Origin of the sequence: Moraxella sp. E33BD (genome assembly GCF_041807865.1) — a bacterium.
Lineage (GTDB): Bacteria > Pseudomonadota > Gammaproteobacteria > Pseudomonadales > Moraxellaceae > Moraxella > Moraxella haemolytica.
Window position 1 is genome coordinate 57,672 of sequence record NZ_JBGTZD010000002.1, and the last position, 57,671, is coordinate 115,342.

52 protein-coding genes and 5 tRNA genes (2 of these 57 cut by a window edge) are annotated in these 57,671 nt (G+C 42.3%); 27 read left to right on the forward strand and 30 right to left on the reverse strand.

Annotated elements, in window-relative coordinates:
• The 3 genes from ACERC6_RS01455 to ACERC6_RS01465 form a co-directional block, all read left to right on the forward strand.
• Positions 1–50, forward strand: the 3' end of a protein-coding gene (locus ACERC6_RS01455) for an NADPH-dependent FMN reductase (protein ID WP_373627469.1). 496 nt of this gene lie to the left of the window's left edge; 50 of the gene's 546 nt are visible here — the last part of the coding sequence; its start codon lies beyond the left edge, outside the window; it ends in the stop codon at positions 48–50.
• A 97-nt stretch (positions 51–147) separates the two neighbouring features.
• Positions 148–981, forward strand: coding sequence for an ion transporter (locus ACERC6_RS01460; protein ID WP_373627470.1), 834 nt, complete (start codon positions 148–150; stop codon positions 979–981).
• Between the two features lie 60 nt (positions 982–1,041).
• Positions 1,042–1,764, forward strand: coding sequence for a rhomboid family intramembrane serine protease (locus tag ACERC6_RS01465; RefSeq protein WP_373627472.1), 723 nt, complete (start codon positions 1,042–1,044; stop codon positions 1,762–1,764).
• Here ACERC6_RS01465 and ACERC6_RS01470 read toward each other — a convergent pair.
• Both ACERC6_RS01470 and ACERC6_RS01475 read right to left on the reverse strand, forming a co-directional pair.
• Positions 1,748–2,542, reverse strand: coding sequence for a UDP-2,3-diacylglucosamine diphosphatase (locus ACERC6_RS01470; RefSeq protein WP_373627473.1), 795 nt, complete (start codon positions 2,540–2,542; stop codon positions 1,748–1,750). The genes ACERC6_RS01465 and ACERC6_RS01470 overlap by 17 nt on opposite strands.
• Before the next feature lie 102 nt (positions 2,543–2,644).
• Positions 2,645–3,154 carry a peptidylprolyl isomerase gene (locus ACERC6_RS01475; RefSeq protein ID WP_373627474.1) on the reverse strand — a complete coding sequence of 170 codons (510 nt, stop codon included), beginning with the start codon at positions 3,152–3,154 and terminating at the stop codon, positions 2,645–2,647.
• Between the two features lie 231 nt (positions 3,155–3,385).
• Between ACERC6_RS01475 and ACERC6_RS01480 the strand changes: the two genes are divergently transcribed.
• From ACERC6_RS01480 to recJ, 3 genes are all read left to right on the forward strand, one after another.
• On the forward strand, positions 3,386–5,143 hold the full coding sequence (locus tag ACERC6_RS01480; RefSeq protein ID WP_373627475.1) for a glutamine--tRNA ligase/YqeY domain fusion protein: 1,758 nt from the start codon (positions 3,386–3,388) through the stop codon (positions 5,141–5,143).
• Positions 5,144–5,377: 234 nt separating this feature from the next.
• Entirely contained in the window at positions 5,378–6,313 is a 936-nt protein-coding gene (gene ispH / locus ACERC6_RS01485; protein ID WP_284674206.1) for a 4-hydroxy-3-methylbut-2-enyl diphosphate reductase, read from the forward strand.
• 55 nt (positions 6,314–6,368) lie between these two features.
• Positions 6,369–8,138 carry a single-stranded-DNA-specific exonuclease RecJ gene (gene recJ / locus ACERC6_RS01490; protein WP_373627478.1) on the forward strand — a complete coding sequence of 590 codons (1,770 nt, stop codon included), beginning with the start codon at positions 6,369–6,371 and terminating at the stop codon, positions 8,136–8,138.
• Positions 8,139–8,391: 253 nt separating this feature from the next.
• Here recJ and ACERC6_RS01495 read toward each other — a convergent pair.
• From ACERC6_RS01495 to leuS, 8 genes are all read right to left on the reverse strand, one after another.
• Positions 8,392–8,467, reverse strand: a tRNA-Asn gene (locus tag ACERC6_RS01495).
• Between the two features lie 36 nt (positions 8,468–8,503).
• A tRNA-Lys gene (locus tag ACERC6_RS01500) sits at positions 8,504–8,579 on the reverse strand.
• Positions 8,580–8,650: 71 nt separating this feature from the next.
• A tRNA-Lys gene (locus ACERC6_RS01505) sits at positions 8,651–8,726 on the reverse strand.
• A 126-nt stretch (positions 8,727–8,852) separates the two neighbouring features.
• The gene (locus tag ACERC6_RS01510) at positions 8,853–10,859 is read right to left on the reverse strand and encodes a MacB family efflux pump subunit (protein WP_373627479.1); all 2,007 of its coding nucleotides are present in this window, start codon (positions 10,857–10,859) and stop codon (positions 8,853–8,855) included.
• A gap of 59 nt (positions 10,860–10,918) precedes the next feature.
• Positions 10,919–12,220 (reverse strand): efflux RND transporter periplasmic adaptor subunit, encoded by a 1,302-nt coding sequence (locus ACERC6_RS01515; protein WP_373627480.1) that lies wholly within the window; start codon positions 12,218–12,220, stop codon positions 10,919–10,921.
• A 322-nt stretch (positions 12,221–12,542) separates the two neighbouring features.
• Positions 12,543–13,571 (reverse strand): DNA polymerase III subunit delta, encoded by a 1,029-nt coding sequence (gene holA, locus ACERC6_RS01520; RefSeq protein ID WP_373627481.1) that lies wholly within the window; start codon positions 13,569–13,571, stop codon positions 12,543–12,545.
• A 9-nt stretch (positions 13,572–13,580) separates the two neighbouring features.
• The gene (locus tag ACERC6_RS01525) at positions 13,581–14,063 is read right to left on the reverse strand and encodes a hypothetical protein (protein ID WP_284674210.1); all 483 of its coding nucleotides are present in this window, start codon (positions 14,061–14,063) and stop codon (positions 13,581–13,583) included.
• 41 nt (positions 14,064–14,104) lie between these two features.
• Positions 14,105–16,702, reverse strand: coding sequence for a leucine--tRNA ligase (gene leuS, locus ACERC6_RS01530; RefSeq protein ID WP_373627482.1), 2,598 nt, complete (start codon positions 16,700–16,702; stop codon positions 14,105–14,107).
• Between the two features lie 104 nt (positions 16,703–16,806).
• Between leuS and ACERC6_RS01535 the strand changes: the two genes are divergently transcribed.
• A complete protein-coding gene (locus tag ACERC6_RS01535) occupies positions 16,807–17,163 on the forward strand; it encodes a Spx/MgsR family RNA polymerase-binding regulatory protein (protein ID WP_373627483.1) in 357 nt (118 codons plus the stop codon).
• 213 nt (positions 17,164–17,376) lie between these two features.
• On the opposite strand, the gene argB is transcribed toward ACERC6_RS01535, so the two are convergent.
• Positions 17,377–18,282 (reverse strand): acetylglutamate kinase, encoded by a 906-nt coding sequence (argB, locus tag ACERC6_RS01540; RefSeq protein WP_373627485.1) that lies wholly within the window; start codon positions 18,280–18,282, stop codon positions 17,377–17,379.
• 107 nt (positions 18,283–18,389) lie between these two features.
• A complete protein-coding gene (gene dut / locus ACERC6_RS01545; RefSeq protein WP_284674214.1) occupies positions 18,390–18,854 on the reverse strand; it encodes a dUTP diphosphatase in 465 nt (154 codons plus the stop codon).
• A 334-nt stretch (positions 18,855–19,188) separates the two neighbouring features.
• On the opposite strand from dut, the gene ACERC6_RS01550 reads away from it, so the two are divergent.
• Both ACERC6_RS01550 and ACERC6_RS01555 read left to right on the forward strand, forming a co-directional pair.
• Positions 19,189–19,557, forward strand: a complete 369-nt coding sequence (locus ACERC6_RS01550; RefSeq protein ID WP_284674564.1) for a CidA/LrgA family protein — start codon at positions 19,189–19,191, stop codon at positions 19,555–19,557.
• On the forward strand, positions 19,550–20,275 hold the full coding sequence (locus tag ACERC6_RS01555; RefSeq protein WP_373627487.1) for an LrgB family protein: 726 nt from the start codon (positions 19,550–19,552) through the stop codon (positions 20,273–20,275). The genes ACERC6_RS01550 and ACERC6_RS01555 overlap by 8 nt, the downstream gene beginning before the upstream one ends.
• A gap of 243 nt (positions 20,276–20,518) precedes the next feature.
• Here the strand turns inward: ACERC6_RS01555 and htpX are convergent, their stop codons facing one another.
• The 5 genes from htpX to lptD all read right to left on the reverse strand — a co-directional run bounded on the left by htpX (position 20,519) and on the right by lptD (position 26,753).
• Complete coding sequence (gene htpX, locus ACERC6_RS01560; RefSeq protein WP_284674216.1) at positions 20,519–21,424, reverse strand: protease HtpX; 906 nt, start codon at positions 21,422–21,424, stop codon at positions 20,519–20,521.
• A gap of 245 nt (positions 21,425–21,669) precedes the next feature.
• Positions 21,670–22,416 (reverse strand): lytic transglycosylase domain-containing protein, encoded by a 747-nt coding sequence (locus ACERC6_RS01565; RefSeq protein ID WP_373627488.1) that lies wholly within the window; start codon positions 22,414–22,416, stop codon positions 21,670–21,672.
• 215 nt (positions 22,417–22,631) lie between these two features.
• Positions 22,632–23,945 (reverse strand): peptidylprolyl isomerase, encoded by a 1,314-nt coding sequence (locus tag ACERC6_RS01570; RefSeq protein WP_373627489.1) that lies wholly within the window; start codon positions 23,943–23,945, stop codon positions 22,632–22,634.
• Between the two features lie 40 nt (positions 23,946–23,985).
• The gene (locus tag ACERC6_RS01575; RefSeq protein WP_373627490.1) at positions 23,986–24,120 is read right to left on the reverse strand and encodes a hypothetical protein; all 135 of its coding nucleotides are present in this window, start codon (positions 24,118–24,120) and stop codon (positions 23,986–23,988) included.
• Positions 24,102–26,753 carry an LPS assembly protein LptD gene (lptD, locus tag ACERC6_RS01580; protein WP_373627491.1) on the reverse strand — a complete coding sequence of 884 codons (2,652 nt, stop codon included), beginning with the start codon at positions 26,751–26,753 and terminating at the stop codon, positions 24,102–24,104. The genes ACERC6_RS01575 and lptD overlap by 19 nt, the downstream gene beginning before the upstream one ends.
• A gap of 217 nt (positions 26,754–26,970) precedes the next feature.
• Between lptD and ACERC6_RS01585 the strand changes: the two genes are divergently transcribed.
• The 4 genes from ACERC6_RS01585 to ACERC6_RS01600 all read left to right on the forward strand — a co-directional run bounded on the left by ACERC6_RS01585 (position 26,971) and on the right by ACERC6_RS01600 (position 29,153).
• Positions 26,971–27,987 (forward strand): aminoglycoside phosphotransferase family protein, encoded by a 1,017-nt coding sequence (locus tag ACERC6_RS01585; protein ID WP_284674220.1) that lies wholly within the window; start codon positions 26,971–26,973, stop codon positions 27,985–27,987.
• 138 nt (positions 27,988–28,125) lie between these two features.
• Positions 28,126–28,833, forward strand: coding sequence for a nucleotidyltransferase family protein (locus ACERC6_RS01590; RefSeq protein WP_373627492.1), 708 nt, complete (start codon positions 28,126–28,128; stop codon positions 28,831–28,833).
• A 162-nt stretch (positions 28,834–28,995) separates the two neighbouring features.
• Positions 28,996–29,071 (forward strand) — tRNA-Val (locus ACERC6_RS01595).
• A 5-nt stretch (positions 29,072–29,076) separates the two neighbouring features.
• Positions 29,077–29,153: transfer RNA gene (locus tag ACERC6_RS01600), tRNA-Asp, on the forward strand.
• Positions 29,154–29,512: 359 nt separating this feature from the next.
• Here ACERC6_RS01600 and metG read toward each other — a convergent pair.
• The 9 genes from metG to rsmD form a co-directional block, all read right to left on the reverse strand.
• On the reverse strand, positions 29,513–31,552 hold the full coding sequence (gene metG, locus ACERC6_RS01605) for a methionine--tRNA ligase (protein WP_373627493.1): 2,040 nt from the start codon (positions 31,550–31,552) through the stop codon (positions 29,513–29,515).
• Between the two features lie 125 nt (positions 31,553–31,677).
• The gene (locus ACERC6_RS01610) at positions 31,678–32,067 is read right to left on the reverse strand and encodes a stringent starvation protein B (protein ID WP_373627494.1); all 390 of its coding nucleotides are present in this window, start codon (positions 32,065–32,067) and stop codon (positions 31,678–31,680) included.
• Positions 32,068–32,069: 2 nt separating this feature from the next.
• Entirely contained in the window at positions 32,070–32,717 is a 648-nt protein-coding gene (locus ACERC6_RS01615) for a glutathione S-transferase N-terminal domain-containing protein (protein WP_373627495.1), read from the reverse strand.
• A gap of 192 nt (positions 32,718–32,909) precedes the next feature.
• Entirely contained in the window at positions 32,910–33,632 is a 723-nt protein-coding gene (locus ACERC6_RS01620) for a cytochrome c1 (protein ID WP_284674225.1), read from the reverse strand.
• Complete coding sequence (locus ACERC6_RS01625) at positions 33,632–34,849, reverse strand: cytochrome bc complex cytochrome b subunit (protein ID WP_284674565.1); 1,218 nt, start codon at positions 34,847–34,849, stop codon at positions 33,632–33,634. Before ACERC6_RS01625 ends, ACERC6_RS01620 begins: the two co-directional genes overlap by 1 nt.
• A gap of 23 nt (positions 34,850–34,872) precedes the next feature.
• Positions 34,873–35,457, reverse strand: coding sequence for a ubiquinol-cytochrome c reductase iron-sulfur subunit (gene petA, locus ACERC6_RS01630; protein WP_284674226.1), 585 nt, complete (start codon positions 35,455–35,457; stop codon positions 34,873–34,875).
• Between the two features lie 553 nt (positions 35,458–36,010).
• On the reverse strand, positions 36,011–36,397 hold the full coding sequence (rpsI, locus tag ACERC6_RS01635; RefSeq protein ID WP_284674227.1) for a 30S ribosomal protein S9: 387 nt from the start codon (positions 36,395–36,397) through the stop codon (positions 36,011–36,013).
• Between the two features lie 10 nt (positions 36,398–36,407).
• A complete protein-coding gene (gene rplM, locus ACERC6_RS01640; protein ID WP_373627496.1) occupies positions 36,408–36,839 on the reverse strand; it encodes a 50S ribosomal protein L13 in 432 nt (143 codons plus the stop codon).
• Between the two features lie 273 nt (positions 36,840–37,112).
• The gene (gene rsmD, locus ACERC6_RS01645; protein WP_284674229.1) at positions 37,113–37,697 is read right to left on the reverse strand and encodes a 16S rRNA (guanine(966)-N(2))-methyltransferase RsmD; all 585 of its coding nucleotides are present in this window, start codon (positions 37,695–37,697) and stop codon (positions 37,113–37,115) included.
• Positions 37,698–37,948: 251 nt separating this feature from the next.
• Here rsmD and ACERC6_RS01650 point away from each other — a divergent pair, with 251 nt between their 5' ends.
• The 6 genes from ACERC6_RS01650 to adk all read left to right on the forward strand — a co-directional run bounded on the left by ACERC6_RS01650 (position 37,949) and on the right by adk (position 44,673).
• Positions 37,949–39,259, forward strand: a complete 1,311-nt coding sequence (locus ACERC6_RS01650) for a hypothetical protein (protein ID WP_373627497.1) — start codon at positions 37,949–37,951, stop codon at positions 39,257–39,259.
• A gap of 190 nt (positions 39,260–39,449) precedes the next feature.
• Positions 39,450–41,462 carry a heme lyase CcmF/NrfE family subunit gene (locus ACERC6_RS01655; protein WP_373627499.1) on the forward strand — a complete coding sequence of 671 codons (2,013 nt, stop codon included), beginning with the start codon at positions 39,450–39,452 and terminating at the stop codon, positions 41,460–41,462.
• Positions 41,463–41,467: 5 nt separating this feature from the next.
• A complete protein-coding gene (locus tag ACERC6_RS01660; protein ID WP_284674232.1) occupies positions 41,468–42,046 on the forward strand; it encodes a DsbE family thiol:disulfide interchange protein in 579 nt (192 codons plus the stop codon).
• Between the two features lie 9 nt (positions 42,047–42,055).
• Positions 42,056–42,559: a cytochrome c-type biogenesis protein gene (locus tag ACERC6_RS01665; RefSeq protein WP_284674233.1), complete on the forward strand. Its 504-nt coding sequence runs from the start codon at positions 42,056–42,058 to the stop codon at positions 42,557–42,559.
• Entirely contained in the window at positions 42,556–43,815 is a 1,260-nt protein-coding gene (ccmI, locus tag ACERC6_RS01670) for a c-type cytochrome biogenesis protein CcmI (protein WP_373627501.1), read from the forward strand. Before ACERC6_RS01665 ends, ccmI begins: the two co-directional genes overlap by 4 nt.
• 201 nt (positions 43,816–44,016) lie before the next feature.
• Positions 44,017–44,673 carry an adenylate kinase gene (gene adk, locus ACERC6_RS01675; RefSeq protein WP_373627503.1) on the forward strand — a complete coding sequence of 219 codons (657 nt, stop codon included), beginning with the start codon at positions 44,017–44,019 and terminating at the stop codon, positions 44,671–44,673.
• An 83-nt stretch (positions 44,674–44,756) separates the two neighbouring features.
• Here the strand turns inward: adk and ACERC6_RS01680 are convergent, their stop codons facing one another.
• On the reverse strand, positions 44,757–45,416 hold the full coding sequence (locus ACERC6_RS01680; protein ID WP_373630493.1) for a hypothetical protein: 660 nt from the start codon (positions 45,414–45,416) through the stop codon (positions 44,757–44,759).
• Positions 45,417–45,575: 159 nt separating this feature from the next.
• On the opposite strand from ACERC6_RS01680, the gene ACERC6_RS01685 reads away from it, so the two are divergent.
• Entirely contained in the window at positions 45,576–45,998 is a 423-nt protein-coding gene (locus ACERC6_RS01685; protein WP_373627505.1) for an HIT family protein, read from the forward strand.
• A 147-nt stretch (positions 45,999–46,145) separates the two neighbouring features.
• Here the strand turns inward: ACERC6_RS01685 and ACERC6_RS01690 are convergent, their stop codons facing one another.
• The gene (locus tag ACERC6_RS01690; protein ID WP_373627506.1) at positions 46,146–46,919 is read right to left on the reverse strand and encodes a ferredoxin--NADP reductase; all 774 of its coding nucleotides are present in this window, start codon (positions 46,917–46,919) and stop codon (positions 46,146–46,148) included.
• A 172-nt stretch (positions 46,920–47,091) separates the two neighbouring features.
• On the opposite strand from ACERC6_RS01690, the gene tsaA reads away from it, so the two are divergent.
• The 3 genes from tsaA to ACERC6_RS01705 all read left to right on the forward strand — a co-directional run bounded on the left by tsaA (position 47,092) and on the right by ACERC6_RS01705 (position 50,671).
• Positions 47,092–47,814 carry a tRNA (N6-threonylcarbamoyladenosine(37)-N6)-methyltransferase TrmO gene (gene tsaA, locus ACERC6_RS01695; RefSeq protein WP_284674567.1) on the forward strand — a complete coding sequence of 241 codons (723 nt, stop codon included), beginning with the start codon at positions 47,092–47,094 and terminating at the stop codon, positions 47,812–47,814.
• Between the two features lie 95 nt (positions 47,815–47,909).
• Positions 47,910–49,005 (forward strand): peptide chain release factor 2 gene (gene prfB / locus ACERC6_RS01700; RefSeq protein WP_373627508.1). Its coding sequence is split into 2 segments (ribosomal slippage): positions 47,910–47,981 and positions 47,983–49,005, totalling 1,095 coding nucleotides; the frame shifts between segments, so codons are not numbered across the junction.
• Between the two features lie 151 nt (positions 49,006–49,156).
• Positions 49,157–50,671: an acetyl-CoA hydrolase/transferase family protein gene (locus tag ACERC6_RS01705; RefSeq protein WP_373627509.1), complete on the forward strand. Its 1,515-nt coding sequence runs from the start codon at positions 49,157–49,159 to the stop codon at positions 50,669–50,671.
• A 221-nt stretch (positions 50,672–50,892) separates the two neighbouring features.
• On the opposite strand, the gene ACERC6_RS01710 is transcribed toward ACERC6_RS01705, so the two are convergent.
• Complete coding sequence (locus ACERC6_RS01710; RefSeq protein ID WP_284674240.1) at positions 50,893–52,176, reverse strand: acetyl-CoA C-acetyltransferase; 1,284 nt, start codon at positions 52,174–52,176, stop codon at positions 50,893–50,895.
• A 275-nt stretch (positions 52,177–52,451) separates the two neighbouring features.
• On the opposite strand from ACERC6_RS01710, the gene ACERC6_RS01715 reads away from it, so the two are divergent.
• The 4 genes from ACERC6_RS01715 to hpt all read left to right on the forward strand — a co-directional run bounded on the left by ACERC6_RS01715 (position 52,452) and on the right by hpt (position 56,843).
• Positions 52,452–53,813 carry a 3-oxoacyl-ACP reductase gene (locus tag ACERC6_RS01715; RefSeq protein WP_373627510.1) on the forward strand — a complete coding sequence of 454 codons (1,362 nt, stop codon included), beginning with the start codon at positions 52,452–52,454 and terminating at the stop codon, positions 53,811–53,813.
• A gap of 133 nt (positions 53,814–53,946) precedes the next feature.
• Entirely contained in the window at positions 53,947–54,825 is an 879-nt protein-coding gene (locus ACERC6_RS01720; RefSeq protein WP_284674242.1) for a MaoC/PaaZ C-terminal domain-containing protein, read from the forward strand.
• 158 nt (positions 54,826–54,983) lie between these two features.
• Entirely contained in the window at positions 54,984–56,243 is a 1,260-nt protein-coding gene (locus ACERC6_RS01725; protein ID WP_373627511.1) for a serine hydrolase domain-containing protein, read from the forward strand.
• A gap of 63 nt (positions 56,244–56,306) precedes the next feature.
• Entirely contained in the window at positions 56,307–56,843 is a 537-nt protein-coding gene (gene hpt / locus ACERC6_RS01730; protein WP_284674244.1) for a hypoxanthine phosphoribosyltransferase, read from the forward strand.
• 278 nt (positions 56,844–57,121) lie between these two features.
• On the opposite strand, the gene ilvD is transcribed toward hpt, so the two are convergent.
• Positions 57,122–57,671: the end of a dihydroxy-acid dehydratase gene (gene ilvD, locus ACERC6_RS01735; protein ID WP_373627513.1), read on the reverse strand. It continues 1,349 nt past the right edge of the window; 550 of the gene's 1,899 nt are visible here — the last part of the coding sequence; its start codon lies beyond the right edge, outside the window; its stop codon occupies positions 57,122–57,124.

The window sequence follows — 57,671 nt, forward strand, 5'->3', positions numbered from 1 at the left end:
CTTTGCAGGGTTTTATGACTGCCTATGCAGACTTTATAGAGAGCTTCTGATTTTATTTTTTAAAAACCACCAGTCAAACTCATTGGCTGGTGGTTTTTTATGAGAATTTGGGCTAAAATACATCAATTTGAAAAATCAAGAGTATTAATGCGTCCCATTCATTCCTATCGTAAGACACTACCCCTAAAAGAGCGCGTTCATGTCGTCATTGAAGGCACGGACACTCGTGCAGGTAAATTCTTTGATGTCATTTTGCTACTTGGCATTGTGCTAAGTGTGGCGGTGGTTATGCTTGATAGTGTACTGATTTTTAGGTTGCAGTATGGACGGCTATTTCTCTATGCAGAATGGTTTTTTACGGTATTATTTACCATAGAATATATTTTACGGCTATATTCCGCCCCTGACCGCCGCCGTTATGCCTTTAGTTTTTTTGGTGTGGTGGATTTATTGGCACTATTGCCAACTTATTTAAGTCTATTTTTTGTGGGAACGCAGTATCTTTTGGTGGTGCGAATTTTACGCATCTTGCGTATTTTTCGTATATTCAAATTGCGTTCTTATATGCAACAGGCGGGGTTTTTGGCGGCGGCATTTAAGACTTCTCAGCACAAAATCATTGTTTTTTTCATTTCTTTATTGCTTTTGGTTACCATTTTTGGTTCGGTGTTGTATGTGGTTGAGGGTCCAGAAAATGGCTTTACCAGTATTCCTTTGTCTATTTATTGGGCGGTCGTTACCTTGACAACGGTCGGCTATGGCGACATTTCACCAAAAACACCCATTGGTCAAGCGATTGCAAGCATGGTGATGATAACCGGTTATGCCATCATTGCTGTGCCGACAGGTATTTTTACTGCCGAGCTAACCCGTACGATGCGACCACAGTTACATCCTATCAGTTGCCCAAAATGTGGTAAATTTGGTCATGCTTCTAACGCTAAATTTTGCGACCGCTGTGGGCATGATTTGCACATCTAATCCATCTTTATCTTTAGCCATGTATTTTGATTTGATGGCTTATCTTAGGGCCTATGCTTGATGAATATCCAAACTTTATCCAAAAAAGCACCCATCACATTAGTCCTAATCGTCTCTTTTGTGGTGGTGGCGTGCTATCAGCTTCTACAAGGCGTAAGTCTTGATAACCCAAGTTCAAAAGATTTAATCGCTTTTGGCGCCAATTTTTTGCCCTTGAGTTTAACTTATGAGCCGTGGCGATTGGTTTTTAGTGCCTTTTTGCACATCGGATTGATTCATCTGTTGTTTAATGGTTTTGCCATGTATTATTTTGGCATGGTGGTTGAGCAGATAGTTGGCAGGCTACAGTTTTTGGCGTTGTTCTTATTATCGGCAGTGGGTGGTAATCTATTAAACCTTTACATCACTTGGCAGGAAGTCTTAGCAGATGGACGCTTTGGTGTATCGGCAGGAGCATCGGGCGGCATCATGGGTTTTGGTATGTTTTTGTTGGTATTGGCAATCACAAAGACACCCACCATGTTTGTACTAAACACCAAAAGTCTGGCAATCATCATGGGGTTAAACTTTGTGATGGGCTTGACTATTGATGGGATTGATCAGGCAGCTCATTTGGGTGGTGCGTGTATTGGGGCATTGTTCGCCCTATTGATTTGGGCGGTGAGTCGATGGCGACTGTCTGGCGTGTGTTTTTGGTTGTTGTCTATGGTGCTGTTACTTGTCTATGGTTTGATATGGTGGTATCTTCATAATGAGATCATGGCGGTTATGCACGCCATTTAAATGTCCATAAATCCACTTGATTGCCCACCATCACCCCAATCACCGCTTGCACGCCACCGTCTTGATGTCGCCAATCACCCAAAACTACTCTTTTTTTGTTGGTCATCTCATGAATGGCAGGGTGGTGTGTATGCCCATGTATGAGTACATCGCAGGTCGTCAAGGCTTGTTGTACAGCTTGAGAATTGACATCCATGATGTGCTTGGATTTGCCGGATTTGTCATGAGTGGACTTGGCTTTGATTTTGTTGGCAATTTGTCTTCTTTTAGCAAGTGGTTGTTTTAAAATCAGCCAAGCAATAAGGGGGGTTTGGACAATCTTACGGTAGCGTTGATATGCTTTATCATCAGTGCAAAGGCGATCGCCATGCTCTAATCTGTAAAGCTGACCAGACTGTAAACAATAGGGCTCCTTAATCAACCTGCCTTCAAATTCATCGCAGAGTGTCTGACGAATGGCAAAATCACGATTGCCATGCATGACATGAATCTTGGCTGTTGTTGATAAGTGTTGCAGGGCTGATAAAATGGGTGTTAAAAAATGCTGTTTTTTTGCATTATCGTTTAGACTTAGGTAGTCATCATCGCCAATCCAACCATCAAGCCAATCACCCAAAATATACAAATGCGTTAAATTTGGCAAAAAAGACAAATCTTTTAGGAGTGCCAAAAACGCCTGATTTAAAGCAGGTGTGTCTGCTGATAGGTGTAGGTCGCTGACAAAAACCGTGCTGATATCATGCGGACGAGTGGTGATGAGATGATTAAAGTTTTGCATATCTGATGGGGTGGAAAAAAGAAGGGCGAATTATTTTCGCCCTAGTCTTTAAGATGGATTTGGTGGACTGTATCAATAAAATCACCTTAAAGTATGCTAAAATTATTTTGAAATTACTTTAGCAGAGTTAATCACGATTGGCTCGCGTGGCACATCACTGTGATAGCCATAGCGACCGGTTGGTACACCTTTGATTTGATTGACCACATCCATACCATCGGTTACTTTGCCGAATACGGCATAACCCCAACCTTGTGGTGTTGGGCTGCTATAATTTAAAAAGTCGTTATTTTTAACATTAATAAAAAATTGGGCGGTTGCTGAATGTGGGTCGTTGGTGCGAGCCATGGCGATTGTGCCAATGTCATTTTTTAGACCGTTGTCCGCTTCATTCTTAATTGGTGTGCCAGTACGCTTCTCGTTCATGTCGCTATCCATACCACCGCCTTGAATCATGAAGCCATCAATCACACGATGGAAAATCGTGCCATCATAATGACCGCTTTCAACATAGTCAAGGAAGTTGGCAACGGTAACAGGGGCTTTTTCGGCATTAAGTTCAATCACAATCGCACCATGGGTGGTGTCAAGCTGTACAATCGGCATATCCATAGGTATTCCTATTTAAAATTAACAGTGAAATTGACGATATTATAGCAAAGTTTTGGCACAATGGGAAATGCTCAATAAAAATCAGAGTAATTGCATGGAAAAAAATTGTTGACTGCTTGATAATTCTTTATTTAATAAAAATATGCTAGAATAGTGAGATTGACACGACTTGTTTAATTATTTGATGCTTTTTGTTTGATGCTTTAAAAAAATCACCAATTGGAAACTGTTATGACTGAGATGCTATCTGAAAAAAACGACTTTATTCGCCAAATCATCCGTGATGACCTAGCTGTTGGGAAACATGATGGCATCATCACTCGTTTTCCACCAGAACCAAATGGCTATTTACACATTGGTCATGTTAAGTCCATCTGCCTAAATTTTGGTGTGGCAGGTGAGTTTGGTGGTGTGTGTAATTTGCGTTTTGATGATACTAACCCTACCGCTGAAAAGCAAGACTATGTAGATAGTATCAAAGAAGATGTCAAATGGCTTGGTTTTGAATGGGCGGGCGATGTTCGCTATGCGTCCCATTATTTTGATCGGTTGTATGAATGGGCGGTACAGCTCATCAAGCAAGGTGATGCTTATGTTGATTTTCAGACACCTGATGAGATTCGTGAACATCGTGGCGGTTTTGGCAAGCCATCTGTTGAGTCGCCACAGCGTAACGCTACGATTGAAGAGAATCTTGCTCGTTTTGACGACATGAAAAACGGCAAATACAAAGAAGGTCAGGCGGTACTTCGTGCCAAGATTGACATGAATCATGCCAACATGAACATGAGAGACCCTGTCATCTATCGTGTCATGCATGCCCATCATCACCAAACAGGTGACAAATGGTGTATTTATCCAATGTACGACTACGCTCACCCATTATCGGACGCCATTGAGAATATTACACATTCGCTATGTACATTAGAGTTTGAAGATCATAGACCTTTTTATGATTGGGTAGTAGAAAAGGTGGGCTTTGTTAAACCGCCACACCAGTATGAATTTAGTCGTCTTAATATTGATCATACGCTAACTTCTAAGCGTAAGCTAAAACGCTTGGTGGATATGGGTGTGGTATCAGGGTGGGATGACCCAAGAATGCCAACAGTGGCAGGCATGAGACGCCGTGGCTATCCAGCTGAAGGGTTAAGAGACTTTTGTGAGCGAATAGGTATTTCTAAGACCGATGGCGTGGTGGATTTTCGCCAGCTTGAATTTAGTATTCGTAATGCTCTAGAGAATAAAACCGCTCGGGGCATGGCGGTACTTCGCCCATTAAAAGTTACGATTCAGAACTTTGATGAGGCGGTGGCAGATTTTGAGCATCTTAAAAAAGATACGGTTAAAGCTTGCTTGGATAATGGCGTATTATGGCTAACTCAGCCAAAGCACCCAAATGTGGATATGGGCGAGCGTAAAATCCCGTTCACCAAAGAAATCTATATTGACAGAACCGACTTTGAGGTCAGTCCGCCAGCAGGCTATAAGCGACTGTCGCCAGAAAACCCTGAGATTCGTCTGCGTAATAGCTACATTCTAAAAGTGGAAGAATACATCACTGATGAAAAAGGTGAGGTGGTTGAGCTGATTGCAACCATCGATGCTAAGACTTTGGGCAATAATCCAGAAGGTCGTAAGGTTAAAGGGGTGATTCATTGGGTATCTGCCACGCATGGTGTTGATGCGATTGTCCGTATGTATAATCATCTGCTATTAGAAGATGATGAAATTCATCCAGAGGTTACTTTGCATGAAAAAGACATGCTAGATGCTGATACCGATGCCGATACACTATGGATTAAACAACACCTAAATCCTAACTCGCTCACTACTTATCAAGCGGTTGTTGAGCCGTCTTTAGCGAATGTTGTGGGCGGTGAGCGGTTCCAGTTTGAGCGTGAAAGCTACTTTGTAGCAGACACTGTGGAATCTACCAAAGATTTGCCTGTGTATAATCAAATTGTTAGTCTAAAAGATGGTTTTTAATCAATATTTGAATGAATAATTACTAATCAAAAAACCGTCAGTGATTGAACCACACCCCAAAAGTTAGACACTCAGATTCTAACCTTTGGGGTGTTTTTATTTGACCGTTTGCTTAACTAACCAAATAAAACAGCCATAGGATAAATGAAATAAAAATTCTAGCCAGTTAATGCGTAAATGGCGTAAATGTGGTAAAGTAGTCAGCTAAAATGAAGATAAAATAGAGAAGATGATATGAAGATTCTATTGGCTAATCCACGAGGATTTTGTGCGGGTGTGGATAGGGCGATTGCCATTGTGAATGAGGCATTGCGTCGTTTTAATCCGCCGATTTATGTGCGTCATGAAGTGGTGCATAATAAATTTGTGGTGGAAGACCTTGCCAATCGTGGAGCGATATTTGTTGAAGAGCTTGATGAAGTCCCTGATGGGGCGATTGTGATTTTTTCGGCACATGGCGTCTCAAGGGCGGTAGAAGATGAAGCGACTCGCCGAGACTTGACAGTCTTTGATGCCACCTGCCCACTGGTAACAAAAGTACATATTGAGGTGGGTAAATTTGCCCAAGAAGGCATGGATGCTATTTTAATTGGTCATGCAGGACACCCTGAAGTAGAGGGAACGATGGGGCGTTTTGATACCAGTTTTGGCGGTCGCATTCATCTGGTGGAAGATGCTGATGATGTCGCCGGCTTGAATTTTGATGAGGATAAAGAACTTGCCTTTGTAACACAAACAACTTTATCAATGGACGATACGGCAGTGGTCATTGATGCATTAAAACATAAATTTCCTAAAATCAACGCACCCAGAAAAGATGATATTTGCTACGCCACCCAAAATCGTCAAGATGCGGTCAAATCTTTGGCAGAACAGTGTGATGTTGTGTTGGTTGTTGGCAGTCCAAATTCATCAAACTCTAATCGCTTAAGAGAGCTTGCTGAGCGTTTGGGGGCATGTGCTTATTTGATTGACAATGCCGGTCAGATGGATAAGGCGTGGTTTGATGGCGTGGCGTGTGTGGGTGTTACTGCAGGTGCATCAGCTCCAGAGATATTGATTCAAGAAGTATTGGCGACTTTGCAGTCATGGGGGGCAGAAGATCCCCAAGAGATATGTGGCATTGAAGAGAATGTTACTTTTAGTCTGCCTAAGTCTTTGCGTACTTGATGAATATAGCATAAGTAAAGCACAATCAAAGAAACTCAATAAAAAGAAGAACAAAATGACAAAACTTAATTTATCGCCACGCCACATGGGTGAAGTGCCTGAGGAGCTGGTGCAACAGTTTGGTTCATTAACGCTGGCTCGTGTCTTTTTGGCACGAGGTGTTGATGATGTGTTACTGCTTGATACTTCGGTGGGCAGTCTATTGCCTGCAAGTGAGCTAGCAGGACTGGATAAGGCGGCAGCCTTGATTGATCACGCCATTGACGACAAAAGAATCTTAATCGTTGGCGATTTTGACTGTGATGGAGCGACTTCGACCGCCTTGATGGTTCGTTGTTTAAAAGAGATGGGTGCTGATGTGAATTTTTTGGTGCCTGATAGATTTAAGTTTGGCTATGGTTTGACACCAGAGATTGTTGAGTATGGCGTAGCACAATTTGACCCAGAGGTTATTATTACGGTGGATAATGGCATTTCAAGCCATGAGGGTGTTGAGCGTGCCAAAGAGCTGGGTGTGCAAGTCATCATCACCGACCACCACCTTACTACCAAAGCATCGCCAGAGGCTGCTGCGGTGGTCAATCCAAATCAGCAAGGTTGTAATTTTGGTAGCAAGTCTTTGGTGGGTGTTGGAGTGGCATTTTATGTGATGGGGCGAGTTGCTCGCATTCGTAGAGAGACTGGAAAAAAAACCACGAGTGTTGCCAAATATTTGGATTTGGTAGCGTTAGGCACAGTAGCTGATGTTGGTACGCTTGACCAAAATAATAGAATCTTGGTAACACATGGGGTTAATGCCATTCGTGATGGGCGTGCCTGTCATGGGGTACTTGCCATTCTTGAGCAATCTGGGCGATACCATGAGAAAATCAGTAGTGATGACTTGGGTTTTGCCATCGCACCACGCATTAACGCTGCAGGGCGTATGGATAATATGCAAACAGGGGTGGAATGTCTGCTTGCTGACGATTGGAGTACGGCATATACGCTGGCACTTGAATTAAATAAACTCAACCACTCTCGTCGTGCCATTGAGACGCAAATGCGTGATGAGGCATCGCAGATTATTCAAGACCTGCACCTAAATTCATCTGACGAACCGACCCTACCACGAGGCATTGTCCTACATCAAGATAATTGGCATCAAGGGGTGATTGGTATCGTGGCAGGGCGAATTAAGGAGCGACTATATCGTCCAACGATTGTATTTGCTCCTGCTGATGCGAATAAAGTTGGTGATGAAGATTGGATCAAGGGGTCGGCACGCTCTATAGCAGGCGTGCATATCCGTGATGCCATTGAGTCGGTGGCAATCACACATCCTGAATTAATTGCTCATTTTGGTGGTCATGCGATGGCAGCAGGTCTAACCATTAAAAAACGCCATTTTAACACCTTTAAAACGGCTTTTTTGGCGGTGTTAGACGGTTTTGATGAATCAGTATTTAACGAAGAGCATTTCACTGATGGTGAGCTTGCTCCTCAGGATTTTAGCTTAAATTTTGCTCATCGGCTCAAAAATGCTAGCGTGTGGGGCAATGGCTTTGCACTACCAAGTTTTGATGGGGTGTTTGAAGTGCTGAATTTTCGTGTCATGAAAGACAAGCATCTAAAGCTAACACTCCGCTTGCCAGAAGTTCAGTACCCCATTGATGCAGTTTGGTTTAATTTTGATGCGGATAAATGGGATTATCGTGCCAGTCGTGTGCATATTTTGTTCGCCCTAGATATCAATGAATGGCAGGGTAATCAAAGTTTGCAATTACTCATCAAGGATTTAGCGGTTAATCAGATTGCACCGATGGTTGCACCGCACCGTATGTGATAACACCCCTTGTCTTTGGCAAGGGGTTTTTGGCTTGTTTGGGTTGTGATTTTTTGATGATGCTTGCTTGATAGATGTGTTGTAGGGTTGATGGATTAAAGGTTGCTTGGGCTAAAGTATAGTCATCAAGGTTTAAAGTTAATAAGCTAAATGACTGTTGCGACTCTTATTGATATTGCTGTTTTTTTGTGAGTGGTGATAGATAAAATCAAAAAAAACAAAAGCCCTTTCTTATGAAAGGGCTTTTTTAATATGGCTCCCCAACCTGGGCTCGAACCAGGGACACACGGATTAACAGTCCGATGCTCTACCGACTGAGCTATTGGGGAATATTAATTCTTTAAATTATCGGTCTATTTAAAGAATGGTGGGTCGTGCAGGATTCGAACCTGCGACCAATTGATTAAAAGTCAACTGCTCTACCAACTGAGCTAACGACCCAATTTGTGTTGAGTATTATACTAGATAATTTCAACTTTGCAAGTATTTTTTTACTTGAATTATTAGGATAATGGTGGGTCGTGCAGGATTCGAACCTGCGACCAATTGATTAAAAGTCAACTGCTCTACCAACTGAGCTAACGACCCTTATCGCTAATGTGGTGCGTATTATACACCATATTTTTAACTTTGCAAGTGTTTTTTCAATTATTATTTAAAAATAATTAAAATAATGGTTTTTTATAAGTTATCTAAAAAACCATTATTTTGGGATTAGTTATGTGATAGAGCTTCCACAGGGTTTAGGCGTGCGGCATTTCTGGCAGGTAAAAATCCAAATATAATGCCGATTAAAGTTGAGCAGACAAAAGCTACGATGATGGAAGTTGGCGAATAAATCACCCCAATATTATCACTGCCAAGACTGTTAATGACTGCTCCGATGCCAAAGGCAAGTAAAATGCCTAAAATACCACCCAATACGCAAACCAACACCGCTTCTATCAAAAACTGCTGCATGATGTCAGACTGTCTTGCTCCGACCGCCATGCGTACACCAATTTCGCTTGTGCGTTCGGTAACAGAAACAAGCATGATATTCATGACGCCAATACCGCCAACAATGAGTGATATGATGGCAATTGATGAGATGAGTAATGTCATGGTGCTTGTGGCGGATTGGACAGTCTCTTTGATGCTGTCGGTATTCATGATATCAAAATCATCTGTACCATGCCTAGATTTGATGAGGTCAAAGATGGCATTCTCTGCGATGTCAGAGGGTGTGTCGGTATCTACGAGTACCACGAACAAATTGATATGGCTTGTGCCTAGCATGCGGTGCATGACGGTTGTGTAGGGCATATAGATGTTTGGGGTGTTGGTATTGTGTCCAAATGATGAATTTTTGGCAGAAAGTACGCCAACGATTTGCCCTGGCATATTACCCACCATCAGCATTTGACCGATGGGATTGCCTTGTCCGTTAAAAAAAGTTTTATAAGCATTTTGATCAATGATGATGTCTTGAGCAAGAGCGGATATGCTAGCATCATTAAAGCCTTGCCCCATCTCAAGTTTTTCGCCTGTTACCGCCAAATAATCCTGACCAATGCCGTTGATATTGCCTGTGGCTTCGGTATTCTTATAACGGATAGAAACGCTGGTATCCACCTGTGGGCTGACAGACTGAGCATAAGGTTGTGCGGCGACGGCATTGGCATCATCAACAGTTAGATTATCGTAGCCATAGCGACGGCGTGGGTCGCCATAAGGATACCCATCAATAACGGTGATGGTATTGGTTCCTAGTGCGTTAATGTCATTTAAAATTTTGGCTTGCGAGCCTTGACCTAACCCCACAATTGACACAACAGAAGCAATGCCAATGATGATTCCTAGCATGGTGAGTAGCGTCCGCATTTTGTGAGCTTTCATGGCATAGATGGACATTTTAAAGGCTTCTTTTAGGCGGTCTAGCACGCCCAGTAGGGCATTGTTTGAGTCAAAGGACTGCTTGCTGATGGCGGTGCTTTGATGGGTGTTTTGTATCTGATGGCTATTATCTTGTTGCTTGGCATTGTCTGTGTAATAATCAGCGATGACACGACCATCTTTTAATTCAATCACACGCTCAGCTTGGCTAGCCAAACTTGGATCATGCGTTACCATAATAATGGTATGCCCATCATCTTTTAGGCGGTGCAAGATATTCATGACTTCCTTGCCTGAGCCACTATCTAACGCTCCTGTCGGTTCATCCGCCAAAATGATATCACCCCCATTCATTAAGGCTCGGGCAATAGAAACTCGTTGCTGTTGTCCGCCTGAGAGCTGATTGGGTCGATTATTGATTTTGTTGGCTAATCTTAACTGGGTAAGTAGCTCGGCGGCACGCTTGCGTCTTTTGGCGGTGCTTGTGCCTGCATAGACTGCAGGAACGGTAACATTATCTAAAGCATTGATGTCGCCAAGCAGATGATAACGCTGAAAAATAAAACCAAAATGCTCACGACGCAACTTAGCAAGCTCTTCGCCATCCATGTTATCAACCGATTTGCCAAAGATGGTATAGCTTCCACTTGTGGCTTTATCCAGACAGCCTAAAATATTCATCAGTGTGGACTTGCCAGAGCCTGACTGACCAATGATGGCAACCATCTCACCTTGATAAAGCGTTAAATTAATGCCATGCAAAATACGCACATGATCATCGCCTGCCTGAAAATCACGAATGAGATTTTTCACTTCAATGAGCGGTTTTTTTGGGTGTGTTGTCATATAGTGCCATGTATATTGTGTTGTTTGGTTGGTGGTTTTGATGTCTTTTGCTTATCGCATCATCGGCGGTCTGTTGAGTTTTTATTTTGACCGCCTTTACCTGATTCTCCAATGACGACTTTATCACCTGCTTGTAGACCTGATTTTATTTCAGCGTTAATGCGGTTATTTAGACCAACTTCTACCTCTACAATCTTGGCATGACCATCTGCATTCACCACTTGTACGGTGTGTTTATTGCCCACGCTTTGTATGGCGGCAGAAGGAATTGTTAGAACATTTTTGACTGAATCAATAATGATATTGACTTGCGTGGTCATGTCAATGCGAAATTTTCTCTCGGTATTGTCCACATCAAGATAGCCAATATAGTATACAGCCGAATCGGTGCTACTACTGGTGCTAATGTTCTCAGGGGCAGGGTTAATCCCAGTTAATACCGCATCAAACTGTTCGTCAGGCTTACCGATGATATTAAAACGAGCAGGGAGACCTGTTTTGACATTGATGACATCAGCTTCTGATATTTGGGCGTTGATGCGTACACGACTTAAGTCGGCTAATGTAACAATCGTAGGGGCGGACTGCATGGCATTAACCGTTGTCCCTTCTTTTTGGGTAATAGAAACTACTGTGCCATCCATCGGTGCGGTGATGGTGGTATAACTAAGGTCCTCTTGGGCGGTGGATAGATCGTTTTGGGCTTTGTTAATGGCGGCTTTTTGACTTTGAATGTTGGCACGAGCAGCATTGACATCATTTTTGGCATTTTGAATGTTAGCACGAGCAGCATTGACATTCTCCTGTGCAACCTCAACAGCAGCTTTGGCATCGTCGTAGTCTTGATGACTGACTGCATTGATTTCTACCAAGCCAGACAAGCGTTCTAGTGCCTTTTTAGCTTTATTAAGTTCGCTTAAGCGTGCATTTAGGATGGCGGTATTACTACTGATACTGCCTTGGGCGGATTGTAGGTTGCTTTGGGCTTGGGCGAGTGATGCGTTAGCTTGTTGTAGGTTTGCCTGTGCGTTTAACACGGTGTTTTTTTGTCCTACTTGGTTGATTTGAGCGATGATATCGCCTTTTTTAACCTCATCACCAATTTCAACATATAGCTTGACTATTCTGCCCGATACCTGAGCCCCAACATCAATGCTTTTGATGGGTTTAACTTTGGCTGATGACATAACCACGCTTTCGATATCGCCCATCGTTGCTTCGGCTGTTAGATAATTAGGCGGAGCATCTTTGGTCTTAAAGAAATGATAAGCTAAGGCTGATGATAATAAAATAACCAGAATGACGATTAGCCATTTTATCATGGGTGGTAATTTGTGTTGCTTGGTGAATATTATAGTCATGGCTCGGCTTTCCAATTTTAGTATTTAACTAAAATCAATCTTATGCTACTGATAAAACGATGCAAAGATGATTTGAATATAAAATGATGATTTGATTATAACATGATCATCGGTTTTAAGGTTGATAAAATGCTTGGCTTGAATAACAAAAGAGCGATAAGTCTTTTTTGATAAAATTTATGGGCAATGCTTAAAGTGTATAAGTTTTAATTGAGCTACTTAATTTGGCGGTTACTGGCATAAGAGTGGATATTTAAAATGATGATTGTTGCTAGATTGATTAACTGTGAGTGGTTGGGGGTTTTAGTTAGTCTGCCTTAACTTAGTGTATACGGCTTTGTTGTGATGATAAACCGCACATTGATAGACACAGTTGCCTCATCATTAACCAAACATCGGCATCATAAATGCCTTTAATGGCACAGTCAATCTCATAAATCCATCTAAGCCAATTACCACTCATGCCATGTGTGCGGTGGGCGGTTTGGGTGTATGATTGAATTTTGCTTTGCCAAATACCCAGATCACCTGCTGATTTGCCTGATTGTAACTGTAAAATAAGCCTTGCGTCTTTATTTAATGCCCATAATATGATGCTCGGGGCAGTGCCAACATCTTGTAGGTGCTGTAAGATATTCAAGGCTTTGGTAGCATTTGCCATGAGTAGTTGTTCGGACAAATCAAATACGCTAAATTCAGCCCCATCAACCAAGCAGGTATTTAGCATGGCAAGGTCAATAGGTTGTGCGTTATTTGGGTATAATAAAGACAGTCGCCACAGGTTCTGATGAGCGGTCAGTAGATTGTTTTCGGTGTGTGATAATAAAAGTTGCCACGCATCGGGTGTTAGGGTGATCCCTAACTGCTTAGCTTGTACCTGCAAAACATCATGACGCATCTGCTCGTTATAAATATTGGCATCAATAATAAGACCATGCGTGTCAAATAGCTTAACCGCTTTGGTGGCTAGAGACTTTTTATCTTGTTTGGGTAAGTACCAAATCAGATGATGGGGGGTGCTTTGGGCAATACGCTCAAGTGTTGCCATAATGTTGGCAAGACCTTCTTTGTCGGCTTTAGGTTTATGATTGCCACTAATAATGATTGCACTGGTATCACCAAATAGACTTAAGCTATCAAGTTCAGTAACCACCTCGCTCCATGACTTAGAGCTACTAAGCTCAATGCGTTTGATGGTTTGTTCATTGGCACGCCAGATGGGACGACAGGCATCAATCAGCCAAGAAATCATGAGTGGCTCATCAGAATGCACCAACCAAAAACCTGTAATGGGTGGTGCATTTTGTGCAGTTAATAACTGCTTAAATAGTGGTAAAAAACGCTGCTGCATGAGCCTATCTTATTTTGATTTGGCGTAATACTGTTCGGCGATACGCTGTGCCAGATGTTCATACAGCCATTGCTTGGTTTTTTCGCCTTGCTGATCTAGCGTGATGATACTAGCTTCGTTATATTGATAGCTTTGTTCTACTTGGATTGGGTGTTTGTGTGTCTGATTGTTAATTGTATAACTGACATCCGCCATCAATACCAAGCGAACCTCTGTCAATGTACCTACCAGTTCATAACGGCGAAAACGCAAGTTGTCCACCTTAATAGTGTTGGTGGCATCAGCTTGGTTTGTGATGCCAAGTAGCTGTAGCTGTTTTGATAAGGGTTGCTTGAGTGCTAACGCTTCTTGATTGTCCGCCAGTATGATACTTGTGGTGGCATATAAGGGGCTGGCTGATACGCTATTTTGGGTGCCACGCAGGGCAAAGCCACAAGCACTAAGGCTTGTTGCTATTGCCATAACTAGGACGGGTGCTAGGGTTTTTTTCATAAAGTTTTCCTAAGCAAATATGACCTACAGTGTGGTTTGTGTTATCCTGCAACAACAAAGCTGACCAGTTTGTTTGGTACTACGATGGCTTTTTTGATGTCGCCTGTTATGAATTTATCCACACCTTCAGCTGATTTGGCAAGTTCAATCAAGCTGTCATTGTCTAAACCAGTAGCAACCTCCATCTTGCCACGCACTTTACCATTGACTTGAATGACCATTGTCATGGTGTCACTTACTAATGCTGATGTGTCAAGTGCTGGGAAGGTAAGTGTGCGACTATCAAAACCAAACGCTTCTAATAGATGCTCTCCCGCATGAGGTGCGTATAAAGACAGTATGGTTAGTAGGGCGATGAGTGATTCGTGGCGAGTTGCCAAATCACCATCATCTTTTACTGCAAATGCTCCAATGTCATTAGCAAGTTCCATCAATGATGATACAGGTGTGTTGAGAGTCAAATGTTCACCTAAAGCTGTATCAATCTTAGAGATGGTCTCGTGCGTCTTACGGCGTAGGTCTTTGGCAGGTTTTGATAAATTGGTAGTATCAATGACAAGGGCTGACTTATCCACGCCTTTGATGGCAGTTAGATGCTCATCGCTAAGTCGCCATACTTTCTTGACAAAATTGTAAGGACCTTTTAGGGCAGAGTCCGACCACTCTAGCGTTTGGTCGGCAGGAGCGGTAAACATGGTATAAAGTCGTACTGTGTCCGCTCCGTACTCATTCATGATGGTCTGTGGGTCCACACCATTGTTTTTGGATTTGGACATTTTTTCTATTTTGCCGATGATGACAGGCTTGCCATCTGCTATCAGTACTGCTTCATTGCCACGCACTTCTATCTCATGGGGGAAGTAATAAGTTTTTGAACCATCATTATTTTCACGGTAGAAAGTCCCTGCTAGTACCATGCCTTGTGCCAGTAGGTTCTCAAAAGGTTCTGCCCCTTTAACCAATCTTTCATCACGCATGACTTTATGGAAAAAGCGAGCATACAACAGATGTAAGATGGCGTGTTCAATACCGCCTACATATTGGTTGACAGCTAGCCACTTGTCTGCACCTTCTCGACCGACCATTTGGGTGTCATCATGGGGAGTGGTGAAACGCTGAGCGTACCAACTACTTTCCACAAAAGTATCAAAGGTGTCGGTCTCACGCTCGGCAGATTGACCGCATTTAGGGCAGGTGCAGTTGACGAATTCTGGCATGGATTTTAAGGGGTTGCCTCGACCATCAGGTACGACATCAGTTGGCAGTACGACAGGCAAATCGCTCTCTGGCACAGGCACTGTTCCGCAATACTGGCAGTTGATCATTGGAATAGGGCAACCCCAATAACGCTGACGACTCACGCCCCAATCACGCAGGCGGTATTGAGTGGTAATCTTGGCTTTCTCTCCCACTAATTCTAGGATTTTGGTGGTGGCGGTGTCTTTATCCATGCCATCAAGCACGCCAGAGTTTATGCACACACCGTCTTTGTCAGAATACCACTCTTGCCATGCGTCTGTGCTGTACTCTTTATCTTTGAAAGTAATGACTTGTTTGATGGGTAGGTCATACTTTTTGGCAAATTCAAAATCTCGCTCATCATGAGCGGGAACACCCATTACCGCCCCTGAACCATAACTCATCAGGACATAGTTGGCAACCCAAATAACCACAGGATCACCTGTTACAGGATGCGTGGCAGTTAAGCCTGTATCCATGCCGACTTTTTCAGTCTTGGCAAGTTCTGCCTCTGCCACAGAGCCTTGTTTGCATTCGCTGATAAAGGCTTGTAAAGCGGGGTTGTCTTGGCTAGCATAGGTGGCAAGGGGGTGCTCGGCAGACACTGCAAGATAGCTTACCCCCATTATGGTATCAGGGCGAGTGGTAAAGACAGTGAGTTTGTCTACTTGTCCGTCTAATTCATAAACAAAATCAAGCTCCATGCCATGGCTTTTGCCAATCCAGTTATGTTGCATGGTAAGTACTTGTTTTGGCCATTTGTTTTCTAGCAGTTTTAAATCGTCAAGCAACTCGTCTGCATAATCTGTGATTTTAAAATAATACATTGGGATATCATGCTTTTCAACAAGTGCACCTGAACGCCAACCACGACCATCGATGACCTGCTCGTTGGCAAGTACGGTATTATCCACAGGGTCCCAGTTTACGGTGGAAAGTTTTTTATAAACCAAGCCTTTTTTATAAAGTTGTAAAAACAGCCATTGCTCCCATTTGTAGTATTCAGGGGTGCAAGTGGCAAACTCACGAGACCAGTCAATTGATAGACCTAGCGACTTTAATTGACCACGCATATGCTCAATATTTGCCATTGTCCATTTATAGGGAGCGACTTTATTGTCAATGGCGGCATTTTCGGCAGGTAAACCAAAAGCATCCCAGCCCATCGGTTGCATGACATCGTAGCCCTTTTGACGATAATAGCGACTTAGCACATCGGTGATGGCGTAGTTGCGTACATGCCCCATGTGTAGCTTGCCACTAGGGTAAGGGAACATTGAGAGCATGTAACGAGTGGGTTTGCCGTTATCACAGTTATCCGTGTGGTAGCGGTTATCGGCTTGCCATTTGGCTTGTTGTGTCTGTTCAATGGATTTAAAATCGTAATCGTTTAGGCTCATGGCTATCTCAGATAATTATTGGGTAAAATGTTGGAAAATTAACAGGTTATTATAGCGTAATTTTGATATAATTTGCCAATATTTTTATATCTTAAGGGGAAGTCATGCTGACCATTTATGGTATCAAAAATTGCAACACCATGAAAAAAGCATTTGATTTTTTAAATCAAAATGGCATAGCGTATGAATTTTTTGATTATAAAAAGTCGGTACTTAGCCTAGAGCAGTTTAAAAAATTCGTGGCGACTTTTGGTGAAAAGACCATCAATAAACAAGGCACAACTTATCGTAAGTTTGATGACACCATCAAAAATACACTCATGAGTGGTGATGTCTCTGCCATGTATGAGATGATTAAGAATCATCAAAGTGTGTTAAAACGCCCAATTATCATGGGTGATGATGTGGCTTTGATTGGTTTTGATGAGCATGAATGGGGCAAAGTGCTTGGCGGAGAGTGAGATTGGCCATTATGCTGATTAAAATAAGCATAATGGCAAAATGTATAAAGACACTAGTCATAACAAGATTTTGTGAGTTTTTGACTTTGGTGGTATTTTGGCATTAACCATTAATAGCAATGTTGTCGTCTGTGTGAAGGTGAAGTTTGCCTAATTCATCATTTATTGGAGTTTTTGGTCATTAGCCACCTTCACACAAATGACTTTGTTAAATTAATTGATAAAGTCTGATTCTCTTAAAATCTGTGTGCCTACACCTTCATCGGTAAAGATTTCTAGTAAGCAGGCGTGCGGAACTCGCCCATCTACGATGGTGGCACTTCTAAGCCCTGCTTTAACAGCATCTAAAGCTCCTGCGATTTTAGGTATCATGCCACCACTAATCGTGCCGTCAGCGATGAGATTATCAACATCGGTGGGCGACAAACTGGTCAATACACTGCCCTCTTTATCAAGCACGCCTTTAATGTTGGTCAGTAGCAATAAGCGTTCAGCATTTAAAAACTCTGCCACTTTGCTTGCGACAAGGTCGGCATTGATGTTGTAGGTCTCGCCTTTTTCATCTACGCCAAGTGGGGCAATGACAGGAATAAAATCGCTATGGATTAGCATATTGATTACTTCTGTATTGACATGAGCCACTTCGCCCACAAAGCCCAAATCAATGGCATTGCCATCTTTATCGGTCATGGCAAGTTTGGTTGCTTTGATGAGATTGGCATCTTTGCCAGTCAAGCCAATTGCTTGTCCGCCATGCTTATTGATTAGGTTGACAATGGATTTGTTCACACTGCCACCTAGTACCATCTCTACCACATCCATCGTCTGTTTGTCGGTGACTCGCATGCCGTCTATGCGGTCAGATTCACGACCAAGTTCATTCATGAGATTATCCACCTGTGGACCTCCGCCGTGTACTACCACAGGATGAATGCCTACGGTTTTTAGCAGGACAATATCACGGGCAAATGAACTTTCTAGCACAGGGTCGGTCATGGCATTACCGCCGTATTTGATGACAATCAATTTATCTTTGTAACGCTGAATATAGGGTAGGGCGGTGGTGATGACCTCACTGGTGTGTTTGGCTTCGTCTAAGGTTAGGGATTTGTGTTGCATGGCTATTCCTTTGAAAGTATTGGTAAATGGATTGGTATCCGCTTTGCTTGATTGAATTGGGATAAATAAAAATTACTACTGGGTAGCCAAGTCAATGTCATCATCAATCATTTAATCCCAGAGCTACCAAACCCCCCTGTGCCACGCTCACTATCATCACTAAACTGATCTACAATTTCAAAAGAAGGACGAACGACAGGCACGACCATATACTGAGCCATGCGTTCGGCAGGATTTAGGATAAAATCAGCATCACTTCTATTCCATACTGATACCATAAGTTCGCCTTGATAGTCAGCATCAATCAGCCCCACCAAGTTACCAAGTACAATACCATGCTTATGCCCAAGTCCTGAGCGAGGCAGGATAATCCCTGCATAATTTGGATCTTTGATATAAATCGCCATGCCTGTGCCGATGAGTTTGGTCTCGCCTGCACGGATGATAACAGGCTCATCAATGCAGGCACGCAAATCAATGCCGGCCGAACCGTCTGTAGCACGAGTAGGTAGTGGAAAGTTTGGGTCTGTACCGATTTTGGGATTTAGGAGTTTGACTTGGACTGTGTTCATGAGCTGTCTTTTGCTATCTGTTAAAATGAGTTTGAAAAATAATTGACCAAATGGATTGGGCGAAACATAAAAAGCAGTACATAAAGCAATCTGACAATATGCTAATAACCTGCCTATTATGTGGTTAATGTGGCGTTCAGTGCCATTTGGTTTGCTGTTATTAGGAGGTATTCATATACTGATTTACCCCAAAATAAAAAGATGGGCTGATGATACGAGTGATTGACAATGAAATCAAGTAAAAAACACTAAAAAATTGTAAAAAATCCCATAAAGTTTGGTGAATTGATGCCTTTGCGATACAATAGGTGTGTTTTGATTTTGAGAAAATGTGATGCTACTAAAAGCGTTCTTGGTTATCTTTGCGTGTTTATTCCTTGGTCAGGTGATTGTCATGGGATTTGATTTGCCCTTGCCTGCCAGTGTAATTGGGCTGCTACTATTATTTATTTCATTACAGATTGGATTGGTTAAGCTAAAGACGGTGGAAAAACTTGCCAAAGTGATGCTTGATCATTTGGTGCTGTTGGTCATTCCTGCGTGCATTTCTATCATGCAATACCTTGATGTCATCGCTGATGATGCGTGGATATTGATAGTAGCGACGGTTATCAGTACTTTAGCTGTGCTGGTGGTTACAGGCAAAAGCTATGAATGGCTAAGGCATCTACAAAAATCAACAAAAGGGGTGAAAAATGGCTGAAAGGTCGGTATTGATGCTGTTTTTTGAGCTAAAAAACAGCCCGTTTTTGTTGATTTTTATAATGGTTGGTGCGTTTGAGCTGAGTGTTTGGTTAAGACAAACCTTAAAGCAGCCACTCATTAACCCCACGCTCATCACGACTGTGGTAGTCATCGCATTTTTAAAGCTGTTTGGTATTTCTTGGGAGAGTTTTGAGCGAGCCAGTGGTTATCTTAGTTTTTGGTTACAGCCTGTGGTGGTGTGTATGGCGGTGCCTTTATACATGCAGTGGCAAAAAATCCGAGCCCAATGGCTGCCTATTATTGTTTCTCAGTTCATCGGTTCTGTGGTCGGTATCATAACGGGTGTGTGCCTTGTACAGCTTTTAGGTGGTAGTGAGGATAGTGTCATTGCCATTGCCGCTAAGTCTGTTACCATGCCGATTGCTATTGAAGTTACTAAAGTGTTAGATGGTGTGGTGGGCATCAGTGCGGCAATGGTGTTAATTGCAGGTGTGGTGGGGCAGGTCATGGGGGTGTATGTGCTACATCAAGCACGCATCAGACGGGCAATGGCTCAAGGGTTATCATTAGGGACGGCGTCGCACGCTTTAGGGACGGTGCGAGCCATGCAGATGAGTTCTCATCATATGGTATATGCAACGGTAGGGCTGATTTTAAATGGGGTATTGACAGCTTTTATCGCCCCTGTGATTGTACCGTGGCTGATTGGATTATAGATAACAAAAGGATAGCAACCTAATATTAAAAATACTTTGGATGAACCTAAGAGATTTTTTGTCGGTGGTATCAAAGGTTTTAGATTGGCTTTTTTAATACCTAATAATAGACGACCTAAAATAAGTCGTTCATGAGCAATGGGTGTATTTGATTGATGGCAGGATTTTTAGGGGCATTGCATAATACAATACAAAAACACCGCCAATGACGGTGTTTTGGTTGGTTTTGATGAATACTGCCGATCAATGTGGCAACTTTTGTAAAGAAGCAATGCGATCATCAAGCGTTGGGTGGCTACGGAACAAGCTGGCAATGCTAAAGCCTTGTGATTGACCGCTTGAAATGGCAAAGGCTTTCATGCTCTCTGGCATTTGGTCTGGGTGGGATTGAGCAGGGCGAAGAGCATTTAGTGCGGCGATCATATTATCACGACCTGCTAGGCGAGCCCCCATTTCATCGGCACGATATTCACGCAGGCGAGAGAACCACATAACAATCGCACTTGCCAAGATACCCAACAAAATATCCATGACAATACTGGTAACAAAGTAAGCGATGCCAGGAGAATCACTTTCGTTCTTAAATATCGCCCGATCGACAAAATTACCGATAATGCGAGCAAAGAACATCACAAAGGCATTGACGACACCTTGAATAAGTGCCAGTGTTACCATATCGCCATTTGCCACATGACCGATTTCATGAGCAAGTACCGCTTCAACTTCTTCTGCTGTCATGGTGTGTAATAGTCCCGTTGAGACAGCAACTAGGGCGTTATTTTTGTTCCAACCTGTCGCAAAAGCGTTTGGCTGTGGGTTATCAAAAATACCAACTTCAGGCATGCCGATACCAACGGCCTTTGCTTGCTTGGCAATGGTATCAACAAGCCATTGTTCTGTACCATTTTTTGGGCTTTTGATAACGAGCGTGCCTGTGGATTTTTTTGCCATCCACTTTGACAAAAATAACGAGATGATAGAACCTACCATGCCATATACAAGACACATAACAGCGAGGCTGACATAGTTTAATCCATTTGAGCCATGCACACTGCCCAAGCCAAAGACGCTAGATAAAACACCAAAAACAATGCTAAATACGATTAGAACCGCTATGTTGGTTAATAAAAACAAACCAATTCGCATCATAGCTAATTTTTCCTTTTTAAAAGAATTTAAAATTGGATGATAAAATTACTGAATAAAAAATCAGATAAACATGAAAAAATCTGATTAATGTTATTATAAGGATAAAACTAAAAATTAAAAGCCTTTTACCACCTGATGCACAAAAAATAAACACAATAAGTTGGTATAATTCACAAAAATGGGTAGTGAATCAAAAGTTTTGGCTTGCATTTGGTTCATTGCTGTGCTTGGCGTTGATGTATGGTTTATTCACCGTCTGTAGTGGTGTTAATGTTAATGCCTGTGGGCCGTTCAATCTTTTTGATGGTGGTTGTCATGCTTAAATCCATATTCATCGCTAGCTGATATCCGCCTTGAGATAGATTGGTGTCGTGAGCATATAGGTTTTGATGGCGACTATTAACCTTGTGTACATAGTTTCGTGTTTCTTTAAATGGTGGAATGCCACCATATCGCTTGACATTGGCATGACCTGCGTTATAGGCGGCGATGATGTGGTCTTGATTTGAAAATTTTTGACTAAGCCATGCGATATATTTAACCCCACCTTCGATATTATCAGCCGGATCCCAAACATTGACCACGCCCATATCACGAGCGGTGCCAAGCATGAGCTGCATAAGTCCTTGAGCTCCCATGGGTGATTTGGCGTATGGGTTAAATGATGATTCGGTATGTATGATTGCTTTGACTAAGGCGGGATCTACGCCATGATGAGTAGCAGACTCTCTGATGAGAGTATCATAGGTATTATTGCCAATGCTTCCAATATTTTGGCTGTACGGTATGCTATATTGGATGGGTTTGGTGGGCTTTGTGCCATAGTGAATGTCGGAATCGTATTGACTACTGCTGATATAAGTAAATTTACTTGTACCGCTACCGTTAGACTGAATGATTGTTAATAATTTATCATCAATCTGTGCATAAGCAGAAAGGGTGGATGTACTAAGTGATAAGGCGGTAAGGATAAGCGAAAGGGTTTTTTGCATGATATTTGTTTGGTCAAAAATTGCGTGCATTGTAGCACGGACTTGGTAAATACGCCCAAGCTTCTTTTGTGTGCTTTGGTAACCAAAGTGGGTCATTCTTGCACTCATCTTGATGGCATGATACAGGTCTTGCTGTATTGTCTTGAAAACATCTAAAAATAAAAGGGTGTTAATAAGCACCCTTTTATTTAAATCATCATCAAAAATCTTAATGCTTACTCAAAAATTTTGATGTAAGCAGAGGCTTTCATTTCTTGAATCCAGTCTTCTTGGGCTTGCGGAGCGATACGCTCAAAGATGATCTCACGAGCAATATTTTTGTGAACTTGTGAGGTAACATCACGCTCTCGTATATTATCTACCTTTAGAATATGCCAACCAAACTGTGAGCGAAAAGGTGTGGAGTAGTCGCCTTTTTCGGTGTTTTTCATCACCGCTTCAAATTCTGGTACCATCTGGTTTTCACTTACCCAACCTAGGCTACCTTGTTGCTGTGCTGAACCTGTATCGTCAGAATAGGTGGCCGCCAATTGAGCAAAGTTTGCCCCTTTTTGTAGTTCATTGTACAGTGCGTTGATTTTTTGTTCAGCAAGTGCGGCATTTTGGTTGTCATCAACGCGTACTAGAATGTGGCTGGTTTGCCATTCTGGCATGATGACTTTTGAGCCATCAGATTTTTCTACCACTTTGACGACATCAATGCCTGTGCTACTAACAATAGGATTGGTTGTTTCGCCTGCTGCCAAAGTGGTGATTTGTGGTGCTAGCTGGCGTGGTATGGCGTTTTGATTGATTAGCCCTGTATCCGCCCCTTGTAATTGTGGCTCATAGTCTTTGAACTGATTGAGTATCATACCAAGTGATTTACCACTTTGTAGAGCGACAGCAACTTCTTTGGCGACATCGTGAGCTTTGGCTTTATCTTGACTGTTGGCATTGTCCCTGTAGGGAATACGAATATGCACGAGATGATATTGCGACTGTTTGATGCTGGCAGCCTCAGGCGACTTCAAAAAAGCTTCAATCTCTTGGTCGCTGATATTGATGCGGTTTGACATTTGGTGTTGCCACAAAGCGGTAATCGCACCATCTTCGATGAGCTGATTGCGTAAAGCGGCATAGCTGCCTTTTTGCTTGGCGTCAAGGGTGGCTTGTAGTTCAGATAGTGATTTTAGACCTTGTGCATGAGAGATTTCAAGCAGTTGGCGGTTGATGACTTCTTCATTGGGGGTAACGCCTGCACGATTGATGATACCCATTTGTAGTTTACGGACAATAAGAGCATCTAGGGCGGCGTGTTGAATTTGAGCAGAAGTGGCATTGATGTTATTGGCTCGGTATTGTGCATTTAGAGCGGCGATGGCGGCAACCAATTCACTCTTTAAGATGATTTCGTCATTCACCACGGCGATGATACCATCGGTGCTTTGAGAGATGCTGATATTAGCGAGTGCCATTGGAGTAACACCAAGTGTCGCTGTGGCAAGCATGCCCATCAATAAAGGGCGGATGAAAAATTTGCCTTGCATGAAAGTTCCTTTAATTTTTAAAGTAGTTGCTAAAAGGTTATTAACAAAAAATCTCATTAAGTGTAGCATTTGCCACGCTCATCGTCAAACCCATGAGATGAATTTTACCAAAGTGTTTGAATGGGTAACGATTGGGCAAGATAAATCGTTTGGTGTTTAGTAAGATTGTTGCCATACAGATTGGGTGCTGTCATAGCCAATTACTTTATCGCTCATTAGGCGATTTAACCGACCGCCACTGGTTATGCCGTTTAGGCGAATCTCCGCCATGATGGCGTTGTTTGCTCTGGCTTCTGGGTTTAGGCTATTTCTATAGCGGCGTACATAGACCGACAGCCCATAACAGCAATCTTCGTAGTTGATACCGACTAACGCATCTAATAATCGGTCGTTGCGATAGTCGTACTGAGCTTGGCTTAGGACACGCCAGTGATTGCTGATGGGAAAAATAGCAGCGGCAGTATAAGCGTGCAAAGGCAGTTGATTAAAAGCTGGAGTTTCTTTGCGATTGATGACACCTAGGCTATATAGGCTATGCTCTTTTGGTTGATAGCGTAGTTGTGCATTGATGTGATTTAGGTCATAATTGGGCGTGAATGAACCATCTGATTCTACCCATAGGTTGTTTATTGGTTGTGCACTAACCTGCCAAGCCAATCCTGAGTTGCCATTGTGCTTGGCGATGTTATCCTTTAAACCAACTTTTAAGTTATCCAAATAAAACTGCTGTGCCACACCAGTATGCAGGCGAGTATTGCCATCTTTATCAATGTAGCGATAACTAAGAGCAGGTGTGATGGCATGCAAGTCTTGAATGCGGTCATGACCTAGTAACCATGAGTCAGACAATAGCTGGTCGTAACTGATGGCGGCATAAGCAGCTTCAAAATTTGGAATATTTCGTTGGTCTTTATAGGGGGTGTGGTTATATTTGATGCGAGGGGATAGCACCTGATATCCATCCAAGCTACCATCAAACCAACCAAAAGGTGAGCCTGATTTTTCAAAGAAAGTTGCGGTATCTAGGCTAAATTGTGGGGCGAAGACTGAATAAGTGCCTTTTTTGCCTATTAAATTTTGTGCTGTCAAGCTATCTTCATCGTAAGAGGCGTATAGATGGTTAAGGCTCAGTTTTGGCGTAAGATAGCCCCACGAACGCAGCATTGGATAGCTTGCTGAGAGCTGATTGTACATACGCAAACCGCTTTTTTCGCTTTCTGAATTATCATTGATGGATTTTTTGAAATAAGCAATATTATGCGTACCTGTAATATCAAGTTTATCTAGTGAGCTTGGGATACGAAGTTTTTGACCTAAGGCATCATCAGACTTGGGTAGGGTGTATTCTACCATCAGTTGTGGCAATTTTGAATAGGGTTTATCCTTATCGGCAATGGGCGTACCGTTATGATTTGTACCGCCTAGCGTCTGAAAGGTCTCTGCACGAAAATCAGCATTGAGATGTTCGTTATAATAATTCACCCCAATGCGTCGTGGCAGGTTTAAAGGATTGTTTTTAAGCCCTAGTGTGTCAAAGTCATTTAAATAATCAGTATCTGATACATGGCGATAAGTGGCATAGGCAGAGAGATTATTGATGTTTTTGGCATGCCATTCATGATCAAAGAATACATGATAGCGGTCTTTATTGTTGCGTTTGCGGTCGTTGGGTAAATAGGCGACATCAAAAGTACCTGAGCCATATTTTTTGGTCAAATAACGAAATTCAGCACCAAGCATGGGGTTTTTGTTACTAAACAGGGTTGGTGTTAGCGTTGCATCAAAGTTGGGGGACAAATTAAAATAGTAAGGAATATCAACCTGCACGCCATCACTAGAATTGATTCCCACATTAGGTAATAAAAATCCACTGCTACGGCGAGCATCAATAGGAAAATTAAAATACGGCAAGTAAAATACAGGTATGTCTTTGATTTTGAGTGTGCTGTTTTTGGCAATGCCACGACCTGTATTGGTGTCAATTTCAATGCTGTCTGCATTTAGATGCCATTTGCGTTCAGTGGGCGGACAAGTAGTAAACATGACTTCGTCCATCTGATAGTTGGCGTCGTTGATTTTTTTTAGCTCTTTGGCGTGACCGTGTGCACCGATGGTAGTGCTAGCAAAGGCGACATCTTGGGCTTTAGCGGTTTTGTCTTTAGCATTGTATTGCAGTTTATTTGCCACGCCAATGATGCCTGCACTGCTTTGATTGGTTTCATTTAGCTTTTGCTGACTACTGGATTGATTGACTGGAGTGTGAGTGGGTGTATCGCCAAAGATGACTTGACCTGTTGCTGTAGATTCGCCTGTTTTTGGGTTGAAAGTGATTTTGTCGGCAAAAACTTGTTGACCATTTTGTTCTAAGATGACATTACCTGACAATTCGGCATATTCGTCATTGCCATAATAGCCATAGTCTGCTTGGGCGTAATAAGTACCATCAGTAGCGTCTGGCTTGATTTGCCCATAAGCGTTTTGTTCTGATGAGTGCATGATTTGTGCCTGCGACTCATTCGTTACTTGTCGGTCGGCTGGTTGCTCGTGTCCTAGCTCTTGAGTAAGAGATGTGCGTTCTTGTCTTGGGTGCACCCATACACCTTGGCAGCGTGCTTCATCATTAGACTTGGTATGATAGTAGCTAGATAGGCGCTCAAGGCTACTGTTTTTTTTGATAGGCTGACCGGATTGTGGTGTGTAAGCCAAAGCGTTGGTTGGCGACAACGCACCAAATAATGCCATGTGAATGCTGACAGCCAAGCATAGTTTGGCGTGCTTTGGTTTAAGTAGGGTGCTTTTTGGTTTCACAGTCAAAAACCTTGTATGTTGTCTTTTGATGATAAAGTGTCGTGATGATAAAGCATCGTCATGATTTTTTTGGTTATTTTACACCATTTTTTATGAAAGGTTGTAAGATTTTCATCATGAAATATGGCGATTTTAGCAGAAATTTACAGTACGACCACCAAGAAACATGGTAAAATCTGACCCATCTTTACCAATTTTTATGAGTCTGGGGGCTTATATGACAACACGCCATGATGAGATGATGGTTTTTTTGAATGCCAACCTTGCTACAGGGTTTAGAGTAGAAAGTCTAGCAGGCGATGCCAGTTTTCGCCGTTATCATCGCATATATCTGCCAAATGTCGATGAAAATGGCGTGCCTGTAACTTACCTGCTCATGGATGCACCACCTGATAAAGAAAGTGTGGCAGAGTTTGTTAATGTCGCTGACATGATGTCGGACACGGTGAATGTACCGCAGATTATTGTTCGTGATATTGAGCGTGGCTTTTTGTTATTACAAGACTTTGGCACGGTTGAATTTGCTCACCTTATCCGTGATGATAAGGCAAATGTTGATGCCTATTATACCAAGGCTTTGCAAACCTTAGTTGGGTTGCAAAGTTTACCCACTAAAGTAAACCTGCCTGAATATAGCAAACAAAAACTGTCTGACGAAATGGCGTTATTCACCGAGTGGTTCTTGCCTTATGTTGGGGTTTTGCTCAGTGATGAAGCTAGAGATATCATGCGTGACTTTACCGCCTATCTGCTAGAGAATATCGTAGCACAACCAAAAGTTGTTGTGCATCGAGATTATCACAGCCGTAATTTGATGGTGGACAAAGGCAGTGATGCCTTGGGAGTGATTGACTTTCAAGATGCGGTCATCGGAGCGTATACTTATGATTTGGTGAGCTTGGTGCGTGATGCTTATGTGGATTTTGATGAATCTTGGGTGAATGCTAAGATTGCCGAATTTCATCAGCTAAAACAGCTTCATGGCGACATTGATGACTTTATCAAGGAAGTAAACATCATGGGTGTACAGCGTCATCTTAAGGTGCTAGGTATTTTTGTGCGCCTCTATCAAAGAGATGGCAAGGCTCGCTATTTGGCGAATATTCCTAAAGTCATGAAAGATTTACTAAATGAGCTTGACTGGCTACAAACACATGGTGAAACAGCGGTTGTGCCATTTAAGAGTTGGTTAAACTCGGTGGTTCTGCCTGCTTATCATGCCAAGTTTTCCTAGCAGACTATACGATGGTGAGAAAGTCTGATGGTGGTTGGCTTTATGGCACATTGATGCAAGAACAGCCATTACAAAAACAACCATTATAGGCAAGTTTGTTTTATCAAAATATTTATTTCATTGATTAAAAAGGAAGTCATGAGCATTACACAAGCGATGATTTTAGCGGCAGGCAAAGGTACTAGAATGCGTCCTTTGACTTTAACGACCCCCAAGCCTTTGGTTCCTGTGGCGGATAAGGCACTGATTTTGTGGCACATTGAGCGACTTCGTAGCGTGGGAATCTGCGATATTGTCATTAATGTGGGATATCTTGGTCGGCAGATTATTGATGTGCTATCAGGCATGGATTTAGGGGTGAATCTGCGGCTTTCTGATGAAAGCGTGCTTGATGAGCCACTTGAGACAGCGGGGGGTATTAAGTATGCTTTGGCAAATGGGCTATTAAGAGATGAGCCGTTTATTTTAATCAATGGTGATGTGTGGACAGAGTATGATTTTTCTGGCTTGATTAACCATAAACTGTCTGAGCATTTGGCACATTTGATGCTTGTTGAGAATCCAGAACATAATCTGGCAGGGGATTTTTCCCTAACTGGTAATTTAGTACAGCCAAAAAGCGATGATGCACCTAGCCACACTTTTGCAGGCATTAGCGTGCTGTCGCCTAGACTGATTGATGCGGTGGAGGTAGGCGAGATAGCTCCGCTTGCTCCGTTTTTAAAAACAGCCATGCTAAACAATGCGGTAACAGGGGATATCATGATTGATAAATGGGTTGATGTCGGTACTCTGGAGCGGTTGTCTTATGTTGATGCCTATGCCAGAAAACTAAAGATTGATTAAATAGTTAATAAAATCATAATCTTACAAAATATTTTAGATTTTTATGAAAAAAAGAATTGACACTCTGATAAAAATCTATATAATACGCACCACAACGAACGAATAATGAAGTTGCTTAATATAGTATTTACTTAATCAATTTCAAGTAGTTCAACAGAACATGGGCGGTTAGCTCAGTTGGTAGAGCGTCTGCCTTACAAGCAGAGGGTCAGCGGTTCGAATCCGTTACCGCCCACCATGTTCGCAGCGGTAGTTCAGTTGGTTAGAATACCGGCCTGTCACGCCGGGGGTCGCGGGTTCGAGTCCCGTCCGCTGCGCCATCTTATTTCAAACTCATATGAGTTTGACTTTTTTACCCCAAGTCTCCCCTGTCTTGGGGTTTTTTTGTTTATGTTTTTTTGTTTGCAAGTTGTGTTTTCTTTGCTGTCGCATATTTGAAGAAAAAAGCATTGCTCAAGTCGTACAAGGCCTGCCTGTTGGGTTAAACCGATGTAGGTAAGTGAGGCGTCTATGGTGGCTGTGTATTTGGTGTGGATAGGCTATAATATAAACTTTTACTGTGCTTGTGGTGTGATGAGCGGTGGTTATCATCAGATATGCAAGGTATGAGTAATTGAAACCTTACTGAATAAATATCCTAAAAAAATCGCTGATGTTTTATCAGCGATTTTTTAAATGCTTAGGCTAGTACTGCTCCTGCAGTCATGCTATCAGGCAATAAAACAACTGTCAGTTGCCCATCTTTTTCGGCCGATAAAATCATGCCTTCGCTGATGCCAAATTTCATCTTGCGGGGAGCAAGATTGGTAACGCAGATGACGGTTTTGCCTTGCAAATCTTCAGGTTTATAAAATTTAGCAATGCCACTAAATACATTTCGTGGGTTATTCTCACCGACATCAAGAGTGAATTGTAATAGCTTATCCGCTCCTTCTACCGCATTGCACTCAAGTACTTTGGCGACTTTCATCTTAACTTTGGCAAAATCGTTAATGCCGATAAAATCGTTTTGGTTGGTATTTTCCATAGCTTTACCTTCTTTTTTGTCTTTTTTGCTGTCAGTGGATTGTAGGTTTTCTTTCGAGTCATCAACCATTGCTTGTACTTTCTTGGGGTCAATGCGTTGTAGAAGCGGTTTAAACTCGTTGATGGTGTGGGTTAATACATCAAAACGGGCATCAAAATTTAAGCTCTCTACATTCAAGAATGCTTGTGATTCATTTGATAATGTTGGTAATACTGGCGATAAATAGACCATGATTTTATGGAATAGATTTAGCCCAACCGAACAGATATCTTGAACATCTTGGCTGTTTGGGTGTTCTTTGGCGATTGCCCATGGTTTTTTGTCATCAATATACTGATTGGCAAGATCGGCAAGTGCCATAATTTCACGAATGGCGGTGCTAAACTCACGGTTCTCGTAGTGCTTAATAATGCTGTCGCCTGCTTGGATAAATCGGCTTACCAATTCAGGTTCTACGCAAACATCGGACAGCTTATTGTCAAATTGAGTGTTGATAAACTTGGCACAGCGACTCGCAATATTAACGACTTTACCGACCAAATCAGAGTTTACTTTGGCGATAAAGTCATCAAAATTTAAATCTGAATCCTCTACTTTATCGGATAATTTGGACGCAAAGTAATAACGCAAGTACTCAGGGTTTAGGTGTTTTAAGTAGGTCTCAGCTTTGATGAATGTGCCACGAGATTTACTCATTTTTTCGCCATTGACGGTCAAAAACCCGTTGACAAACAGCGAAGTTGGCGTGCGGTAATTTGCTCCAGATAGCATGGCAGGCCAGAACAAGGCATGGAAATAAACGATGTCTTTGCCGATAAAATGATAGACTTCAGCAGTGCTATCAGCTTTCCAATAATCATCAAAGGACAGTTCGGTTCGTTTGGATTTGATATAATTTTCACAGCTAGACATATAGCCAATGGGGGCATCCACCCACACATAAAAGTACTTGTCCTTAGTGTCAGGGATTTTAAAGCCAAAATACGGTGCGTCTCGACTAATATCCCAGTCATTAAGCCCTGCTTCAAACCATTCATCTAGCTTGTTGGCGATAGAGATGGGTAGTCTGCCTTCGTCTCTTGTCCATTTTTGCAAAAATTCAGCAAAGTTTGGTAGGCTAAAAAAGTAATGGTCGGACGATTTTTCCACAGGAGTTGCACCACTTAGGGTGGAGCGTGGATTGATGAGTTCGGTGGCATTATAGGTTGTGCCACACACTTCACATGAATCGCCATATTGGTCGTCTGCCTTGCATTTTGGGCAAGTGCCTTTGATGAAGCGATCAGCTAGGAACATTTGTTTTTCAGGGTCAAAAAGCTGAGTTACAGGGCGAATGGCGATATTGCCTGCTTGCTTATTAGCAAGATAAATCTCTTCTGAACGCTTGCGGTTGGCATCAGAGTGGGTGCTGTCATAGTGGTCAAATGACACACTAAATCCTGCAAAATCTCGTTCATGCTCAACCTGCACGCCTTTAATTTGCTCTTCTGGGCTAATGCTGTTCGCTTCAGCTCGGAGCATGATGGCGGTGCCGTGAGCATCGTCAGCACAGACATAAATGACATCATGACCCATAGACCGCATGGCTCTTACCCAGATGTCGGCTTGGATATAACCTAAAAGATGTCCCATGTGGATTGAGCCGTTGGCATAGGGCAGGGCATTGGTAACTAATATTTGGCGTTTTGTCATGGCATACCTGTTTTTTCGTTTATCAAAAGAAATGGGTAAATTTTACTATAAATGTTTTATAAAATCACATAAGCAATCAAGATAATAGTTTGGTCGCTTCATAATGACAGTCGTTGCTTGATTGTTTAATCCACAAATTTTAAGCCATTGTGTTTTGATGGCTTGGTATCTGACTGGGTCGGTGTTGTATTTGTGTATTCGTTTGGATCAAAAAATAAGCCTTCGTTAGGATTTTCTTTGGCATAAATACCAATAACAGCTGCCATAGGAATCCACAAATTCTGAGAAACACCGCCAAAGCGTGCTGAAAAAGAAACGACATCGTTATCAATACATAAATCTTTGGTGGCCTGATAGGATGCAGCAAGTACTAAGCGTCCATCAATGGCATATTCTAATGGGGCAACCAAATCAGGGTGGGTGGCATCGATGAGTAGGTAGGCGGTCAAATCATTGTCTTCCATCCATTCATGTAAGGCACGAACCAAGTGAGGGCGTTTTGGGGTGAAAGTCATGGCTACTCCGTGTATTTATCCAGATAGTTGGGTAGAGGTTTTAGGCTATTTTTGAAACTTTGGCGTAAAAATAGTCGTTGTTGATAGTTGATTAGTGGTTTGCAGATATGAGCTGGCAAATGCACACCCATTTTGGGCAGTCGCCAAAAGAGTGGTGCTAATAAGATATCACACCAGCCGAACTGTTCGGATAAAAAATACTCGTGCTTATTAAATAGAGGTGAAAGCGTAATTAGGGAGTTGGATAGACTTTGTCTGGCAATTTTGGCTTGCATCTCGTCAAAGCTATCAGGATGAGTAAGGAGCGTTCTTCCAAGTGATAGCCAATCTGTCTGCAACCGCCACGCAAGTTGTCTGGTTAAGGCACGCTCTTGTGGTGTGGCTGGTAGCAGTTTGGCTGCTCCGTGCCGTTCTTCTAGATACTCAAAGATGGTATTTATCTCATATAGTGCCAAATCACGATTAACCAATATGGGTAAGGTTGCATAAGGATTTAGTTGTGCCAGTTCTTCAGGTCGTTCGTCTTGGATGTAGGCAAGTTCGTATGACAGCTGCTTTTCTTCAAGCAATAATCTAACCACATGGCTATCATAGCCATCATTACCATACAGAAGGAATTGCGACGGTAAAAGATGAGAAAAGTCTGCCATATGGTTAATTAACAATAAAAAAATAAGCCCTAGTTTATCAAATTTTATGCTGAAAGTCTTGGGAAATTCTTAGTTTTGTATTTTAATAATCTAAATCGCTCTTTTGATTGATGCTTCTATAAAAACGATAATAAGGTTGGCTGATATAAAAAATGCCAGTGATAAACACTGGCATTTTGGGTTATTGTTAAATTACTTAACATCTTTCCAGAATTCTTTGTTGAGTAGATAAACTGGAATAAGCAAGATGAGTAAAAATAGAATCACCCAAGCACCATAGACTTTGCGGTCGTGGCGGACAGGTTCAGCCATCCATGCCATAAAGTTGACCAGATCGCCTACACGGTTCTTGTACTCTTCTTCACCAAGTTCTTGCTGAAGGTTGTGTAGAACATGTGGCATGGCTGCATTGGCAAGCACCAAGTTGTTTGCACCCCAAGGGCGACTTGGGTCTTCGTAGAATGACAGTAGGTAGGTATATACCCAGTCATCACCACGCAGACGAGTTACCAATGATAGATCTGGTGGTGCTGCACCAAACCAAGCACCTTGCACTTCAGGATCGATACCTGCAGTGATGTGGTTGCCGATTTGATCTGTACTTACCATCAAATATTTTTCAACCAATTCTGGTGGTATATCCAAGTCTTTTGCAATGCGTGAGTGGCGTACATATTGAGCAGAATGACAGCCAACACAATAGTTCATGAACATGGTAGCACCACGCTGCAATGAACCTTTGTTGGTTAGGTCAATGGGTGCTGTACTGCATTCTAGTGTCGTTTTTGTGCCATCGGCTTCGGTATACTCACCACAGCCATGACCACCACCAGCCATCGCTGATGGGCTTGCTACGATACCAGCACCTGCTAAAAGCAGACCTGCACCTAGAGTTTTTAGGTTAAATGCTTTCATTAGTGACCTCCCGTAACACGCTCTGGCGGTTGCTTGCACTTCTCAATTGATGTGTAGAACGGCATCAAGATGAAATACAAAAAGTATAGAATGGTACAAATACGACCCACAATAGTTCCTGTTGGTGTAGAGGAGACGCCACCTAAGTAACCTAAAACCAAGAAGCTGACTACAAAAATAGCAAGAGCAATCTTAGATAGGGTGCCTTTGTAACGCATAGAGCGAACAGGTGAGCGGTCTAACCAAGGTAGAACGAACAAGATAGCGATTGCACCAAACATTACAATGACACCAGGCAAGGCAGAGCCAAACATAGAAGGTGTTGCACGCAGCATCGCATAGTAAGGCATGTAGTACCAAACAGGGGCAATGTGTGCCGGTGTTTTCAGGGCATTTGCAACTTCAAAGTTTGGTTTTTCTAGGAAATAACCACCACCTTCAGGGGCGAAGAATACTACTGCAAAGAAGAATATCAAGAATACCACGATACCAACCATGTCATGCACAGTGTAGTAAGGGTGGAAAGGTACGCCGTCTAATGGTACACCATTTTTGTCTTTTAGTTTTTTGATGTCAATACCATCTGGGTTGTTTGAACCAACATGGTGTAGGGCAACCAAGTGCATGAATACAAGTCCAACCAAGATAAGCGGGATAGCGACAACATGCAATGCAAAGAAACGGTTTAGCGTAATGCCTGAGATGATGTAGTCACCTTTTACCCATTCACCTAAAGCATCGCCAATAAATGGAATGGCGGCAGGTAGATTAAGGATAACCTGTGCACCCCAAAATGACATATTACCCCAAGGTAGCAAATAACCAAAAAAACCCTCAGCCATTAAGCATAGGTAGATTGCCATGCCGATAATCCACACCAATTCACGAGGTTTTTGATAAGAGCCGTATAGCAAGCCACGGAACATGTGCAAATAAACAACCACAAAGAATGCAGAAGCACCAGTTGAGTGCATATAACGAATTAACCAACCGCCTTTAACATCACGCATGATGTATTCTAGCGAGGCGAATGCACCTTCAGCACTTGGGTTAAACATCATGGTGAGCCAAATACCAGTAACAAGCTGATTGACTAACACCACCATAGATAGGACACCGAAGAAATACCAGAAGTTAAAGTTCTTTGGTGCATAATACTTTGACATATGATATTCATAAGTCTCAGTAGCTGGGTAGCGTGCATCAATCCAGTTCATCAATTTTTTAGCGATACTCATGATTACGCCTCCCCAACAGTCAAGATGCTGCCATCAATGCTGTATTCTGGAATAGGTAGATTTAACGGTGCTGGCATACTGCGATAAACACGACCTGCTAAATCATACATCGAACCGTGGCAAGGGCAGAAGAAACCACCCATCCAATCCGCACCGCCCAAGTCAGCAGCACCGACCTCGGGTCTAAATATTGGTGCACAACCTAAATGCGTACAAACACCCTCAACAACCAAGATATTTGGTTCTCTTGAGCGAGTTTCATTCTTGCAGTATTCAGGCTGAACAGACCCATCAGAATTTGGGTCGGCAAGTTTTGGGGTAACTTTACTTAAGTTTGCCACCATTTCATCGGTACGCTTAACCACAAAGATGGGTTTGCCACGATATTTTACGGTAATCATTTGACCGTTTTCAATACCACTGATGTCTGTAACAACAGCGGCACCCGCAGCTTCCGCCTTTGCACTTGGATACCAAGAACGCACAAATGGGGTAGCGATTGCACCAACACCAACCGCACCAATGGCGGCGGTTGTTGCAATTAGGACTCTACGGCGTTTAATATTCACGCCTTCGGCATGGCTCATTAAAACTTCCTCCAGAATAAAGAATGGGAAAAATCCCATACTGGGTGTGTGGATATGGTAGGAGTTATTCAACGATACCATGTCCACATTTGCTGTGCCTATTTTACTAGTTTCTAAACATGTCTATTTTAAGCTATTTTTGTCATAAAATAAATTGTTCTGTTGCTAAGTTGTGAAAAAAGTCGCAAAATTTTTAATGAATTAACAAAAAAGATCATTTTTTGGTAAAAATTGCGCAATATCCAACCCATTTAGTAGGAATTAGGATGATTTTATTTTTAATTTAATTAAACTTATATTTAAAATAATTTTAATAATTATCAAAATTGTACTTATATTTTATCTTAATGGGTGCAAGATAGAAGCGAGCGATGATTGGCGATGAACTTTTTTGAGTGACTTGTATGACGAAAGTTATGTAGTTATTAAAAGATTGTTTTTAAGATTAGGTTATCTTAGAAACAATCTTTTTAGTATCACTAGGAGCATAGGACATAAAATATCGGCATAAAAAACTCTCGTAGAACGAGAGTTTTTTTGGGGTATTGCGAGATTAACGCTTTGAGAACTGTGGACGACGACGAGCTTTGCGTAGACCAAGTTTCTTACGTTCAACTTCACGAGCATCACGAGTAACGAAGCCAGCTGCTTTAAGAGCAGGTTTTAGGCTTTCATCAGACTCGATAAGTGCACGAGTGATACCATGACGAATTGCACCTGCTTGACCACTTGCACCACCACCAGTAACGGTGATGTATAGGTCATAGTCGTTGGTTACTTCTAGTAGTTCTAGTGGTTGACGAACAACCATACGAGAAGTTTCACGACCAAAGTATTCATCTAGGGTTTTGCCGTTGATAACGATGTTGCCAGTGCCTTTAGACAGAAAAACACGGGCAGTAGAAGTCTTGCGGCGACCTGTACCATAATTGCGTTCCATGTTGTTCTCCTTAGATGTCTAAAACTTGTGGCTGCTGAGCTGCGTGTGGGTGTTCTGTACCCGCATACAGTTTTAGCTTTTTAATCATCGCATAGCCCAAAGGACCTTTTGGTAGCATGCCTTTTACCGCTTTGTGTAGCACATCTTCTGGCTTGTGGGCTAGAAGTTTGGTAAAGTTGGTCTCTTTGATGCCGCCTGGATAACCAGTGTGGCGATAGTATTTTTTGTCCTGAGCTTTTTTACCAGTAACGGTAATTTTGTCAGTGTTGATAACGATGATGTAGTCACCAGTATCAACATGTGGGGTGTACGATGGCTTGTGTTTGCCACGCAGACGAGAAGCGATTTCGCTCGCTAGGCGACCCAATGTTTTACCTTCAGCGTCCACGACATACCAGTCATGTACAACTTCAGCGGGTTTGGCACTGATAGTAGTAGTCATATAAAACCTATTTAGTTGAGTTTGAGAGTTGACAAATAAAAAGCCGAAGCCTTGATTTTACTTGCTTTAAGAGTTGGGAAACGAAGGGCTCTCAAAAAACAGCGGTAATTATAGCTTAAATTCTAATGATGTGCAATAATAAATTGCGTATTTAATGCATTTGGTTGCTTTGTTAGTATTGGTGATGCTTGCTTGGATTATTAATATTTAGTCTGTTTTATATAATAAAACCTTGAGCGTAGGTTGATATATTGCATTGATGGTGGACTGATATCAATTCATGGTATTGGATTTTATACTAACAAGGTATGCCAAGGCTTGTCCAACTTTGGTATGTTTGATGATGGTGATGGGCGTATTGATGATGTGTTCAATGGGTTTATCGCTTTCTACATATAATTGTGTGCCATGTGTGATAAGCTTATGTTCTATGAGCTTATCAATAATGGGTTGCCATAGATTTAGAGCGTAGGGCGGATCAATGAAAACCACATGAAAAGGCGTGGCTAATGTCGGAATGACGGATAAGCAGTCGCCTTGAAAGATGGTGGTGTTATGAAGTGCTAATTGAGCGGCAGTTTGTTTTAATTGTGATGCTTGTTGTTTATGAAACTCAATAAAAGTAGCGAAAGCAGCCCCTCTTGATAGGGCTTCAAATCCTAATACCCCTGAACCTGCACAGACATCAAGTATATGAGCGGACTGAATGTCTGCCATCAGCCAGTTAAAAATCGTTTCACGCAAGCGGTCTGGTGTGGGTCGCAAACCTTCAGCATCAATAAAGCTAATACTACGGCGTTTATGCTGACCGCCGATGATTCGTATTTGATTGGTTTTTTTTGGGAATTTTGCTTTCATTGATCTATTGATTTGATATAGTAATCTGATAATAAATAAAATAAGATTCGGTGGGTTTTGGAGTTATTATAACATAGTGCTTAGGGTATTATAAAACTGTTTGAAGCTAATTTTAGTTGAATGAAATGCTTAAAAGAGAAGATGATTAAAAATATTAATCATAATGACAACAATTGCAAGATTAAGAAAAACTGACACCCAGTACAAAATATGCTAAAATAATCAACGCTTTTACTGACAATGATTGACCTATGTTTAATTCCATTTGGCAAGCCCTTGCAGAACACCCAGAATTCATCGCCATGCTTACCATTCCGCCTGTTACTGCTTTTGTAACTTGGGCTCATGTATGGATGGCACTTGAGATGTTATTTTACCCCATTAAGTTTTGGGGTATTCGCATTCGTGGACTACCATTTGGACTACAAGGCTTGGGTTGGCAGGGTATTGTACCCACCAAAGCAGGTAAAATTTCAGGAATTATTGTTGATCAGACTTTATCTAAATTGGGTAATTTGGATGAGTTTTTTCAGGCGATGGAACCTGAAGAGATGGCACAGTTCATTGCTGATGCAGTGGATAAAAATCTAGAGCATCTGATTGATGAGATTATGCTAGAACGCCATCAAGGATTATGGAATGGTATGCCTTACGCCATTCGTCGTCGTATCTATGCACACACTCATAAAGAGCTATCAAATATTATGAAATCTTTGGTACTGGATTTGACGCATAATGTTGAAAATCTTGTGGACATGCGTCAAATGATTGTACAAAAGATGGAAAATGATCGCAAACTGATGGTAGATATGTTTTTAAGAGTGGGTAGAAAAGAAATTAACTTCATTTGGAAGATTAGTGCCTTAATTGGCTTTGTTTTTGGTATTCTTCAGATGGGGATTTTTTATTTTGTGCCGCAGCATTGGACTGTGCCTTTTTTTGCGGCGATCTGGGGGGCTTTGACTAACTGGATTGCCATTTGGATGGTGTTTAACCCTGTTGAGCCAAGACGCATATCATTTGTACGAGTGTTTAGTCGTGATGAATCGGGTATTCGTTGGCGGTTGCCACACATTCATTGTTATTCTTGGCAGGGCGGTTTTATGAAGCGTCAAGATGAGGTGTCTAGCGTCTTTGCAGAGATTGTTGTTAATGAATTGGTTACCCTAGAAAATATCATGCATGAGATGATGTATGGAATAAAAGCGGATAAAACTCGAGCGTTAGTCAAAAAACACTTGTATGATTTGCTTGAATCACCTGTGGTGTCAGCCAGCCTAAAAATCGGCATGACCAGCCGTGAGCTTGATGAGTTTAAAGATACCATCATTGACAAATCTATTGACGCAACCATGATACCAATCCGAGATCCTAAGCTGAATGTCTCAAGAGCCAGTAAGATTTTTGGATTATTTGAGAGTCGGATTCGTGCCTTATCCCCACAAGAATTTCAAAATCTGCTACGACCCGCCTTTAAAGAAGATGAGATGACCTTGATTGTGCTTGGGGCAGTTACAGGGCTTTTGGCGGGTTGGCTACATCTGATGGTGGTATTTTTTTGACAAGAGCAGGATTAGAGCAGTTGGTTGATGATTGGCAATAAATATTCATCAGCCATCACGATTTACCAGTCTATTAAATATTCGTCTTAGCCAGTGTTCATTAGATTGCCAGCAAATATGTCTTTCATTTCACTGTTTATTTTGTGCCAATTATCAATACCAAAAGATGGTATATAGAAGGTATGTTGTTATGCTAATTACAGAATTGGGCTATTTTGCCCTGATTTTAGCGTTGGTTATTGCGATTTTGCAAGCCATTTTACCCGCCATCGGCGTTATTAAAAACCAAGTGCAGTGGCAACGCCTAGCACCAAGTTTGGCAACGGCATTGTTTGTGGCAATGGCAGTGTCTTTTGGGGCATTGATGATAGGCTTTCTTTATAATGATTTTAGTTTGGTGTATGTAGCAAGCCATTCTAATAGCTTGCTACCTTGGTACTATAAATTGTCGGCAACTTGGGGTGGTCATGAAGGCTCGCTACTGCTTTGGATGACGATTTTGGCAACTTGGTGTATGTTGGTTGCGGTATTTAGTCGTGGCTTACCACTTGATATGCGTGCTCGTGTGCTGTCAATACTTGCGATGGTGCAGGTCATGATGTTGCTTATGTTGATTTTTACTTCCAGTCCTTTTGAGCGTACCTTGCCAAACATTCCTGTGGATGGTGTGGATTTAAATCCATTATTACAAGACCCTGGTTTAATTTTTCATCCTCCGATGTTGTATATGGGTTATGTGGGGTTGGCAGTGCCTTTTGCTTTTTGTATGGCGGCACTGTGGGCAGGGCGTCTTGATGCGGTATGGACTCGTTGGTCTCGCCCTTGGACGGTAGTGGCTTGGGGGTTTTTGACGCTAGGGATTGCCCTTGGCTCTTGGTGGGCTTATTATGAGTTAGGCTGGGGTGGCTGGTGGTTTTGGGATCCTGTAGAGAATGCGTCTTTGATGCCATGGTTGGCCGTAACCGCTTTGATGCACTCTTTGGCTGTTACCGAAAAACGAGGTGTTTTTAAGGCATGGACAATCATGCTGGCGATTTTTGCCTTTGCTTTATCGCTATTGGGTACATTCTTGGTGCGTTCTGGTGCGATTACTTCGGTGCACTCGTTTGCGGCAGACCCAACTCGTGGCTTGGCGATTTTGGCGATTTTGGGGGCGGTGATTGGCGGTGGTTTGTTAATGTTTGCCTTGCGTGGGTGGCGATTGACCGTTGAGAGTACTTATCAGCTTAAATCTCGTGAAACTGCTTTGGTGGTTAATAATCTTGTCCTGTTAGTGGCGACTTTAGTGGTTCTGCTTGGTACTTTATACCCCATGCTTGCTGATGCCTTTAAATGGGGGCAGGTATCAGTAGGTCCCCCTTATTTCAATGCGTTGTTTGTGCCTGCAACTTGGATCTTACTTGCCTTTATGGGCATTGGTGCGAATCTGCGTTATAAATACGACAGTCGACCACTGTTTGGTATGATGATGACAGGTGCGATGAGTGCTTTGGTGCTTGGTGCAGTCATTGCTTACATGATGAGCCTGCTTGAAGAAAGCGTACATTTTGACCATGGTATGTACATTACTGCCATCTTATCAGCGTGGGTGCTTGTCTTGATGGTGCTAGATATCAAAGACAAAACTCGTCATGCCAAAGGGTTTGTGAATGGTCTTAAAAAACTAACACCAAGCTATTATGGTATGCAACTTGCCCATGTGGGTCTTTTGGTTACTGCATTGGGTGTTGCAGGGGTCTCTGCCATGAGTCTAGAAAAAGATGTGGCAATGACGGTCGGCGATAGTGTGCATGTGCAAGGCTATGATTTTTATTTGCAGGACTTTGATGTCATAAAAGGATCAAATTATGATGCCACTCGTGCTACCGTACAAGTTAAGAAAAATAATCAGCTTATCGCAACATTATATCCAGAAAAGCGTAACTATGTTGTCTCAATGATGCCAATGACCGAAGTGGGATTGCACCCAAGCCCCTTAAATGAGCTATACATTGCATTGGGTGAGCCGATTGTCAGTGATGATGGCAAAACAGACTTAGATACATGGGCGGTGCGTGTCTATGTGAAGCCGATGATTCGTTGGCTATGGTTTGGGGCGATTTTGATGTCGTTGGGTGGTCTAATTGCCATACTGGATAAGCGTTATCGCATCAAAAAAATAACAACCCATACCAGTTCTAATTTGAAATCGTTTGTGGAGTAATGCTCATGGCAAAGTCAAATAAGCGTGTGTTTTTTATCATACCTTTGGTGGTGTTTTTGCTTGCGATGGTAATGTTTTATTTTCGTCTAGGAAAAGAAACGGATATTAAAATTAGTACTTCAATGAACAAACCCTTGCCTGAGTTTAGTTTGCCATTGTTGTCAGATACTTCACGCATGATGACCAATCAGGATTTACCCAAAACACCATTTTTGCTTAATATCTGGGGTTCTTGGTGTCCAACCTGTAAAGTGGAGCATCCATTTTTGATGCAGCTGCATGAAAAAGGCGTGCCACTTGTCGGTGTGAATTATAAAGATGAACTCTCTGACGCATTAGGATATTTAAATCAGTATCAAGACCCATTTATCTACTCGGTGCAGGATTTAGATGGGCAGTATGCCATTGATTTGGGATTGACAGGTGCACCTGAGACATTTGTGGTTGATGGTGCAGGCGTGGTATATAAGCATATTTTGGGTGAGGTTAATCAGACAAACTGGACAAATGAGATTCAGCCGTGTTTGATGGCGGTAGGTGATACAACATTATCTGAAGATGCCAAAGTACAGGCGTGTAGCTAAGAGGGTGTGATGAAAAAAATTATATTGGCGGTCATATTGGCGGCAGCGGTCGGTTCGGCGTGGGCGGATATTGATGTTCTTGAGTTTAAAACGCCTGAAGATGAAACTCGTTATCGAGCACTGATTGAAGAGTTGCGTTGCCCTAAATGCCAAAATCAAAATTTGGCAAGCTCTGATGCCCCCATCGCTTTAGACTTAAAACAAAAAACCTATCAGATGATCAGTGATGGCAGAAGTGATGCTGAGATTCGTGGTTATATGTTTGAGCGTTATGGCGACTTTATTAGTTACAAACCACCCATTCGCCCATCAACATGGATTTTATGGTTTTTCCCACCAATTTTGTTGATATTGCTTGTATTGGGCTGGGTAATTAAGGCGAAGAGGCAACGCAACCAAGTAATGAATGTATCTGATGAAGATATTGACACCCTAAATAGCCAAGAAGAAGCAGAGTTATCAAGGATTTTAAATACGCACAGCACGCCAAATGATAAGAAGGGTAAGTCATGAGTCAAAGTTTATTATTGTTTTTTACCTTATGTGCTGTTTTGGCGGTGTTGGTGGCTTTGGTGGTGATTTTCCCATGGTTAAAAAGTCGCCGAGCGATGGATAACCGTTTGATGGCGGTTAATGTGGAGGTGTTTCATCATCGTATTGCGGAGCTTGATGCTGATAAGCAAGCAGGTGTGATAGATGAAGCGTATTATCATGCTCAATCTACCGAGCTAAAACGCCAGCTGATAGCCGCCCAAAAACATGAGGATCGATATGCACCTGTAGGCACTAAGTCAAGGCTGATTGTCATGGTGTGGATTCCGCTTTTGGCGGCATTGGCTTATTTGACAACGGCTGATCGCACTCCTGTATTTACGCTATGGGAAGCTCAAGATAGAGTGGGGCAGGTTGCGGACGACCTATTAACAGGCAAGATTGATACACCACCAGAGTGGGCAACTAAAGATAGTGCTGCATTAATTTCTGCCATGCAAACCAATGTGCATACTCATGCTTATGATGCTAACCGCTGGATGCGGTTGTCTGAGCTGTTTACTGCTTTGGATGCTAAGCCACAGGCATTAGAGGCTTTAGCTCGTGCTAATCGATTGGAGCCTGATAATGTTGAGATTGCCATGACCTATGCACAGGCGAGTTTTTTTATGAATAATGGCTCATTAGACCCAACCGTAAAAGAAATCGTACTTGGTATATTGCGTAGCACACCTGAGCATGAAGGTGCACAGATGATGATGGCGATGGGAGAGATTCGTGCGGGTAATTTTGTGAATGCAAAGGCGTGGGTGCATAAGCTTCGTTCAAATATCGCCGCCAAATCTGGAGATAGAAGCGAAGCGTTGGCTAGTATTGATACTTTGCTTGAAAACATCAACACTCAAGAAGCTAAGGCGGCTCAAGGTGTCAAAGTCGGTGTTGGTATTGACACAAAACTTATGCCCCAGATTCAAGAAGGCGATGTATTGTTCATCTCTATTGTCTCTAGCAAGGGTGGTGCACCATATGCTGTTAAGCGACTGCCTGTCAATCAAATCCAAAATGGGCAGTTTGAAGTATCGCTTAGCGACTTAGATGCCATGATGCCTGAACGCACGCTCACAGTCGGTAGAGAAAATGATGAGCTTGTTGTGAATGCTCGCATCAGCCATTCAGGTAGTGCGATCTCTGAATCAGGAGATTTGTCTGCAAATCCTGTACCGCTTACTAGGGCAACCAATGCTGTTTTCTTGACAATCTCACAGGTTATCCCCTAACGGCAAAAATGATTCCAATCGGCTAAGATAACGAAAATAGCACCATGATTTTGGGTGCTATTTTTTTTATGAATAGTAAGTTGTGTTTTTTATGAGTTTGGGGGATAAAATCGTTAGTGTGTAAAAATCACTTGAACAATCTGTCTTGGTGATTTATAGTGTAAGGTCTATTAAAGGTTGTTTTATTGTTTGGAGAATATCATGCTTCGTATTATTTTATTAGGTCCACCAGGTGCAGGTAAAGGCACACAAGCACAGCTAATCTCAAAGGAATTTAATATCCCTCAGATATCAACAGGCGATATGTTGCGTGCTGCCATTAAAGAAGGTACGGAGCTGGGCAAGATTGCCAAAAGTGTGATGGATGCAGGTCAGTTGGTTTCTGATGAGCTGATTATCAATTTGGTTAAAGAACGCATTGCACAATCTGACTGCATGCATGGCTGTATTTTTGATGGCTTTCCACGAACCATTGCTCAAGCACAGGCTTTGGCAGATGCTGGCGTGAATATTGACCATGTGATTGAGATTGGTGTGCCTGATGATGAGATTGTCAGTCGCATGTCAGGTCGCCGTGCTCACTTGCCATCTGGACGCACCTACCACATCATTCACAATCCCCCTAAAATTGAAGGCAAAGACGATGTTACAGGCGAGGACTTGGTACAGCGTGATGATGATAAAGAAGAGGTGGTTAGAGACCGCCTATCGGTGTATCATGCACAGACATCGACGCTAATCGGTCATTATCAAGCGGTGGCTCAGTCAGGTGAAAATGCTCCTGCTTATCACAAGTTTGATGGCACAAAAGACATTGACACGGTTCGTGATGAAATTTTTGCGGTATTAAAAGGCTAGTTGGTCAATTCTGCAATATAAAAAGACCTTGACTATTAAATCAAGGTTTTTTGGCTAAAATTAGTCAGCCTTATGTGTGGCGTTTAGTACTCTTGTTGCATTTGATGATGAGCCATTACTTTTTGACAGATGGATTCTTGTAGATACGCCAACGCCTGTGGTATGCGGTCTTTTAGGGTATTTAGTGTATGGGTGGTGGCTAAAGCGTGGGCATTGGGCAGGCGAGTATAGCCATCGTGAGTGGGTATGATGTATTCTTTATCGCCAAAATCAAGGCTAATGAGCGATTTGGCAGTATTTTTGTGTAGAATATTGACATTGCCTGTTAGGACAAAGTTGGTGGATTCATCTTTGATGCTTTGGGTTGGGTTTGTGGTGTAGATTGCTTGCGTATCTTTGGCGGTATTGGTAAATTGTAGGTGCAAAGCAAGGGGAAAATCATCGCAAACAATGACGGTTGTACCACTGATTTTGATGTGTGTGGCAGCTTTAATGGTGTCATCAGGTAGGCTTAGCCAACGACAGGCGGTCTGTGCTGTAACTTTTTCGTTCATCATCTTAAGCATGGACAAATCAAGAGGTCTGTCAGCTTTGATGTCATCGCTTAGGCTGTCATAATGTGCCAAAAACATCATGGGTAGATCTTTTTCAATGATGAATTTATCAATCTTGACATTATGTGTGCGAAAAATAAATTCAGGTTCGGTGAGTATTTCTTGCAGGATAAAGCAGCTGTCGGTCATAAAGGCTAGTTGTATTAAAAATTAAATTTACTATACCATAAAATTTTGTTTTTCGCTAAAAACAGATCGGTTTTTGTAAAATAATTTTCATTGTGCGTATTGAGATTTATGCTACAATGATAATAAAGATACATTGGTTATTTATCTTTAAAAACGGAGTTGATGATGACTTATGACAACACCAATATTTTTGCCAAAATCTTGCGTGGCGAGATTCCCTGCCATAAGGTCTATGAAGATGACAAAACGCTGGCTTTTATGGATGTGATGCCACAGGCGGTGGGTCATGTGCTTGTGATTCCTAAGTGTGAAGCGGTGGAATTGACCGATTTGCCGTGTGAGTATGCCTGTGCAGTATTTAAAACAGCTCAAAAGGTAGTTCATGCTCAGCGTCAGGCCTTGGGTGTAGATGGCATCGTTCAGATGCAGCTGAATCACGCCAAAGCAGGACAAAGCGTATTTCATTACCATATGCACCTAATTCCTACCCATATTCATGAGCTGGGTAATCACGCAAGTGCTATGACACATCAAGATGAATTGGCACAGCTTGCAGCCAAGATTTGTGCTCACATTACATAATTTTATCTTTGCTATCTTTGATACTCTTTGTGGTATAAGGGTGTAAAAATTGTTTGTTCATTTCGCTATCATAACAGCAGATGAACGGACTTAAAAATCAAAAACGCACCGTGATAATACGGTGCGTTTTGTTATTAGTGGGGCTGATTAACCCACAAATGCACGCTCAACCACATAGTCGGCAGGCACGCCCATGCGTGGTGAGATGGTCAAGCCAAATTCATCTAAAATGGCACAAGTATCACTATTCATCGCCATGCTACCACAAATCATCACACGGTCATCGTCTTTATTCATGGGGGGTAGTCCGATGTCTGCAAAGAGCTTTCCTGACTTGATGAGATCGGTAACACGCCCTGTGTTTTTAAATTCATCACGAGTTACGGTTGGGTAGTAGATGAGTTTTTCACGCACCCATTCGCCAAAGATTTCATCGTTTGGTAGTTCATTTTCAAAAAAATCACGGTATGCCAAATCCTGTTCATGACGCACGCCATGCACTAGAATTACTTTTTCAAAGCGTTCGTACACTTCAGGTTCACGAGTGAGCGATAAAAATGGAGCCAGTCCTGTACCTGTGGCAAGTAGGTATAGGTGCTTGCCAGGCAAAAGGTCATCTAATACGAGTGTGCCTGTGGGTTTTTTACTGATGAGTAACTCATCGCCTACTTGGATGTGTTGTAAGCGTGAGGTTAGAGGTCCATCTTGAACTTTAATTGAGTAAAATTCAAGCTCCTCAGCCCAAGCAGGGCTTGCGATAGAGTAGGCACGCACAAGCGGTTTGCCATCTACCATTAGACCAATCATGGCAAATTCGCCACTTCTAAAACGCAAGCTATCACTACGAGTGGTTTTGATGGTAAATAGGCTGTCTGTCCAGTGATGAACATAAGTAACTGTTTCGCTGATGAATTTTGACATGGTGAAAGTCCCAAAATGATAACAAGTGTTGTTTTTTGCTAAATTTTACCACAAAATCAGCAGAATAAGAAATCTGTGCTATGATAGCGACATTTGAAATGAACTGTTATTAACTTTTTGGCATAAGCACTGTTAATTTTAGCATAAACCATCCAAATACGCCATGAATCGCATTACTTCACATACGCTACCCATCATCGGTTATCATCACTCCCCCTTGTCCCAAAAGTTTGGTGTTCCTCGGCAACCAAACCTTGTCGCTGTTAAAAGCCATATTGATTTTGTTGCTCCGTATGCGATATCTGACGCTTTTGTTGGTATCGAGCGATATAGTCATTTGTGGATTTTGTGGCTCTTTCACCATAATAAAGGGCAGGCAAATTTTCGTCCGCAAGTGCGTCCACCACGGCTAGGCGGTAATGAGAAAATTGGAGTATTTGCCACACGCAGTATGTACCGACCATCAGCAATTGGGCTGTCGGTTGTGCAGTTTGATAGATTGGAAGTGATTGATAATCAAGTGATTTTACATATCATTGGGGCGGATATGGTAGATGGTACACCGATATTGGATATCAAACCTTATTTAGCATTTGCTGACAGTGTGAGTGGAGCAAAGGGTTTTTCCAAACCGACTGTTCGGTCTGTATTGTGGAGCAATCAAGCTGAAACGGATTTTATGTATTTTTTACAAAGTAACGCACTGCGTTTAGATGACCAAGTCATTATTACCAAGCTGATTGCCCAAGACCCACGAGTCGCCTATCGTCAGCACGAAACAAATCTTGTATCGGTCATGCAATATCGGTGCGTTGATATTAACTTTTATATGAATGATGATGGTGCTATGGTGATTGAGTGTATTAAAAACAGCCAAGTTTGCCATGACACATGAAAATCCATGCTTAAAAAATAGTCAAATGGTAGAAAATTTGCTATAATTTTAGGTTGTTTTATTAAAGCCATCATTAAATTTGTAAGGTAATTATCATGGAAATCGCCCCATATCAAGACCAAATCAAAGACTTAGAAGCTCGTGGTAAAGAGCTTTGGGGGTATCTTTGACGTTGAGGGTAAAAAAGAACGCCTAGAAGAGGTTAATTTAGAGCTAGAAAACCCTGATATCTGGAATAATCCTGAACTGGCTACAAAGATTAGCAAAGAAAAATCAGTCCTAGACGGCATCGTTGGCACGGTTGATGGTTTGTCGGTGCGACTTGATGACGCACGAGCGATGTTGGAGCTGGCTGTTGAAGAAGATGACGAAAGTCTACTCGCCGATGTGCAAGCTGAGTTGGATGAAGCATTAAAGAGTGTAGAGGATTTAGAATTTAAACGAATGTTTAGTGGTGAGATGGACGCTAATAACTGCTATCTAGACATTCAGGCAGGTTCTGGCGGTACAGAAGCTCAAGACTGGTCGGAGATGCTGTTGCGTATGTATTTGCGTTGGTGTGAATCGCATGGGTTTAAAGCAGAGGTGTTGGAAGTGTCCGAAGGTGGTGTGGCAGGAATCAAGTCAGCGACCATCGCAGTCAAAGGTGATTATGCTTTTGGTTGGCTTCGTACAGAGATTGGCGTACATCGCTTGGTGCGTAAATCACCTTTTGATAGCAATAATGGTCGCCATACTTCGTTTTCAGCGGTGTTTGTTTCACCTGAGATTGATGACAATGTTGAGATTGACATCAATCCTGCAGATTTACGCATTGATACTTATCGTTCTAGTGGGGCAGGTGGTCAGCATGTTAATACCACAGATTCTGCTGTGCGTATCACGCACCAACCAACAGGCGTGGTCGTGGCGTGCCAAAATGAGCGTTCTCAACACGCCAACAAAGACACGGCGATGAAAATGCTGCGTGCAAAATTGTATGAATTAGAAATGCAAAAACGCATGGAAAAACAGCAGGCTTTAGAGGATAGTAAATCTGACATCGGCTGGGGAAGTCAAATCCGCTCTTATGTGCTTGATGATTCACGCATTAAAGATTTGCGAACAGGTGTTGAAACCTCTAATACGACTGCGGTACTCAATGGCGATTTGGATAAATTCATCGTAGCGAGTTTAAAATCTGGGTTGTGATTAAATTGTTTTATTGCTAGGAAAAAGCAGTTGATTAAACTTAATAAGCCTGTCATAAACTTTGATATTTTTGGGTTTATTTTGGGTGGTTTTGTGATACAATCATATCCACCAAGTTTTAGGTTAATTGAAAAAACATAAGGAGACAGATATGTCTATTGAACGTATCCGCAATACATCGTTGCGTGAAAAAGTAATGAGTGCTGAGCAAGCCGCCGAGTTTGTCAAGGATGGCATGAACCTTGCGATTACTGGTTTTACAGGTGCAGGTTATCCAAAGGCACTACCAACAGCGATTGCCAATAAAGCTAAAGACGCTCATGCCAAAGGAGAAAAATTTAGCATTGGTATGGTAACAGGTGCATCTACTGCTCCAGAATGTGATGGTGTGTTGGCAGAGGCGAACGCTGTGCATTTTCGTTCACCTTTCCAGTCTGACCCAACTTTGCGTAACAATATCAATGCGGGTAAAACTGCTTATCAAGACATGCATCTGTCGCATATAGAACAACAGATGCGTCAAGGTTTTTATGGTAAATTTGATATCGCCATCATTGAAGCAGCTGCCATTACTGAAGATGGCAAGATTATTCCTGCCATGGGTATTGGACATGGTGTTGAAGCTGTTAAGAACGCTGAGAAAGTCATCATTGAGATTAATGCGGCGTTGAGTGAAGGCTTGGAGGGTATGCACGATATTTATGCTGAAGTCGGACTACCACCGCACCGCAAACCAATCCCTATCGTGGGTGCATTTGATCGTATCGGCACACCTGCTCTAGATTGCGATAGCGATAAGATTTTGGGTATCGTGCTGACGAATGCTGGCGATCGTAACTCCAAATTTGCTGAGCCTGATGATGTTTCAAAAGCCATCGCCGCCCAAGTTATTGATTTTCTTGATCATGAAGTTAAGGCTGGTCGTTTGCCTAAGAGCTTACTGCCTTTGCAATCAGGCGTGGGGAATGTCGCTAATGCGGTGATGGCAGGTCTGCTAGATGCACCATTTGACGATTTGGTAGGCTACACTGAAGTTCTACAAGATGGTATGCTTGATCTAATTCTTGCTAAAAAGATGAAATCAGCATCTGCTACCGCCTTATCATTTAGCCCTGATGCGTTGGCTCGTTTTAATGAGAACATTGAGTTCTTAAAAGACAAGATTATTTTACGCCCGATGGAAATCAGCAACAATCCAGAGATTATCCGTCGCTTGGGTGTGATTGGCATGAACTCAATGATCGAGGCGGATATTTATGGTAATGTGAACTCAACACATATCATGGGTACTAAGATGATGAACGGTATCGGTGGCTCTGGCGACTTCACTCGCAATGGTTTCTTCTCGTTCTATGTCAGTCCATCAACTGCTAAGGGCGGGGCGATTTCTGCCATTGTACCAATGGTTAGCCACCACGACCACACCGAGCATGATGTGATGTTTATTGTAACAGAGCAAGGCATGGCGGATCTGCGTGGTAAGTCTCCTCGTCAGCGTGCTAAACTCATCATTGATAACTGTTCACATCCTGATTATCGTGATATGTTGCGTGATTATTATGACCGTGCTGAAAAAGCAGGTGCCTTGCATACACCGCACCTACTACTAGAAGCATTATCATGGCACCAACGCTTCATTGAAACTGGTGATATGCGTATCAAGTAATCAGACAGCTTGGATGATATCCATAAAAATACGGCGGTTAATGACTGCCGTATTTTTATGTCGCAGTAAAAGTCTATACGCTATAAATAATAAGATTAAAAGTCATCGTATAAACTTTATGAATCCGGCCGGCATGATTAAATCGTCTAAAGTTGTAAGAGTTAAAAAGCACCTGCTCGTTGTGATGGCAGGTGCTTTTTGCTTGCTTTATTGTGTATTTTTTAGCGTTCTAGAATGCAAGTTACGCCTTGACCGCCAGCAGCACAGATTGAAATCAACGCACGCCCTGAGCCTTTTTGTGCCAAAAGTTTGGCAGCGGTAGCCAAGATACGACCTCCTGTGGCGGCAAACGGGTGTCCGGCAGCAAGACTTGAGCCGTTCACATTAAGCTTGCTACGGTCAATTGAGCCAAGTGGTGCGTCAAGCCCTAAGCGATGTTTGCAGAATTTTTCATCTTCCCATGCTGCCAAAGTGGACAGTACCTGTGAAGCAAATGCCTCATGAATCTCATAAAAATCAAAGTCTTGCAAGGTCAAGCCTGCACGCTGTAACATTTTGGGTACGGCATAGGCAGGTACCATCAACAACCCTTCGGTAATACCGTCTTTGCCGATGAAATCTACCGCCGCTGTCCGCTGATGGGTGATGTAGGCAAGCGGTTCATAACCATGTTCTGCTGCCCAGTCATCGCTAGATAGTAATACGCATGATGCACCGTCAGTCAGTGGTGTGGAGTTGGCAGCGGTCATGGTAGGGTTGATATTTTTCTTACCAAAGACAGGCTTTAGACTGGCGAGCTTATCAAGTGTGGTGTCAGCACGCAGGTTGTTGTCTTGAGTCAGTCCTTTGTAAGGGGTAATTAAGTCGTCAAAAAAACCTTCATTATAGGCACGAGACAGGTTTTGATGGCTATCAAATGCCAATTTGTCTTGTTCGGTGCGACTGATGTTCCACTCTAGAGCGGTGATTGCTTGATGCTCACCCATGGATAGGCGAGTTCGTGGCTCGCCATTTTCAGGGAATGCAAGCAGTTTTTTTGGATTGATGGTGCTTAGAGCTGCTAGGCGAGCTTTAGTGTCTTTGGCGGTGTTTAGGCGTAAGAGTGACTTTCTAATACCATCACCTAGAGCAATCGGTGCGTCTGAGGTGGTGTCTGTGCCACCTGCAATGCCACTATCAATGATACCAAGGGCGATTTTATTAGCAACCGCAAAAGCAGCCTGTAGCCCTGTGCCACACGCTTGGGAGATGTCATAGGTGGGTGTGGTGGCAGGCAGACTGGTGTTTAATACAGCTTCACGAGTTAGGTTCAAATCTCGACTGTGCTTTAAGACTGTACCAGCCACAACTTCGCCAATCTCTTTATCTGCCAGATTAAAGCGACTAACCAATCCTTCTAGGGTGGCACTGAGCATATCAATATTACTGGCATCAGCATAGGCACCGTTTGAGCGGGCAAAAGGAATGCGGTTTGCACCTAAGATGGCAACTTTTTTAATGGTCATAAAAACTCCTTAATAATCGGTTTAAAGAAATTAGCTTAGTAAATAAAGCTAGATTAGCATTATTTTATAAAAAATGGAAAGATTGACTTAATTTGTAACAATAATTTTTATAAGATTAAATTTTGCAAAATAATAATTTGATCAGAGAGGCAGGTGCATGTTTAAGATTTCTTGATGAAAAATCTAGGGGTTTTTGGGTGGCATAATGGTTTTTTTATGTTAGAATGGGTAATTTATTATTGATAAATTCATTCATGAAATGGAGGGGTAAAGCTATGAGCGACCGTTATGGTGAGTTGGTTCAGTCATCTTTGGGAAGAAAAGTTGCTAAAAATCTTGGTTTGCCGTTGCCGATTAAGCTGGATCGTTATGAAGCAGGTCAACCTGTTATTCGTGGTGAAGTTGCTTTGGCGGTATCAGTTGGCGATGATACTTTGGTGGCGGATGCTTTGCAGGATATTTTGGTAAAACTTGATGCCAAAATCACCACACAACAAGACTTACATACCAAGCTAAGTGATGAGAATGCTCGCTTTAAGGTGGCGATTTTTGATGCGACAAATATCAAAAACACCGATGATTTAAAGCAGGTGTATGAGTTTTTTCACGCCATCGCCAGACGCATCAAATCTTCTGGACGCATTGTCATCATCGCTCGTCCGTCATGTTGTACAGGTAGCGATGTGGGCTTTGCTTTGGCTCAAAGAGCCTTGCTTGGTTTTACCAAATCAGTTGCCAAGGAATTTAAAAAAGGCATTACCGCCAATGTCATTTATACACAAGTGGGAGCAGAGGCTCATCTTGAGCACGCATTAAGATTCTTCTTGTCTGCCAAGTCCGCTTATGTATCAGGTCAGCCCATCACCTTGACTGTGGGCGGTCAGGTAGATACGAGTGATTTTGATGATGTAAAACCGTTGGCAGGCAAAAAAATCCTTGTAACAGGTGCGTCTCGTGGTATTGGTGCGGCGGTAGCACAGGTTTTAGCAAGAGATGGTGCTAAGTTATACTGCTTAGATGTGCCACAAAGCCTAGCAGAGCTTCAGGTAGTGGCAGGAAATTTGGGTGGTCAAGCCTTGCCAATTGATATTACCAATGAGAATGCTGCTAAAGAGATTTTGGAGCAATGCGGTGTACTAGATGGCATTGTTCATAATGCTGGAGTTACTCGTGATAAGACTTTGGCAAATATGAGTGAAGATAAATGGGATTTGGTGTTAAGCATTAACCTAAAGGCCATTCATACCATCAATGAGTATTTGATTGCCAATGGTGGGGTGAGTGATGTTGCACGCATCGTCTGCGTGTCATCAATCTCAGGTATTGCAGGTAATTTGGGTCAAACCAACTATGCCATGAGTAAGGCTGGTGTCATCGGTTTGGTAGAGGCAACAGCGCGGACATTTGACGGTTCAAATAAGACTATCAATGCGGTTGCACCAGGATTTATTGAAACTAAGATGACCAGTCTTATTCCATTTGCTATCAGGGAGGCGGGACGGCGTATGAATTCTATGAGTCAAGGTGGAGAGCCTGTGGATGTGGCAGAAACCATCGCTTGGCTACTATCGCCTAAAGCATCAGGCTTAAATGGTAATATTGTACGAGTCTGTGGTCAAAGCGTGCTTGGAGCTTAATGTTTTGTTGAGTTTTGAGATATTTATCAGCCAAATGGTCTAAAAATATGACAGTTTGGCGACTTAAAAATCCTAACAATTATATTGCAATATAACGATTGTTGATTGCATTTTATGTACATGAAGGTATCTTATGGCAGAACAACATTTTAAAGAATTGCCAAAAATGCACACCACTTATGCCAATGTTATCAAAAGTTTGATTCCTATTGGCGATAATAAGGCAAAGACTTTGCCTGAATCAATATATCAAGTGGATCATCTGGCCATTGATGAGCAGAATTTAAGAGAGTATCGTAAAATCTGTGGGTTTATCAATGACGGTCGTGTACCACCAACTTATTTTGCGGTGTTGTCGCAGACTTTGCAGATGAATATGATGGCAAAGCCAGATTTTCCCTTTGCCATGCTTGGCTTGGTGCACATAGAAAACAGCGTAACACAGCATCGCATTATTTATGATAGTGAAACGGTGTCATTATCGGTGCGTATTGCTAATTTAAAGGCACATGACAAGGGTCAGCAGTTTGATTTTATCACCACGGTTAGTATCCAAGATGAGCTGGTGTGGGAAGGGGTATCAACCTACCTTTCACGCCAGAAAAAAACTGCCGAAGAGCGAGCTCGTCCAAAGACTGTGGAGACGCCAACCCCTAGACTTGAGCCGGACGATAATCATTGGGCGGAGCTGATTAACATTCCTGAAGACATTGGTCGTAGATACGCTTTTGTGTCTGGGGACTTTAATTTGATTCATTTGCACCCTTTATCTGCTCGTGCCTTTGGCTTTCCCCGTGCCATTGCACATGGTATGTGGTCAAAAGCAGCAAGCATTGCTCAGTTTCACGACTTACCTAAGGCTTATCGTGTTGATGTGTCATTTAAAACCCCAATTTTTTTGCCATCTAAGATAGACTTTGTGGCTCGCACAGAAACAGATGGTCGCAGTTTTGCCTTGTATGCTGCAGGGACTGACAAACCGCATTTATTGGGTCGCATTACTTTTTTATAGTAAGTCTAATGTGTAGACATGAATAAAATGGCATAAAAACAATCAAAAAACTGGATTGATGTTCAGTTTTTTGATAAATGCCCATAGCAAGTTGTCTTGTTAATTTTGGGTGGTTTGACTAATGCAGATTTTGAGATTTGAGATAATAAGAGTGATGTATGGCAGATTGGCAGGTTTTTAATAGGGTGTTGTCAGCCCTACAATTTGATGAGTCGCCCGCAGGTGGTGTGGTTGTGGTTTATCAAGATGGTCGTGAGATAGTAAATGCTTCTGTGGGTCATGCTTTGCCCCAGATGGCATGGCAAGATACGGTCTTGTCAGTGAACTTCTCCATTGGGAAGGGGGTGTTGGCGACATTAGTGGCGGTATTGGTATCTAAAGGATTGTTGGATTATGATACACTGATTAGCCATTATTGGCAGAACTTTGCCAATAATGGCAAGCAGAGCATTACTTTGCGTCAGATATTAACTCATACATCAGGACTGTTTAATATCACGGCTTTGACGCAGTCGGTTGATGACTTGTTGGATTGGCAGGCGATGGGCAGGTTGATTGAAAATATGCCTATTGATACACCACGAGGACAAGAGTTGCATAACTATGCCAGTGCATACAGTGCCTTGGTGTCTGGGTGGGTGATAGGTCATGCCATTGAAAGGGTGCTTGGCATGAAGCTACAAGCAGTGCTTGATGAATATTTGGCTAAACCACTTGGTGTAGAAGGGCAGTTATACTATGGTGTACCTGATGACAAGGTACACTTAATCGCCAAGCCTGTGCGTTATTTTGATGGTCTACAAGGTGTCAAAAGAAAGCCTGTGCTAAAACCAGATACGCCGATGGTGTTGCAAAGTCTAAGCAAGATGCCTGCTGCTGCCATTTGGCGAACAGCATTAAATGGAAATGATATGACGACTGCTAATATCAATAAGCTATATTTTGACACTTCCAAGATGAATCTGGCAAATTATAAGAATGCCTTGATGCCCAACGGTAGAGATGGTATTGAGTATCATCATACCGATGTATTAAAAGCTGTTATCCCTGCCGCCAATGGCGTCTCTACCGCTCAAGCACTTGCTAGAATATATGCAATGCACGCTAATGACGGTGTGTGGCAGGGGAAGACTTTGATTAACTCTGAAGTTTTGGCGGATATGAGGCGAGTGCAGGTTGATGGATTTGATGCTGTCATGCCTGCTAATATGCGATGGCGAACAGGCTTTCACCGCTTGTTTAGCCTACAAGATGTAAGCGAGGCATATGGGCATATGGGCTATAATGGCTCAGTGGCATTTTGCGATCCTAAGCGTCGCTTGTCAATGGCGTTCATTCATAATTTTGATACAACCATGCTCAATGATGTACGACAATTCGCCTTATCTGAGATGGCAATTCATCTAGCATCTTGTTAAGGCTTGATAATCCATGGATTATATAATAAAATAATCTCTTTAATTTTCAAAAAAAGACTACTTATGAATACAGAACCTGCCATCAATGTGATGATTTCTCAAGAGGAAATTGCCGTTAAAGTCAAAGAACTGGGTGCTGCCATCAATGCTCACTACGCCAATAGCGATAAAGCGTTAATTTTGATTGGACTTCTGCGTGGTTCGGTTATTTTTATGGCGGACTTATGCCGTGCGATTGACAAACCACATGAACTTGATTTTATGACAGTGTCAAGCTATATCAATAAAACCACTGTATCAAGTGGTGATGTCAAAATCCTAAAAGATTTGGACAGCGAGATTGCAGGCAAGGATGTGTTGATTGTGGAAGACATCATTGATTCAGGACGCACTCTATCAAAAGTGGTAGAAATTCTAAAAACTCGCAATCCAAACTCCATTGAGCTGTGCACTTTGGTTAGTAAGCCATCACGCCGTGAAATTGAGATGGATGTTAAGTTTTTGGGTTTTGAAGTTGAGGATCGTTTTATTGTAGGCTATGGCTTAGATTATAATCAAAAATATCGCCACATTCCTTTTATTGGTGAGATTGGTCTTTGAACTAAAGATTGATTGTATGCCTTATTTTATTAAAAATCATTGGTATCATTCAACCTACTACTAAAGTATACCCTGTCATCATGATGGGGTTTATTTTTTTATGGCTTGTGTTGTGCTGATGAGTTATGGAAAAGATTGAGTGGTAAAAGATATCAATGACCGTATTTTGATGGTTAATTTTTCTTATTTAGACTATCACATCAATGACTTAATCCATGTGCAATGCAAAAAATAAAGGAGAGATTGTCGTCTCTCCTTTACTCTCAAGTTTTGGGTATTTATTCCACTTGACTGACATCTCTTACCGCTCCTGTGTCAGCACTGGTGGTAAGTGCTGCGTAGGCTCGTAAGGCTTGTGATACTTTACGCTGACGATTGACGGGTTTGAAGGCTTGCTTACCTTTTGCTAGCATTTGTTCACGACGGCGGGCAAGTTCATCATTGCAGACATCAAGATGGATAGACCGATTTGGAATATCAATAATGATGGTGTCAAATTCTTTTACAAGGGCAATGTTGCCACCTTCTGCCGCTTCTGGGCTTGCATGTCCGATGGATAACCCCGATGTGCCACCGCTAAATCTGCCGTCTGTCAATAAGGCACACGCCTTGCCTAGTCCTTTTGATTTTAGATAGGAAGTTGGGTATAGCATCTCTTGCATACCAGGTCCACCCTTTGGCCCTTCGTAGCGAATAATGACAATATCGCCTGCGACGATTTGATCTGCCAAAATCGCTTCTACTGCACTGTCTTGGCTTTCAAATACTCTTGCACGCCCTGTAAATTTTAAAATGCTTTCATCTACGCCTGCTGTCTTAACCACGCAG

Coding starts and splice junctions, on each gene's coding strand:
- ACERC6_RS01460 (WP_373627470.1), top strand. CDS start 148: ATGCGTCCCATTCATTCCTATCGTAAGACACTACCCCTAAAAGAGCGC.
- ACERC6_RS01465 (WP_373627472.1), top strand. CDS start 1,042: ATGAATATCCAAACTTTATCCAAAAAAGCACCCATCACATTAGTCCTA.
- ACERC6_RS01470 (WP_373627473.1), bottom strand. CDS start 2,542: ATGCAAAACTTTAATCATCTCATCACCACTCGTCCGCATGATATCAGC.
- ACERC6_RS01475 (WP_373627474.1), bottom strand. CDS start 3,154: ATGGATATGCCGATTGTACAGCTTGACACCACCCATGGTGCGATTGTG.
- ACERC6_RS01480 (WP_373627475.1), top strand. CDS start 3,386: ATGACTGAGATGCTATCTGAAAAAAACGACTTTATTCGCCAAATCATC.
- ispH (WP_284674206.1), top strand. CDS start 5,378: ATGAAGATTCTATTGGCTAATCCACGAGGATTTTGTGCGGGTGTGGAT.
- recJ (WP_373627478.1), top strand. CDS start 6,369: ATGACAAAACTTAATTTATCGCCACGCCACATGGGTGAAGTGCCTGAG.
- ACERC6_RS01510 (WP_373627479.1), bottom strand. CDS start 10,859: ATGACAACACACCCAAAAAAACCGCTCATTGAAGTGAAAAATCTCATT.
- ACERC6_RS01515 (WP_373627480.1), bottom strand. CDS start 12,220: ATGACTATAATATTCACCAAGCAACACAAATTACCACCCATGATAAAA.
- holA (WP_373627481.1), bottom strand. CDS start 13,571: ATGCAGCAGCGTTTTTTACCACTATTTAAGCAGTTATTAACTGCACAA.
- ACERC6_RS01525 (WP_284674210.1), bottom strand. CDS start 14,063: ATGAAAAAAACCCTAGCACCCGTCCTAGTTATGGCAATAGCAACAAGC.
- leuS (WP_373627482.1), bottom strand. CDS start 16,702: ATGAGCCTAAACGATTACGATTTTAAATCCATTGAACAGACACAACAA.
- ACERC6_RS01535 (WP_373627483.1), top strand. CDS start 16,807: ATGCTGACCATTTATGGTATCAAAAATTGCAACACCATGAAAAAAGCA.
- argB (WP_373627485.1), bottom strand. CDS start 18,282: ATGCAACACAAATCCCTAACCTTAGACGAAGCCAAACACACCAGTGAG.
- dut (WP_284674214.1), bottom strand. CDS start 18,854: ATGAACACAGTCCAAGTCAAACTCCTAAATCCCAAAATCGGTACAGAC.
- ACERC6_RS01550 (WP_284674564.1), top strand. CDS start 19,189: ATGCTACTAAAAGCGTTCTTGGTTATCTTTGCGTGTTTATTCCTTGGT.
- ACERC6_RS01555 (WP_373627487.1), top strand. CDS start 19,550: ATGGCTGAAAGGTCGGTATTGATGCTGTTTTTTGAGCTAAAAAACAGC.
- htpX (WP_284674216.1), bottom strand. CDS start 21,424: ATGATGCGAATTGGTTTGTTTTTATTAACCAACATAGCGGTTCTAATC.
- ACERC6_RS01565 (WP_373627488.1), bottom strand. CDS start 22,416: ATGCAAAAAACCCTTTCGCTTATCCTTACCGCCTTATCACTTAGTACA.
- ACERC6_RS01570 (WP_373627489.1), bottom strand. CDS start 23,945: ATGCAAGGCAAATTTTTCATCCGCCCTTTATTGATGGGCATGCTTGCC.
- ACERC6_RS01575 (WP_373627490.1), bottom strand. CDS start 24,120: ATGGCAACAATCTTACTAAACACCAAACGATTTATCTTGCCCAATCGT.
- ACERC6_RS01585 (WP_284674220.1), top strand. CDS start 26,971: ATGACAACACGCCATGATGAGATGATGGTTTTTTTGAATGCCAACCTT.
- ACERC6_RS01590 (WP_373627492.1), top strand. CDS start 28,126: ATGAGCATTACACAAGCGATGATTTTAGCGGCAGGCAAAGGTACTAGA.
- metG (WP_373627493.1), bottom strand. CDS start 31,552: ATGACAAAACGCCAAATATTAGTTACCAATGCCCTGCCCTATGCCAAC.
- ACERC6_RS01610 (WP_373627494.1), bottom strand. CDS start 32,067: ATGACTTTCACCCCAAAACGCCCTCACTTGGTTCGTGCCTTACATGAA.
- ACERC6_RS01615 (WP_373627495.1), bottom strand. CDS start 32,717: ATGGCAGACTTTTCTCATCTTTTACCGTCGCAATTCCTTCTGTATGGT.
- ACERC6_RS01620 (WP_284674225.1), bottom strand. CDS start 33,632: ATGAAAGCATTTAACCTAAAAACTCTAGGTGCAGGTCTGCTTTTAGCA.
- ACERC6_RS01625 (WP_284674565.1), bottom strand. CDS start 34,849: ATGAACTGGATTGATGCACGCTACCCAGCTACTGAGACTTATGAATAT.
- petA (WP_284674226.1), bottom strand. CDS start 35,457: ATGAGCCATGCCGAAGGCGTGAATATTAAACGCCGTAGAGTCCTAATT.
- rpsI (WP_284674227.1), bottom strand. CDS start 36,397: ATGGAACGCAATTATGGTACAGGTCGCCGCAAGACTTCTACTGCCCGT.
- rplM (WP_373627496.1), bottom strand. CDS start 36,839: ATGACTACTACTATCAGTGCCAAACCCGCTGAAGTTGTACATGACTGG.
- rsmD (WP_284674229.1), bottom strand. CDS start 37,697: ATGAAAGCAAAATTCCCAAAAAAAACCAATCAAATACGAATCATCGGC.
- ACERC6_RS01650 (WP_373627497.1), top strand. CDS start 37,949: ATGTTTAATTCCATTTGGCAAGCCCTTGCAGAACACCCAGAATTCATC.
- ACERC6_RS01655 (WP_373627499.1), top strand. CDS start 39,450: ATGCTAATTACAGAATTGGGCTATTTTGCCCTGATTTTAGCGTTGGTT.
- ACERC6_RS01660 (WP_284674232.1), top strand. CDS start 41,468: ATGGCAAAGTCAAATAAGCGTGTGTTTTTTATCATACCTTTGGTGGTG.
- ACERC6_RS01665 (WP_284674233.1), top strand. CDS start 42,056: ATGAAAAAAATTATATTGGCGGTCATATTGGCGGCAGCGGTCGGTTCG.
- ccmI (WP_373627501.1), top strand. CDS start 42,556: ATGAGTCAAAGTTTATTATTGTTTTTTACCTTATGTGCTGTTTTGGCG.
- adk (WP_373627503.1), top strand. CDS start 44,017: ATGCTTCGTATTATTTTATTAGGTCCACCAGGTGCAGGTAAAGGCACA.
- ACERC6_RS01680 (WP_373630493.1), bottom strand. CDS start 45,416: ATGACCGACAGCTGCTTTATCCTGCAAGAAATACTCACCGAACCTGAA.
- ACERC6_RS01690 (WP_373627506.1), bottom strand. CDS start 46,919: ATGTCAAAATTCATCAGCGAAACAGTTACTTATGTTCATCACTGGACA.
- ACERC6_RS01705 (WP_373627509.1), top strand. CDS start 49,157: ATGTCTATTGAACGTATCCGCAATACATCGTTGCGTGAAAAAGTAATG.
- ACERC6_RS01710 (WP_284674240.1), bottom strand. CDS start 52,176: ATGACCATTAAAAAAGTTGCCATCTTAGGTGCAAACCGCATTCCTTTT.
- ACERC6_RS01715 (WP_373627510.1), top strand. CDS start 52,452: ATGAGCGACCGTTATGGTGAGTTGGTTCAGTCATCTTTGGGAAGAAAA.
- ACERC6_RS01720 (WP_284674242.1), top strand. CDS start 53,947: ATGGCAGAACAACATTTTAAAGAATTGCCAAAAATGCACACCACTTAT.
- ACERC6_RS01725 (WP_373627511.1), top strand. CDS start 54,984: ATGGCAGATTGGCAGGTTTTTAATAGGGTGTTGTCAGCCCTACAATTT.
- hpt (WP_284674244.1), top strand. CDS start 56,307: ATGAATACAGAACCTGCCATCAATGTGATGATTTCTCAAGAGGAAATT.